Raw genomic sequence first — 52186 nt, 5'->3', positions numbered from 1 at the left:
CCTCCATCGAACCTGCCCCGCCCGCGGAGACGGACGTGGACGAATCTGTCCCGCTTACGGCATAATCACCGGCACCACAGAGCTACGCGCTCAACGGTTTACACCACTCCACGGGGCTCTATCACGGCCTCGGCCGTGGATCTCTGGACGTAACCGAGCCTGGGTCGCGTTCTTGCTGGCCCAGGGTTGTCGGTGTCGTGTTGTTGAATCGTCGTGCCGGCGGGGGCATCCCGAGGGGATGTGTCTCGGTGCCGGTCGGAGCAAGGGGGCTGTAGTAGATGGTGTTCGAGGTGAAGGCCACGCATCGGGTGGTGTCGACGGGGGAGGCGGCGTGCGAGGTCCATCCCGATGTGTTCGTCGCCGAAGGGGGCCGGGTTTTCGTCAACGCGGAGGTGGTGGCGGATGTGTGTAGTTCTGCCGCGGTGCGTCCGGTTGACGAGGCCGGTTGTGTCTTCGTCGTCGACGACGCGGCGACCGCGCAGGCCGTCCAGTGGATTCAGGTGTTGTCCGGGAGACAGTCGGCGTGGATGGACATGTTCGACAGTGTGCGACACGGGGAATCCACGGCCGTGTCGGATCCATTTCGTCTGCCGAACCCCGACGACCTCCGGGAAGCACGCAGGGGCGACGAGCGGACTGTGCAGATCGAGGTGCGCGCGACGCACCAGGGGAAGTCGAGCAAGAGGCCGGCGTGTGAGATCTATCCGGATGTGTTCGTTCCCTGCCGCCCCGGTTCGGCGTTCTCCCGGTTGGCGGGCATGGCGATGCAACAGCCGGGTGACATTGTCGAGGCGTTGCCGCCCGAAGAGCGAAGCTGGCTCGTCGTGGACGGCCTCGAGGGATCAGCTGACTGGATATCTGTCAGTGCTCGATTCAGGGGGCCCAGTGACCGAGAGCGGCGGGCGGCTCGCCGCGCTGCACGGGCCGAGAAACGCCCGTAGCGGTCGGTCGGCGTTGCGCGCGTCTCGCAGGGTGACCGCTCCGGTGGAGGTGCCGGCATCAGTACGGCACGATCAGGTATTTCGGTGAAAGACATGGATGTGGGAGGTTTCAGGTAGGTGGAGATCAGTGTGCTGCGGCAGGTTGTTGCCGGGCTGGGCCCGCGGCAGCCGTTGACCGATGCGTTCGAGTGTTATCCCGATACATCGGCGCAGCGGTTCTCCTCGCAGAAGGAGCATCTGCTGGGCTGGCTTGCCGGCTACGACGGGCCCGGCTCGTACAACCGGAAGAACCCGGGGAAGGATGCCCGCTTCTTCTACACGCATTTCCGGTGCGCGCCGGGGCTGCTCTGGCTGGCGGAAGCGCTGGGGGAGGATCCCGCCACCCTTACGGAGGCGATCGGACAGGTGAAGGCGGCGCGAGCGAATCCGTCGTCGCAGTGTGCGGCGTTTCGGAGGGTGGTTCCGTGGGAGCGGATCGTCGAACTGGTGGAGCAGAACAAGACTCGTACCGCGTCTACCGGCGGACCTGTAGAGCGGATCGCGCGGTGGGTGTCGCGACTGAGGAGTTGAGCGGACGCGACCGATGATCCACCGTTGATCTCTCGTGCCCTGAGCCCGCTCGCGGCGGTCCCCAGGGTTTGGCAGCCAAGGCATGTCCCGTGTCTGCCGGTGACGCCGTGTAATTCGGGCCGAGTCGATCGGTTGGTGGTCACAGCCTGCACCCCGGTGAAGGCCCGGCCGCTCGCGTTGCCCGACCGCCGCAGATACTGCAAGTGACCTGCCTCGGTTTCGGCTGCCTGTAGCACCGAATGCGCAAGTTCCACGGACCGAATCTACCTACGACCCTGGCTGTACTCGACTACGGTCGGTGGCATGGCAACGGAGTGGACACCCGAGATGCAGGCGTGGGTCGACGAGGCGCTCTCCCGTGCCACCCCGCTGACCATCTTTCAGGAGACCGTGATCAAGGCGGCGTTCCGAACGGTGAAGCTGGATGAGATTCCGGGGTGCCGCAGCGGCGAGAACACCTGATTGGTGCCGGCCAGGTCCGGCACCACACGTAACAGCGGAGTCCACCGCTCGGATGCTCACCGAGCATGCGCGACCTGTCGTTGTTGACAGCTCGCAGCCTCGGCCTGTTTGAGGGCACTCGTCGGACTCGCTGCCTTCGCGTGCGGTGGAGCCTCAGTCTTCCAAACTGATTACGCGGGTTCGATTCCCGTCATTCCCTCCACCCCTTGTTTCCCTCTCCTACCAGTACGTTCCCGCTGATTGTGGGTGCGGTCGGTCCGACCTTCCGGCGCCCCCTCGTCACGCCCCACCCGACAGCGAGTAGGTCACGTACTTGCCGCCCCATTCGAGGAACGCGCTTGTCGTCGCCTGTCCCCGGATCTGGTCGTTCTGCCACTGGTACACGTCGTGCCCGGGCGGTAGGGTGCCGACGCGTTCGAGGGTGTACATCCGGTTGTGGCCGGGGGACCGGCGCCCGGCTATGTCGTCGAGGCTCATCGGCGGGGAACCGCCGAGCAGATACGTCCGGCCCAGGGAGGAGATCCGGTCCGGCGGCGCGAAGACATTCAGGCTTCGGTACAGGACCGCGAGATACAGGTACCCGGCCGCCAGGACAACCACGAGCGCGAGCCCCCCGATCCGTACTGCCCGCCTCATATCCGCGCCCGCCATGAGTGCCCCGGATGCACCTTCTCGAGCGCGTCGCGGAGCCAGACGCGCTGCGCGCCGCTCAGACTGGGCAGAACCGTCGTCAGGTCGGCGACGTCCTTGTCCCGCGCATGTTTCGCCTTGAACAGCAACACCACCTCCGGAATCAGATACGGCACACCGTCAGCCGTGACACCGACGACGTCCGTCCACTGCATCGTGATCGTGGGGTCGCGGCGGCAGATCCAGGTGTCGCCGTCGTGCAGGTCGCGGAACACATCGAGGACGAACGCGCTGTCTTCGACCGACCACAACCATGTCTGATGCGTGCCGGCGCGCGCCGGCGACTCCACCGGAAACAACCGGCCGTCGACCGGCAGCAGCCACCGCCAGTCGTCACCGGTGAACGCGTCGAGCACGGCCGGCACGTCGGCGCCGAGCACCACGATCTCGAGGTCCTCGTGCTCCCGCGTCCGACGGCCGAGATGCAGATCGAGTGCCCACCCGCCGGCGATCGCCCACCGCACCGGACGCCCGCCCGGCGTGCACAGGCCGCGCAGGCGAGCTGTCACGTCCCGCGGCGTCCACGCCGTCCACGGGACGTCGTCGTCGAACGGGACACCATCAGCCGACGCGCCTGCCACATCCGTCACGCACCGATCATGTCAGCGTGGGGGCTTAGGCTGGCACGCATGACGGTCATTCTGTTGCGTCACGGCCGCTCGACGGCGAACACGTCGCACACGCTCGCGGGGCGCACTCCGGGGGTCGCGCTCGACGATGTCGGTGTGGAGCAGGCGAAAGCGGTGGTCGAACGGTTGGCGGGGGTGTCGGTCGAGGAGATCGTGCATTCGCCGCTGCTGCGGTGTGAGCAGACCGTCGCCCCGCTCGCCGCGGACCGCGGCCTCACCCCGCGGGTCGACGACCGGCTCGTCGAGGTCGACTACGGGCAGTGGACCGGACGGGCTCTGAAGGAACTGGTCGAGGAACCGTTGTGGAAGGTGGTGCAGCAGCACGCATCCGCGGCCGTGTTCCCCGATGGGGAGGGGCTCGCGCAGGTGCAGGCGCGGGCCGTCGCCGCGATCCGTGAGCACGACCGCCGGCTCGCCGAGGACCACGGCCGGGACGTGGTGTGGGTGGCGTGCACGCACGGGGACGTGATCAAGTCGGTCCTCGCCGATGCCGTCGGCTCCCACCTCGACGCGTTCCAGCGGATCGTCACCGAGCCGGCGTCGATCAGCGTCGTCCGCTACAGCGACGTCCGCCCGTACGTGCTGCGGGTGAACGACACCGGCGGCGACCTCGGTGGGTTGGCCGCCCCGCCGCGTGCCGGCGACACGGCGGTGCCCGGAGGTGAGGTGGGTCGTGAACGCTAGGCGGATAATGAACCGGTACGCATAGTTCGAGGAGGTGCAATGCCACGCGCAATCCACGTTTTCCGCACCCCCGACCGATTCGTCGCGGGGACGGTCGGTGAACCCGGCGAACGATCGTTCTATCTCCAGGCCGTGCACGATGCCCGGGTGGTGAGTGTGCTGCTCGAGAAGCAGCAGGTGCAGGTTCTCGCCGATCGGATGGGACTGCTGCTCGAGGAGGTGCACCGCCGGTTCGGGACCGCGGTGCCGCCCGAACCCGGCGAGGTCGGGGACCTGAGCCCCCTGCTCACCCCGCTCGACGTCGAGTTCCGGGTCGGCACGATGGGCCTCGGGTGGGACGCCGAAGCCGAGTCTGTCGTCGTGGAACTGCTCGCCGTCAGCGAGACCGAGTTCGACGAGTCCGTCGTCCTCGACGATGCCGAAGAGGGCCCGGACGCGGTGCGGGTGTTCCTCACCCCGATCCAGGCCCGCGAATTCGCGCTGCGCTCCGAACGGGTCGTCTCCGCCGGTCGCGCCCCCTGCCCACTGTGCGGGGAACCGCTCGGCGCGGGCGGTCACGTGTGCGTGCGCACCAACGGCTACCGCCGCGTCGCCGGATTCGACTCGACCGTCGAGTTCGGGGAAGAGCTCTGACGATGACACCCGGAGAGGTGCCCGCCACCGGGGAGTTGACGGTGGTCGGACGCATCGTGCAGGCCAGCAACGCCACCCTCGTGTGTGACGTCGAACAGGACGGGGCGCAGGTCCGGGTCGTCTACAAGCCGATCCGCGGGGAGCGTCCCCTGTGGGACTTCCCGGACGGCACCCTCGCCGGCCGCGAGGTGGCGTCGTACCTGATCTCCGAGGCGCTCGGCTGGGGCGTCGTCCCGCACACGATCCTGCGGGACGGGCCGTTCGGGCCGGGCATGGTGCAACGCTGGATCGACACCGTCGACCGGCGCCCCGAGGCGGGGGACCGCCCGGACCTGGTCGACATCTGCCCGCCCGACGCGGTGCCGTCCGGCTGGCTCGAGGTGCTGCGGGCGTTCGACGCCGACGACAACGAGGTGTCGCTCGTCCACGCCGACGATCCGCGGCTGCACCGGATGGCGGTCCTCGACGTCCTGCTCAACAACGCCGACCGCAAGGGCGGGCACGTCCTCGAAGGCGTCGACGGCGCGGTGTACGGCGTCGACCACGGCATCTGCCTGCACGAGGAGAACAAGCTCCGCACCGTCCTGTGGGGGTGGGCCGGGCGATCGATCGGCGACGACCTGCTCGCCGACCTCGACGCGTTCACCGGGGCACTCGACGGCGACGCGTTCTCCACCCGCCTCTCCGAGCACGTCACCCTCCGCGAGGTCGACGCCCTGCGCGAACGCGCCAAAACCCTGCTGGCTACACCGGTCCTGCCGATCCCCGACGGGCCGCGCACCATTCCGTGGCCGGCGTTCTAGGCGTCGCACGCACGCCCGGAATCTCCGGTCCACTAGGCTCGCCGGTATGCAGTCTTGGTCCGACACCGCTGTCCCGTCCGTGCCCGGTCAGGGCCCTGCTCTGCGGCTCTACGACACCGCGGACCGGCAGGTGCGTCCGGTCACGCCGGGGTCGATCGCGAAGATGTACGTGTGCGGCATCACCCCGTACGACGCCACCCATCTCGGCCATGCCGCCACCTATCTGACGTTCGATCTGGTGAACCGGATCTGGCGGGACGCCGGCCACGACGTGCACTACGTGCAGAACGTCACCGACGTCGACGATCCGCTGTTCGAGCGGGCCGACCGGGACGGCGAGGACTGGGTGGTCCTCGGCATGCGGGAGACCGCGCTGTTCCGGGAGGACATGGAGGCGCTGCGGGTGCTGCCGCCGCGCGACTACATCGGTGCCGTCGAATCGGTGAACGAGGTCGTCGAACTGGTCGAGAAGTTCGTCGCGTCCGGCGCCGCCTACATCGTCGACGACGCCGAGTACCCGGACGTGTACTTCCGGGCCGACGCCACCGCGCAGTTCGGCTACGAGTCCGGCTACGACCGCGCCACGATGGAGCATTTCTTCGCCGAACGCGGCGGCGACCCGGACCGCCCCGGCAAGCGCGATCCCCTCGACGCCCTGGTATGGAGGGCAGCCCGCCCCGGCGAGCCGTCGTGGCCGTCGCCGTTCGGTGCGGGACGTCCCGGCTGGCACATCGAGTGCGCGGCGATCGCCCTCAACCGCATCGGCTCCGGGTTCGACGTGCAGGGCGGCGGCTCCGACCTGATCTTCCCGCACCACGAGTTCTCCGCCGCGCACGCCGAATCCGCTTCCGGCACCGACCGTTTCGCCCGCCACTACGTGCACACTGGCATGATCGGACTGGACGGCGAGAAGATGTCGAAGTCCCGCGGCAACCTGGTGTTCGTCTCCAAACTGCGCGGTGCGGGCGTCGACCCGGCCGCGATCCGGCTCGGGCTGCTGTCCGGGCACTACCGCACCGACCGGGCGTGGACCGGCGAGGTCCTCGAGACCGCACAGCAGCGGCTCGCCCTGTGGCGCGCCGCTGCCGCGTGTGAAGCCGGTCCGTCCGCCGACGACACGATCGTCCGGCTGCGCCAGCACCTCGCCGACGACCTCGACACACCCAAGGCGCTCGACGCGCTCGACGGCTGGGTCCGCCGCACCGTCGACCATGGTGGCCCGGACACGTCCGCGCCGGCCGCGTTCGCGACCGCGGTGGACGCACTGCTGGGCGTCGACCTCTCGTAGGTCGTATGGGAAGGATCGGCCCCGGAACCCGGGGCCGATCCTTCCCGATCGATATCGCGCCGGCCGCCGTTTCACCCGGCCCCGGTCACCGTCAGCCACAGCAGTGCCACGTTGAGGGCGATGATCAGGCCCGCGCAGCCCCAGGCGGCGGCGGTGGTGGCGCGGGCGTTGGTTTCCGGGCCCATGACGGTGGTGTCCGAGGTGATCCGCACGAGGGGGATCAGCGCGAACGGGATGCACAGGCTCAGCACGACCTGACTGACGACGAGCGCCAGGGTGGGGTCGACGCCGATGCCGAGGACGATCAGCGCCGGGATCAGCGTCACCACGCGCCGCGCGAACACCGGGATCCGCACGTGCAGCAGTCCGTGCATGATCTCGGAGCCGGCCGCGCAGCCGACGGACGTCGACGCCAGCCCGGACGCGAGGAGGCCGACCCCGAACACGATCGCGATGCCCGGCCCCAATGCTGCCTGGATCGCGGCGTGCGCGCCCTCGATGGTGTCGGTGCCCGGCACGCCGCGCAGCGCGGACGCGGCGAGCAGCAGCATGCCGATGTTGACGCTACCGGCGACGACGAGGGCGCCGGCGACGTCCCAGCGGGTGATCCGCAGCAGCCGGCGCAGCCGTGGCCCGTGCCCGGCGGCGCCGTGCCGGTCCCGGGCGAGCGCCGAGTGCAGGTAGATGGCGTGCGGCATGACGGTGGCACCGAGCATGCTCGCGGCGAGCAGCACCGTCTCGGTGCCCTCGAAGCGCGGGACCAGGCCGCCGGCCGCGTCGCGGGCGGACACGTCGGCGAACGCGAGTCCGGCGAGGAAGCCGATCGTGATGATCGCCAGCAGGCCCAGGACGACGAACTCGAACGTGCGCTGGCCGCGCCGGGACTGGATCGTCAGGATCGCCATCGACACGACACCGGTGATGAGGCCGCCGAGCAGCAGCGGCAGCCCGAACAGCAGGTGCAGGGCGATCGCGCCGCCGATCACCTCGGCCAGATCGGTCGCGGCGGCCATCACCTCGGCCTGCACCCAGAACGCCCGGCGGCTGTTCGGCCGCAGTCGGCGGCCGAGCATCTCGGGGAGGGAGCGGCCGGTGACGAGCCCGAGTTTCGCGGACAGGTACTGGACGAGCACCGCCATCGCGTTGGCGGCGACCAGCACCCAGATCAGCAGGTAGCCGTACTTCGCGCCGGCGGTGAGGTTCGCGGCGACGTTGCCGGGGTCGACGTAGGCGATGGCGGCCACGAACGCCGGACCCAGCAGTGCCAGGGAACGCAGACCGCCCCGCCGGTGTGGCGGGGCGGGTGCGGTGATCTCGGTGCTCACGGAACTCCACGGTGCGTCGGGAACAACCGCCGACCGGCTATTCGATACTTCGCACTATAGAGTTCGGGTCACCGAACATTCAAACGGTCAGTGCAGGATGCCGAGGGCGCGCTGGAAGCTGTCGATGCGCTTGAGCAGGCCGTGGGTGCCGCCGTTGACGATGCGCGACACGTTCTCGATGCTGCCGCTGTCGGAGACGGCGTTGAGGTTGCGGGACTGCCAGTACCAGGCCGCGGTCTCGAACGCGTTCTCCGGGGTGGCCATCAGCTCGGGGTTGGCGACGAAGTCGATGCCGAGGTAGTCGCTCACGCTCTGGTAGTTGTGCCGGCCGGTGACCTGGATGGCACCGCGGCCCTTGTAGCGCTCGCCGTCGCCGGGGGCGACGTTGCCCAGATCCGAGCGGCCCTCGTAGGCGCGACCGGACGCGTACTCCTCGAACGTGCGGAACGAGTCCGACTCGACGACGAGCTGCGCGATGAACGCGGCCTTGCGCAGCGGGGTGTCGATCGCGGCCTTGGCGAGGGCGTCGTTGAGCGGCGCGACGTACTGCGAGAGCCGGTCCGGCGCGACCTGCGGCACGATCTGCACCAGCTCGTCGAGCGTGACCGACGACGGGCTCGGGGCCGGGGGGGCGACGGGGGCGGGGGCCGGGGTGGCGATGTCCTGCGCGAGCGGTGCCGCCTCCGGCGTCGTCGCGGGCAGGTTGAGGGCCGCGAGCAGGCCCGTCGAGTCGAGGAACTTCAGGGGTGCGGCCAGCGGCGCGGCGGCCTCGGCCGGCTGGGCCTGGGCGGCGGTCTCGGCGTGCGCAGGCAGGGCGCCGGCGACGGCCGAGCCGACCCACAGGCCGGCAGCGGCGAGGGTCGCGATGCCGGCGGCGCGGGTCCGGGTCATGAACCCGCAGCGGGTGGTCGACGTCTGGTCGAAGGTGTTCGTACGCGAATCGTTCAAGGTTCGTGCTCTCCATCTTCGGGCTGCAGACGGGGCAGCCTCCGAACGTGAACACCGGTACAGTCGAGAGAGGGTTGCTTCGATCCAACCGGATCGATAACTCGGTGATCACGACAAGGTCACAACCAGGTAACAGCTGAATCGCTCAAGATCGCAACCCTGCGAGGTTTATGTCACAGATCGGTGACATTGTGACGTGGATCACCTATGATGCGTGGCGTGTGGCGCCGACCACCAGTCGGACGACGTGGTAGCCGGCGCCGAACGTGGGCCGCTGCGGCCCGGGCGTCAGGCCGGGGAGTCGACGAACTCGAGACCGCCGTCGACGGTCGTCGGCAGACGCCGCCGCATCGGCGACCCGAGTGCCCGCGCCAGGTTGCTGCCGTCGTGCTCGGCGAGCAGGCCGCCACCCGACCACACCAGCAGTGCGGCGCTGACCGTCTGCTCGGCCGTCGAATGAGCCAGGTCGTAGTGCGCGCACCCCGGCACACCCGCGTAGGTGATCCACAGGTCGTAGCCGGTCATGAACAGGTCCAGATCGAACTGCACACTCAACCCGAGCAGCTCGCTGCGGCCGTTGTCGTCGACACCGGCGAACGCCTCGTCCAGGCCGAGCAGGCGCGGCGAATGCGGATCCGCCGACGACAGCATCACGTGCGCGGCCGCGAACAGCGGCAGGTGCAGCGACACCGACTGCTCACCACCGGAGAGGGCGCTGTGCCGGGCGACGGTGAGCCGGTCCTCGCTGCCGTCGCCGCCGACCAGCGTGAACGAGAACACCCGCCACCGCCGGTAGTCGAGGGCCGACGCGAGGATCTCCGGGTACGAGCGTTCCGGGTGCGCGGCCCGTGCCGCCCGCACCTGGGCCGCGAAATGTGCTCGGACGGACGACAGTTCGTCGCCGCTGAGCGCCGACGGGGCGCGGTCGAGCAGCTTGGAGACGGCGCGGGCGTTGTCGTCGAGGTTGTCGGCGAGCACCCAGTGCACACCGATCGTCGAACCCGACGACATGCGCCGCTCCCGCATCTCGGCGCCCATCTGCGCGATCAGCAGGCGGGCGTCGGCGGTGCGTTCGTGGATCTGCTGCGCCAGACCGGTCAGCAGCGCGTCCTCGAGGATGCGGCGCTCCGAATCGGTGAGCAGCACCTCCTGATCCCGGCGGGCCGCCTGGATGCGGGTCGCGAACTCGCCGATCGACGCATACCCCTGGTCGTCCTGCACCCGGACGACGGTGAGCCCGTCCGGGGCGTCCCACTGCAGCCGGTAGTCCTGGCCGGCCGCGGCGAGTTGGGCGTCGAAGTCCTGCAGGGCCGCGGTCAGGGCCGAGCGGGTGGCCTTCTTCGCGTGCTCGCTGGTCTTGACGTCCGCGGTCGCCGTCTCCAGTGCGCGGTGCAGGGCCGTGACGTCCGGCGGCAGGATCGGGGCGTCCACGTCCCCCTCGGTCACGATCCGGTACACCAGCTGTTCCGCCGTCAGCCACGCAGCCGAACTCTGCGGCCAGCCGTGGTGGGTGGGCACCCCGAGTAGGTCGAGCAGATCCCGCCGGGCGTACGGGGCGAGCCGGTCGGCATCCGACCGGGTCTCGGTCAGCGCCGCCCGCAGCGCCTCGACGGCGGCGGTGTGTGCGCCCTCGGCCTTGCCGATCTGTTCGACGGCCGTGTCGTACGCCTTGCGGGCGGCCCGCTGCTCCGTCTTGCACACCTCGATGCGGGCGCGGGCCGCCTCGAGGTCGGCGTCGATCTGCTCGGTGCTCGCCCCGAGCGCGTCCCGCAGCGTCTCGAGCCGGGACACCTGGTGGATGTAGTTCTCCTCGGCGACCGCGGCCTCCTCCACGAACTCCTCGGTGTTGCCGCGGGCCTCCTCGAGCCGGTCCTCCGTCTCCCGGTGGAGTTCGAGTTCCTTCTCGTGGTCCCGGCGGGCGCGCAGCGACTGCTCACCCTGACCCTCGAAGTGCCGGATCGCGGCCACGAGCGCGTCGACGTCCCGCGGATCGGGGGAGGTGCGGTGCGTCGCGGCGACCGCACGGACCTGCTTCTCCTTCGCGGTGTGGTCGGCGATCGCCTGGTCGAGTTCGTCGCCGGCACTCGCCGTCGACTCGGCGCGGGTGCGCAGTGCGCCCGCCGCCTCGGTGAGCTTGGTGATCGCGGCGAGAACCCCGGACGTGCGGGGCAGCGTCTTCCCGGCGGCCGTCAACCGGTCCAGGACCGCGGTCGTCTCGGCCTCGGCGTCGCGGGCGGCGGCGAGGGCCTCCTCGGCGGCGGCGATCTCCTCGTCGAGTTCGGTGAGCCGGGCCGCGCGGCGCCGCTCCCGGGCGGTGGTGCCGATGAATTCGGCGTGCTCCTGGACGTGCCGGCCGTGCGCGACGCCCTGCCGGAAGCGGCCGTCGACCGTGACGCCCACCTCGGGGTGGTCGGCAGGGTCGGCGTCGGGATCACGGGAATCCAGCGCGATCGATTCGAGGATCGCCTGCACCAGCGTCTCCGGCACCCCCGCATCGGACTCGGGGACCAGGACGTCGGCCAGGGTCCGGCCGGCCGGTCGCCGCTCGGCGGGCAGCGGACGCAGGAACTGCTCGGACTCGATCTCGGGCAGCGGCCCGTCGTCGCCGACCACCCACGCGTCGAGCAGGTTCGCGGCCGCCAACGCCGATTCGACACCGGCCGCGGCCGCCGCCGAGACGGTGTCGGCGAACCGCACCAGCCGCCACAGCGGGGCGCCGGGCAGGCCGCTGCGGTCCCCGGTGCGGAACGGCACCCCGGCGGGGGCGTCGTCGTGTTCGGCGGCGACCCGCGCCCGGTCGGCGCGCAGCCCGGCGATCCGCTCCCGCACCGCCGCCTGCCGGGCGACGGCGTCCCGGCGGCTGCCGCGCTGCTCGTCGAGCGCCGACTGCGTCTGCTCGTGCAGCACCGACGTCAGCGCGGGGGAGTCGTCGTCGCCGGCCCGGGCGAGTGCGGCGTCGAGCGCCGTGAACGTCTCGGCGGTCACTCCGATCGACGCGTACTCGCCCGAATGCTCGGTCCACCAGGCGCGCAGCGCGGCCGCGCAGTCGGCGCGAGCCAACTCCACCGACGCCTCCGCCTCCGCGACCGCGGCCCGGGCGGCGTCGAGCAGTTCCCGGCCCCGGCCGGCGGCCCGGTCGGCGCGGTCACGCTCGGTGCCGGACTTGTCGACCGTCGCCAGCGCTGCCCGCACCGCCCGGACGTCGCCGGTCCGTTCGGTGGCCAGCCCCCGGACGGTCGTGGTGATCCGGTCGGCCCGCGCATCCTGCGGCAGCGGTGTCCAGGTGATACCGGCCTGCTCGGCGGCTGCGGCGAGTTCGTCCTCGGCGTGGGCGAGCGCGGCGTTCGCGCGGCGCACCGATTCCGTCGCACGGGACGCCTCGTCGGTGCGCTGGGCGAGTGTCGCCTGCGCCTTGCGGGCCTTGTCGGCCTGCTGCGCCGTCGACACCTTCAACTGTTCGACGGCGGCCGCGAGATCGTCGAGCTGCTGTTTGCCCTCGTAGGCGCCCGACCGCTGCAGCGTGTCGAGGTCGGCGCGGGCCTGCTCGAGGGCCCGTTCGGCGGCGGTGAACCGGTCCTCTGCGAGCAGCCGCTCCTCCTGCCGTGCCGCCTGCCGGGTCAGGGCCTCGTCGCGCACCGTCGTCGTCCGGTCCACCGACTCGAGGCGTCGCGCCACCTGCTCGACGTCGGTACGAGCCTGCTGCGCCAGATACGTCGAGTACACGGTGACGAAACTCTGCGCGGCCCGGTCGGCGGCGGCCAGGCCCTCGAGCGCCCGGCCCACCTCCTCCATGTCGCTGAACGAGCGGGCCGCCTCGAGCACGAGCTGGTCGTCGAGGGGCCGCAGCCCGTCGGTGAGGGCCTGCGACAGCCCCTTCGGGTCCAGGTTCTTCGCCAGCTGCGGGCGGCGCAGCGTCAGGATCAGGTTGATCAGCTGCTCGTAGCGTTGCGCGCCGAGACCGAACAGGCGGGCGTCGATCGCGGCCCGATAGTCGACGGGGCGGTCGGTGATCGCGTCGCTGCCGAGTTCGTCGGCCAGCTGCTTCTTCGTCAGCGGCCGGTCGTCCCCGTCGAGGAGGGAGAAGTCGACGCCGACCCGGCCCTCGGCGACGAAGTACCAGCGGGTGACCTTGTCGTTCTGTTTCGTGGCGCGCATGCCGATACCGACGGTGACCGCCTCCGGGTCGTCCTGCGAGCCGCGGCAGAACTCCATCCACACGTACGAGTACGCCGAATCCTGTCCCCGGTACAGCAGATTCGACTTCATCGTCCGCTCCTCACCCGCGAACGGGTTGAGGCGACGCGGCTCGATCCGGCCGTCGAACACGAACGGGAACAGCACCTCGAGGGCCTTCGTCTTACCCGAACCGTTGGGCCCGCGCAGCACCAGACGCCCGTCGGCGAACGAGAACTCCTGATCCCGGTAGTCCCACAGGTTGACGATCCCGGCGCGGGTCGGCTTGAAACGCGCAGATGCCATGCGAAGAATGCCTCTACTTCTCTACGGAGTTCTCGGAGTCGGCGGGGTTCTCGGGGGTGGTCCCGGCGTCGGGGTCCCGGAACAGCTCGGGCTGGGCGCTGCGCTCGCGGACGGTGACGACGACGCCGCGGAACCGGGCGATCGCCGGTAGCACCAGGACACTGTCGTCGACGGCGCACACCAGATCCAGCCGGTCGAGCAGGGCGACGGCCTGCCGGCGCAGCCCGACCGGGTCGGCCTGCCACTGCGCGGCGAAGGTGCGCCCGAACTGGTGGACCAGTTCGTCGACGGCGCCGGTGATCCAGTCGCGGTCGAGCAGCGGGTAGCGGGCCGGGTCGGGACGATCCGCCGCCGGGCCGGCCGCGGGAGCCGGCGTCTCCTCGTCGGCGAGGTGCTCGAAGATCCCGGCGGCGGGGATCGCGGCGTCGAGCTGCTCGATCAGCAGGTCCTGTCCGGTGGCCGGCCGCGGCCGGGCCGGCAGTGCGGGCGCGTCCAGGTCGAGGACCCGGTCGGCCATCTCCCCGGCCAGCAGCAGCGCCACCTGGGAGACGGTGCCGGTGCCGGGGAACCGGGTGTCCGACAACCGGCCCGACGTGTCGATCATCGCGACCCCCTCGGCGCGGCGTTCCGCGGACAGCCCGGTGAACCGTTCGACGTCGGCGGCGGTGGCGGGCAGCGCGAGCTGCAGCCGTTCGTCGTCGGTGAGGTCGTCGGCGTAGACGACGGGCCGCTGCACCAGTGCACGGCGCATCCGCCGGGCCGTCTCCCGCGGATCGGCGGCCCGGTAGCCGAGCGGATCGTCCGGGTCCGGGGCCGGCGCGCCCGCGAGCAGCGCCCGCACCGACGTCAGGTGCTGCAGTGCCCGCGGCGGCCGGAACAGGGCCACCACCACGGACCGGTCGATGTCGTAGAGGGCTTCGCCCGCCTCGGGATTCGACGCCCACCCGCCGGCGTCACCGTCGGCCAGGACGATCGCGCCGCGGGCGGCGAGCCAGCCGACGGCGTCGACGAACGCGTCCCGGTCCGCGGCCCGGTCGGTGGACAGCGTCACCCCCGGCACCTGCGTGGCCTCGGCGGCGACGTGCTCGGCCAGCTCGGAGAGGGTGATCTGGCTCCCGGCCCGGCCGAGCGCGGCCAGTGCGAGCGCCAGGTACGCGTAGCGGTGCCGGTCGAACGTGCGCTCGGTGGCGGTGCGGGCCGGGGTGGCGGATCCGGTCCGGTCCGGGACCGTGAACAGCCGGGCCGTGGTCTCGGTGACCTCGAGCCGGTACCCGAACAGGTCGAGCAGGTCGTCGCGCAGTTCGGTGGCCCACCGGCGCAGCAGTGGCAGCGCCGTCCGGTCCGGATACGTCTGCGTCACCAGATGATTCGACAGGATCATGCGGGCGGCCCGCTGGTACGAGTCGAGTTCGAGGGGGGAGACGGTCACTGCACGCTCACCTGCAGTCCGTCCAGGTACAGCCGGCCGCGGGCGGTCTGCACCACCGTCGGCGCGGTGTGCGGGCTCAGCGTCAACCGCACCCCGCTGTCCGAGCCGGTCGAATCGGCGATCGCGCCGCTGACCGGGACCCGTGCCGTGAGCGCGGCATTGAGCAGGCTGAGCAGCACATCGGTCTCCTCGACGTCCAGGACCCGGTCGTAGGCGCCGTTGGTGGCGAGCGACGACGCCGCCACGGCACGGGCCCGCTGCGACGCGAGCTGGTTCTCCCGCAGCCGCCGGATGCCGCCCTCGTTGCGCTGCACCTTCGACGGCGCGCCCGGTGAGGCGGGCCGGCCCGTCTCGGCGAGCGTCCGGGAGATCTCGACGGGTGTGGCGTCCCACCACGAGCGGGATTCGGGAATGATGTCGGCGTCCGGGTGCACCATCGACAGGTGCCGCGGCCGGCCCAGGTCGAAGACCAGCTCGAACAGGGTGTGCGCCGACTCCTCGCTGGGGGTCGCCGCGAACCAGCCGGCCAGGTGCCGCAACTGGCTCTCCCGGCTCACCCCGCCGCGCCGGGTCTCGGTGACCCGCCGCAGCAGCGACAGCACCGCCGCGATCGCACTCATCGTGCCCTCGCGCAGCCGCTCCGATTCGCTCGGGCCGGTCACCCCGACGAACCACTGGGCGAGCCCGGACCAGCGTGCCCGCCAATCGGATTCGCGTTCCTCGCGGGACAGGAACACCCGCTCGTCGCTGGTGGCGGCGCGGGCGATCAGCTCGTCGACACCGCTGCCCTCGATCGCGGCGATCGCGGCCGCCAGTTTGGGGGCGTACCGGGCCAGATCGGAACTGAACTCCTGCATGTGCCGCAGCAGGGCGTCCTTGTGGGCGAGGAACGCCTCCGGGGTGATCTCGGTGGTGCGGACCAGGTCGCCGAGCATGAGGTAGAACTGCGCGGCCCGTGCGGCCATGTCGGTGAGCGTCGCGTCCAGGCGGGACAGCTTGCGGTAGATCAGGTCGGCGTCGCCGTGACGGTTGGCCGCGGCGAGTTCCTCGAGGTCGGCGAGCAGATCCGGCAGTGTCAGCCGGGACAGCGTCGCGTCCTCGAGCCGGGCACCGAGGACGTCCTCGACGGCCCGGAACACCAGATAGCCGGCCTGAGCGAACTGGTAGACGAAATGCCGGTTGCGGTACTCGGCGAGGGTGGCGGCACGGCTGCCGTCGTAGCTGCGTTCGAGGATCCCCCACGCGTGCAACTGCTCGAGCAGGGGAGTGATCTCCGCGCTCGTGAGCCGGCCGGAATCGTCGTCGGCGATCCGGTCGAGGAGATCGGCGACGTCGCCGGCGTGCAGCAGCACCACGTAGTTGGCGCGGGCGGTGTCGAACGCGCGCAGCACCCACAGATAGTCGGCCCGTTTCTCGGCCGTCGTGAAGGAGAACAGCCGCAGCCGGTCGTCACCTGAATCGTTCACCGGGACAGCCTAGGGGCAGACGCCGACAGGTTCGCACACCCGCCGGTCACCGCGCTCGCCGGACGGGACGTCGCCACCCGGTCTCGTCGGTGGTCATGGCCGTGAGCAGGTATTCGGCGGCGTCCGGGTGCCGGAACGGGCCGGCGACGAGGTCGGCGTACGCGTGCGACGGGGCGACGCAGCGCAGCCCGTCACGGTATTGCATGTGGTCGAACACGACCGCCGACCAGGGGGTCGCCACCACGATGTCGGCGGCGGAGGCGGTGGTCCCGGCCCCGCTGTCGACGGGCCGCAGGTCCAGGGCGGCGGCGAACGCGTCGACGTCGTCGGCGTACACCTCGAGGACGGTGGCGGTGGCGTAGTCGGTGGCGCCGACACCGGTGACCGCGTACCCGAGGTCCGGGGCGGCCTCGACGAGCCGGGTCCGCAGGTCGTCGAGACCGTTCGGGGCGGCGAAACTCCGGGTCGGGCACGGCTTGCGGTCGGCGGCCCACGCCCGCAGCATGTGCGGCCAGCGGACATCGGTGACGGGGCCGCGGGGCAGTCGGGTGATCAGTTCCCGCTCCTGGAGGACCTCGACGACGCGGTACGCGGCGCCGGTCGACGCCCCCGACATCTTGATCAGGTCGGGGACCGACATCTCCCCGGCGTGGTCGGCGAGGGCCCGCACGACGCGTTCGGACGGCTCCCCGGTGAGGACGCCCGACGGGCGGCCCGGCCCGCGCCACGGGTCGGCGTCGGCGCCCCGGTTGCGCACCCAGATCGCCGGCCGGTCCGCGACGAGCGCGACGTTGCCGGTCGCGTCCGCGTAGGAGATGCCGTGACCGTCGAGTTGCCGGCGCACCGGATCCGACAGGTAGTGGGCGCACACGAACGCCCGGTCGCTGTCGGCGAGTTCGGCGACGATGCGGGCGACGTCGCCGCTGAGGACACCCTTGGGGGTGCTGATCGCGTACGAGACGGTGTCGCCGTCGGGGGCGGTGACCAGCAGTCGGGCGGGGGCGGCGGGGGAGCGGGGCCGGTCCGCCGAGATCGACCAGCCGGGAGGCAGGTGCGTCTCGAGCCACGACACCGACCGTCGGTAGATGTCGATGGCCCGTTCGGGGCGCGGATTCGGAGAATCCTGATGACGCAAGTTCGGAGAATCCTGCTGTGGGGAGGAGGCGCTGGTCACGATTCCAGGGTAGCTGCTCGGTGGCGAACGGAACCGTAGAAAAAGCCGAAACGGCGGTTCGGCGCGTCGCCTCCCTGTGTCGAAGTCTGCGCGAGACGGAACTGAAAGGAAAACCGAACACCCCAACTCCGGAAACACGAGAACCCGGCGGTCAGGAAGAGCTGTCGACGGTGCGGGGCCGCGGCATGAGCAGTGGCGGGATCAGGGCCAGGAGCAGTGCCGGCACCAGGAACGACGCGTACGGATGGACCGCGTAGACGGGGGTGAGGGCGATCGGGGCGAGCGCCGAGCCGCCGAACCGCAGCGACTGGACGACCGACACCGCGCCGCCGCGGTTGCCGCCCGCATCGCCGAGGACCGCGGCGTTGACGCCGACGAGCACGAACTGGGAGGCCACCCCGGAGACGAACCAGGCCGCCGCGACGACCGCGACGGATCCGACGGTGCCGGCCACGGCGACGAGGACGGCGCCGGCGGTGGCGCCGACGAGCACGGTGCGGCGGGCGCCGATCCGGTCGATCAGGGTCCCGACCGGCCGGGCGGTGAGGATGCCGGCGACCCCGAATCCGGTGAGCAGCAGGCCGCGGGCCGCGGGATCGAGTGCGAAGACGTTCTCGGCACGGAATGCGACGAGGAAGCCGAGGCCGCCGAGCGCACCCCAGCCGAGCAGGGCGACGATCCCGACCCGCAGCACGGTGGGGTGCAGGGCGTCCCGCAGGCGGGCCGGTGGGCCGGTGGGGGCGGAGCGGGCCGCGTCGGGCAGGCCGACCGCGCCGAGCAGTGCGGCGACGACGGCGATCGCGAGGAACGCCCACCGCCAGTCCGCTTCGGCGGCGAGCCCGCCGATCAGCGGTGCGCTGGTCTGACCGGCGGCCTGCAGTGCACCGAACGCGCCGAGCGCCCGGCCGAGGGCGCGTTGCGGGGTCATCGCGGCGAGCGCCGCCAACAGCAACGGTGTGGTGAACGCGTTGGCACTGCCCTGCAGGACCCGCGCGGCGAGGAACAATTCGAGGGTGGGGGCGGCGAAACACGCCACCGACGCCGCCAGGTACACCCCGTACGCGACCCGCACCGTGCGCATCCGTCCCCACCGGGCACCGAGGGTGCCGGAGACGAGCATGACCAGTGCGAACGGCAGCAGATACGCGGTCAGGGACGTCGCGGCGGCGTTCGCGTCGACACCGAGCCCGTCACCGATCTCCGGCAGCATCGACGTGACGACGCCGCCGCCGAACGGGCCGAGGAATCCGCCCGCGTACAGCGCCGAGAGTTGGAGGCGGGTGCGCAGTCCGGGTGAGTCGGGCGCGCTCACGCCCCGAAGCGTCCCGGCCCGCGACGGCGCAGATACTTCTCGAATTCGGCGGCCAGCGCGTCACCGTCGATCTTCGCGATCGCATCGTCGATGTCGGATTCGGCGTCGCCGCGCTCCTCGAGGGTGCGGACGTACTCGGCGATCTCCTCGTCGTCGTGCGTCATCTCGTTCACCGACTCCTCCCAGTCCTCCGCCTGACCGGGCAGATCCCCGAGCGGCACCTCGACGTCGAGGACGTCCTCGACCCGCCGCAGCAGCGCGATCGTGGCCTTCGGGTTGGGGGGCTGGGAGACGTAGTGGGGGACCGCCGCCCAGAAGGAGACCGCCGGCACCCCGGCCTTGATGCACGCGTCCTGCAGGACACCGGCGATACCCGTCGGGCCCTCGTAGCGGGACCGTTCGAGATTGAAACGTTCGGCGGCCTCGGTGGAGTGCGCGGTGCCGGTGACCGGCACCGGCCGGGTGTGCGGGGTGTCCGCGAGTAGTGCACCGAGGATGACGACGGTGTGGACGCCGAGTTCCTCGACGAACTCGAGCAGTTCCGCGCAGAAACTGCGCCAGCGCATGTTCGGTTCGATACCGCGCAGCAGCACCACGTCCCGGTCGCCGCCGGGCGGGCTGCACAGTGACAGTTGGGTGGTGGGCCACACGATCTCGCGGGTCACGCCGTCGATCTGCCGGACCATCGGCCGATTGACCTGGTAGTCGTAGTAGTCCTCGGAATCGAGTTCGGCGAGCGGCTCGGCGTCCCAGGTGAGTTCGAGGTGTTCGACGGCCCCGCTCGCGGCGTCTCCCGCGTCGTTCCAGCCCTCGAACGCGGCGATCAGGACCGGGTCGCGCAGGACGGGCACCTCGGTGTCCGCGGCGATGTCACGGTCGTCGGAATCCGACGCCGGTGCGGGGTCGAAGAACTCGGGGGAACTCACGTACCCAGCCTACGGCCAGGGGCGTTCCGGTCGCCCACTAGTGTGGATGGCATGTCTGCACCTTTCCACTCGGCCCTGTTGGATGCGCTGGAGAAGCGCGTTGTCATCGGCGACGGCGCCATGGGCACGATGTTGCAGGCCGCGGATCTCACGCTCGACGACTTCCTCGGCCTCGAGGGCTGCAACGAGATCCTCAACGAGACCCGTCCCGACGTCCTCAAGGACATCCACCGCGCCTACTTCGAGGCCGGTGCCGACGCCGTCGAGACCAACACGTTCGGCTGCAACCTGCCCAACCTCGCCGACTACGACATCGCGGACCGTATCCGCGACCTGTCGGAGCGCGGCACCCGCCTCGCGCGTGAGGTCGCCGACGAGATGGGCCCGGGCCGGGACGGCCTGCCGCGTTTCGTGCTCGGCTCGATGGGACCCGGCACCAAGCTGCCCACCCTCGGGCACGCCCCGTTCGCGGTGCTGCGCGACGCGTACACCGAGTCGGCGCTCGGCATGATCGAGGGCGGTGCCGACGCGATCCTCGTCGAGACCTGCCAGGACCTGCTGCAGGTGAAGGCCGCGATCATCGGCAGCCAGCATGCGATGGAGAAGCTGGGACGCCGGCTGCCGATCATCACGCACGTGACCGTGGAGACCACCGGCACGATGCTGCTCGGCAGCGAGATCGGTGCCGCGTTGACGGCGCTCGAACCGCTCGGCATCGACATGATCGGCCTCAACTGTGCCACCGGCCCGGACGAGATGAGCGAGCATCTGCGGCACCTGTCGAAGCATTCGCGGCTGCCGGTGTCGGTGATGCCGAACGCGGGTCTTCCGGTGCTCGGTGCGAACGGCGCCGAATACCCGTTGGGTGCAGACGAACTCGCCGACGCGCTGGCCGGTTTCGTGCGCGAGTACGGCCTGTCGCTGGTCGGCGGCTGCTGCGGCACCACCCCCGAGCACATCCGTCGTGTCGCCGAGGCTGTCGCGAAGGTCGAACGCGCGCAGCGCAATCCGGCTCCGGAGGACGGCACGTCGTCGCTGTACTCGTCGGTGCCGTTCGAGCAGGACGCGAGCTTCCTGGTCATCGGTGAGCGGACGAACTCGAACGGTTCCAAGGCGTTCCGTGAGGCGATGATCGCCGGCGACTACCAGAAGTGCATCGACACCGCGAAGGACCAGACCCGCGACGGCGCGCACATGCTCGACCTGAACGTCGACTACGTCGGCCGTGACGGTGCGCTCGACATGGCCGCCCTGGCAAGCCGTTTCGCGACGGCGTCCACGCTGCCGATCATGATCGACTCGACGGAGCCGGAGGTGATCCGGGCCGGTCTCGAGCACCTCGGTGGCCGCTGCGCGGTGAACTCGGTGAACTACGAGGACGGCGACGGCGAGAACTCCCGGTTCCAGCGGATCATGCGGCTGGTGAAGGAGCACGGTGCCGCGGTGGTCGCGCTGACCATCGACGAGGAGGGGCAGGCCCGCACCGCCGAACACAAGGTGCGGATCGCCGAGCGGCTGATCGCCGACCTCACCGGCAACTGGGGCATGCGCGAGTCCGACATCATCATCGACGCGCTCACCTTCCCGATCTCCACCGGGCAGGAGGAGGTCCGCCGCGACGGCATCGAGACCATCGACGCGATCCGTGAACTCAAGAAGCGGCACCCCGCGCTGCACTTCACCCTCGGCATCTCGAACATCTCGTTCGGCCTCAATCCTGCGGCGCGCCAGGTCCTCAACTCGGTGTTCCTGCACGAGTGCGTGCAGGCGGGCCTGGACACCGCGATCGTGCACGCCTCGAAGATCCTGCCGATGGCGCGGATCCCCGACGAGCAGCGGGAGACCGCCCTCGACGTGGTCTACAACCGTCGCCACGAGGGCTACGACCCGCTGCAGAAGCTGATGGAACTGTTCGAGGGTGTGTCGGCGGCGTCGGCCCGCGAGAGCCGGGCCGCCGAGCTGGCGGCGCTGCCGCTGTTCGAGCGGCTCGCCCGCCGCATCGTCGACGGTGAACGTGCCGGCCTCGAAGCAGATCTGGACGAGGCGATGACGACCCGGCCGCCGCTGGAGATCATCAACGACACGCTGCTGTCCGGCATGAAGACCGTCGGTGAGCTGTTCGGGTCCGGGCAGATGCAGCTGCCGTTCGTGCTGCAGTCCGCGGAGGTCATGAAGGCCGCCGTCGCCTACCTCGAACCGCACATGGAGTCCACCGACGACGACGGCAAGGGCCGGATCGTGCTCGCCACCGTCAAGGGCGACGTCCACGACATCGGCAAGAACCTCGTCGACATCATCCTGTCCAACAACGGCTACGAGGTCGTCAACCTCGGCATCAAGCAGCCCATCGCGACGATCCTCGACGCGGCCATCGACAAGCGGGCCGACGTCATCGGCATGTCCGGTCTGCTGGTGAAGTCGACGGTCGTGATGAAGGAGAACCTCGAGGAACTCAACGCCAAGGGCGTCTCCGAGCAGTTCCCGGTCCTCCTCGGCGGTGCGGCCCTGACCCGCTCGTACGTCGAGAACGATCTCGCCGACGTGTACGAGGGGGAGGTGTCGTACGCCCGCGACGCGTTCGAGGGCCTGCACCTGATGGACACCATCATGGCGATCAAGCGCGGTGAGGGTCCGGACCCGGACAGCCCGGAGGCGATCGCGGCCCGCGAGAAGGTCGCCGAGCGCAAGGCCCGGCACGAGCGGTCCAAGCTGATCGCCGCGAAGCGTAAGGCGGCCGAGGTTCCGGTCGTGGTACCGGACCGCTCCGACGTGGCCGCCGACATCGACGTGCCCGTCCCGCCGTTCTGGGGCACCCGTGTCGTCAAGGGCATCGCCCTGGCCGACTACGCCGGGCTGCTCGACGAGCGTGCCCTGTTCCTGGGGCAGTGGGGGCTGCGCGGCCAGCGCGCCGGTGACGGCCCCACGTACGAGGAGCTCGTCGAGACCGAGGGGAAGCCGCGGCTGCGGTACTGGCTGGACCGGCTCGCTTCCGAGGGCATCCTGCAGCATTCGGCGGTCGTGTACGGCTACTTCCCGGTCGTCTCCGAGGGCGACGACGTGGTTCTGCTCGAGTCGCCTGATCCCGATGCGGCCGAACGGTTCCGGTTCACGTTCCCGCGTCAGCAGCGGGACCGGTTCCTGTGCGTCGCCGACTTCGTGCGCTCCCGCGAGGACGCCCGGAAGACCGGGCAGGTCGACGTGCTGCCGATGAACCTGGTGACGATGGGCCAGCCCATTGCGGACTTCGCGAACGAGTTGTTCGCGGCGAACAACTACCGCGACTACCTCGAGGTCCACGGCATCGGTGTGCAGCTCACCGAGGCACTCGCCGAGTACTGGCACCGCCGGGTCCGCGAGGAACTGATCACGACCGCCGGCACCGCCGTCGCCGCCGACGATCCGGCGGACGTCGAGGAGTACTTCAAGCTCGGTTACCGCGGCGCCCGCTACTCGTTCGGCTACGGCGCGTGCCCCGAACTCGAGGACCGGCGCAAGCTCGTCGCGCTGCTCGAGCCGGAGCGGATCGGCGTCGAGCTGTCCGAGGAGATGCAGCTGCATCCCGAGCAGTCCACGGACGCGTTCGTGCTGCACCACCCGGAGGCCAAGTACTTCAATGTGTGATCCCCGGCATTCCGGGACCGCGTTGGTAGGGTGCGGGCCATGACGGATCGTGTACCGGCACTCGTCGAGATCCGGCTGACCTCGTTCAAATCGTTCCGGAACGAGGTCCTGCCGGTTCGTCCGGTCACTCTGCTGACCGGTCTCAACAGTGCCGGTAAATCGAACGCCCTGGACGCGATCGGGGTTCTGGCCCGCATCGCCGGCGGTGACAACCTGGCCAACGCATTGGACACCACCCGGCAGGCGGAAGGGCCGGTCCGAGGGGGCTCGGCCGGATGTCCGCCGCACGGCACCGACCGCTTCGCGCTCGGCTGCACGGTGGCGGTCGGTGACGACCTCCTTCGGTGGGACATCGACGTCCAGACCGGGGATCATCTGCATGTCCACGGGGAGAGCCTGGTCCAGGTGTCCGGCCGCAAGACGCAGACGTTGTTCACGACCGACGACGGTGTCGGTCCGAGCATCACGGCCCGCGTCATGAGCGGCAAGCGGGGGATCGATCCGCCGACCGCGCTGTGGCGTGATCGGGCGGTTCTGACCCAGGTGCCGTCCGTCCTCAAGGACAATCAGGCGCACCGCGGTGTGCGTGCCGCGGTCGATGCGGTGCGGGCCGCGCTGGCCGGCGTCTACCACCTCGACCCGGTGCCGTCACGGATGCGGGAGTTCGTGCCCCGCAAGGATGTTCAGCTGCGACGGCATGCGGAGAACCTGTCCGCTAGTCTGGCGGAGTTGCAGACCGATCAGCCCGACGACTTCTCGGCGCTCGTCGATCTGGCGCGCAAGGTCGTGGACGAGCGGGTCCTCGGGATCGACTCGGTGACCAGTGAACTCGACGATGTGATGATCGCGCTGGTGGAACGGCAGGGGCGCCCGGACAGCGGAATCGTCGAGAAGACCCCGGCCCGCGTCATGAGCGACGGACTGCTGCGCGTGCTGGCGGTCGGAACAGCGCTTCTGTCGGACCGGGGCGGATTGGACATTGCCGGTGCGCCCTCACCGGACGAGACGGCCGGTGCGCCGCTGCTCATCGTCGAGGAAGTGGAGAACGGACTGCACCCGTCGCAGGCCGGGCGTGTTCTCGATCTGCTGCGGACCGCGGGGGAACAGCGCGGTAAGCGCGTTCTGGTGACCACTCACAGCCCCGCACTGCTCGACGCCGCCGAAGGCGACCTCAACGACGCGATCGTGGTCTGTTTCCGGGACCGGGACACCGGCAACAGTCGTCTCGTGCCGTTGCCGGAGCTGCCCGGGTATCTGCGGGCGATGGCGACCGGTTCGATCGGCGACAACGTCACACAAGGCCGGTTGACCCGACCCGAACACGACGTCGTCGACACCTCCGCGTTCGACGAGATCTTCGGACTGGGCTGATGGTGCGTACCACCGTGCGCGCGGTGTTCGTCGATACGTCGGTGTTCTGCAACCTCCTGGCGGTACCCGGACTCGACCAGGACCGTGCGATGGTGACGGCCGAGTACCGCGAATTCGTCGAGGCCTCGGTTCCGATGCTCCTGCCGGTCACCACTGTGGTCGAGACCGGGAACCACGTAGCCCACTGCACCGGTGACCGCAGGTCGGTGGCGACGAGGTTCGTCGAGACTCTGCGTAAGGTCGCGCAGGGGAGCGCACCGTGGATTCCGCACGAGATCGACTGGAATGCGGGGCTGATCAGCGAACTGGTGGACGGCGGGTCCGAACCGCTCCGCGACGGACTGGTGCGCGGTGTGGGGACCGGTGACTGTCTGATCTTGACGGAACGGGCGATCTACTGCCGGCGGATGGGGTGGCCGGTGGACGACGTGGGGATCTGGACGCGCGACAAGCATCTGAATGCATACAACTGACAACGATGGATCAGAAGGTGAAGTTCGAACGATGGTGACTGCAGTGGAACGGGCGCCGGCGAGCACGCTGCGTGCCGTGCTGTGGGACATGGACGGCACGCTGCTCGAGTCCGAGGATCTGTGGGACATCGGGGTGCGGGATCTGTCGCTGCACCTCGGTGGCCCGATGTCGGAGGAGACGCGGCTCGCGACGATCGGCGCGTCCAGTGCGGACGCGCTGGCGACGGTGTTCGCCGCGCTCGGGCTCGAGCAGACTCCGGCGGCCCTCGGCGACGCGAAACGCTGGCTGTACACCCGGATGGGGGAGTTCTTCACCGCCGGGCTGCCGTGGCGTCCGGGCGCGCTCGACGCGTTGCGGACGGTGCGCGCGGCCGGGTTCGGCACGGCGCTGGTGACCAACACCGACCGGGAGCTGGCCGAGTGCGCGCTCGACACCCTGGGCCGCGAGTACTTCGACCATTCGGTGTGCGGTGACGAGGTGCCGGCCGGCAAACCGGATCCGGCCCCGTACCTGCGGGCGGCGGAGTTGCTCGGGGTCGCCCCGGAACACTGTCTGGCCGTGGAGGATTCACCCACAGGAACGGCGGCGGCCGTGGCGGCGGGCTGCCCGGTGCTGGTGATCCCGTCCATCACGGACGTGCCGGCCGGGCCGGGACGCATCTTCCGGACCACACTCGAGGGGCTGACGGTCGACGACCTGCACGCCCTGCACGCCGGCACGGTGGTGTGACGATGGCGACCCCGAAGATCGTGCTGTTCTACCGGTTCACGCCGCTGCCGGATCCGGAGGCGATCCGGTTGTGGCAGCACACGCTGGCCGCGTCGAACAATCTGACCGGACGCATCCTGATCTCCGAGCACGGCATCAACGCGACCGTCGGCGGCGACATCGCCGACGTCAAACGGTACGTGCGCGGCACCCGCTCGTACGGGCCGTTCAAGGATGCCGACATCAAGTGGTCCGACGGCACCGGCGGTGGGGGCACAGACTTTCCTCGCCTCTCCGTCAAGGTGCGCCCGGAGATCGTCACGTTCGGTGCCCCCGACGAGGTGAAGGTCGACGAGAACGGGATCGTCGGCGGCGGAGCGCACCTGTCGCCGAACGAGGTGCACGACCTGGTCCGGCAGCGCGGCGACGACGTCGTGTTCTTCGACGGCCGCAACGCGTTCGAGGCGCAGATCGGCCGGTTCCGGAACGCGGTCGTCCCGGATGTCGCGACCACCCGCGATTTCGTCGCCGAACTCGACAGCGGCCGCTACGACCACCTCAAGGACAAGCCGATCGTCACGTACTGCACGGGTGGGGTGCGCTGCGAGGTGCTCTCGGCGCTCATGCGGAACCGTGGTTTCGACGAGGTCTACCAGATCGACGGCGGCATCGTCCGCTACGGCGAGACGTTCGGCGACGAGGGCCTGTGGGACGGGTCGTTGTACGTGTTCGACAAGCGGATGAACGTCGACTTCACCGGCAACGCCGTCACCTTGGGTCGGTGCACGCTGTGCGAGACGCCCACGTCGCGGTACCGGAACTATCCGGACGAGGGTGGCCGGGAACTCACGCTCGTGTGCGAGTCGTGCGTTCCCGACTGACATGACCCGTGCCCCGCTGCCGGTGCGCGACGGCCTCGGCCCGGACCGGATCCGGATGCCCGCCGACCGGGTCGCCGGCACCGTCGTCGAATTCCTCACCGCCGCACACCCGGACGAGAACTGGGCGTCCCGGCTCGCGGCCCGGGAGGTCGTCGACGAGCACGGCCGGATCGTGGACGAGACGACCGCCTACCAGCCGACCCGGTTCGTGTACTTCTACCGGGAGCCCGCACCCGAGGTGCCGGTGCCGTTCGACGTGGACGTCCTGTACCGCGGCGACGGCCTCGTCGTGGTCGACAAACCGCACTTCCTGGCCACCATTCCCCGCGGCACCCACATCCGGGAGACCGTCACCGTCCGGTTGCGTCGCGACCTGGACCTGCCCGATCTGGTGCCGGTGCACCGGCTGGACCGGATGACCGCCGGGGTGCTGCTGTGCACCACCGAGCCGGGGCTGCGCCGCCCCTACCAGGAGATGTTCGAGCGGCGGCAGGTCACGAAGGTGTACGAGGCGATCGCGCCTGCCGTGCCCGGAGAGTTCCCGCGCACCGTGCGCAGCCGTATCCGCAAGGTCCACGGCGAACTCGCCGCGACCGAGGAAGCGGGACAACCCAATTCGGAGACCCGCATCGAGGTCGTCGACCGGCACGGCGACCTGGCCCGCTACCGGCTGCACCCGCACACCGGACGCACCCACCAGCTGCGTCTGCACCTGTGCTCCCTCGGCGCCCCCATCGTCGGCGACAACTTCTACCCCGTGTTCCGGCGCCGCGACCCCCACGACTTCACCGACCCGCTACGGCTGCTCGCCCGCAGCCTCGCCTTCGACGACCCGATCACCGGGGCGCCCCGGCACTTCGAGAGCCGGCGGACACTGGAGTACTGAATGCGGCCCGCAGCACACGCCGTGTCAGAATGGTTTCCCGTGAAGACCTTCGAATCCCTGTTCGCCGAGCTGACCGAGCGCGCCGCCTCCCGCCCCGAGGGATCCGGCACCGTTGCCGCGCTGGACGCAGGTGTCCATGCGCAGGGCAAGAAGGTGCTCGAGGAGGCCGGCGAGGTGTGGATCGCCGCCGAGCACGAAAGCGACGAAGCGCTCGCCGAGGAAATCTCGCAGCTGCTGTACTGGGTCCAGGTCCTGATGGTGGGCAAGGGGCTGAAGCTCGAGGACGTCTACAAGCATCTGTGATCCGACAGGCCGCAGACCCTCGACCTCTCTTCCCGGAAGGACCACCCCACATGCTGCGCGTCGCAGTGCCCAACAAGGGCTCGCTCTCGGAGTCCGCGAGCCAGATCCTGGCCGAGGCCGGATACCGCCGTCGTACCGATTCCCGTGACCTGACGGTGCTCGACCCGTCGAACTCCGTCGAGTTCTTCTTCCTGCGCCCCAAGGACATCGCGATCTACGTCGGGTCCGGGGAACTGGATCTCGGTATCACCGGCCGCGACCTGGCGCTCGATTCGGGTGCCCCGGTCGTCGAGCGTCTCGCGCTCGGTTTCGGACGCTCCACGTTCCGGTACGCCGCCCCCGCCGGCCGCGAATGGACGGTCGCCGACCTCGCGGGCAAGCGGATCGCCACGTCGTACCCGAATCTGGTGCGCTCGGATCTCGCCGCCCACGGCTTCGAGGCCGAGGTCATCCGCCTCGACGGCGCCGTCGAGATCTCCATCCAGCTCGGTGTCGCCGACGCGATCGCCGACGTCGTCGGCTCCGGCCGCACCCTGCGTCAGCACAACCTCGTCGCATTCGGTGAGTCGCTGTGCGACTCGGAGGGTGTGCTGATCGAGCGGGAGGGCGCCGACGTCGACAACCGGGTCCGCACCCAGCTGATCAACCGCGTCCAGGGTGTCGTGTTCGCGCAGCAGTACCTGATGCTCGACTACGACTGCCCCAAGACGGTCCTCGACGAGGCCGTCAAGATCACCCCCGGTCTCGAGTCGCCGACCCTGTCTGCGCTCGTCGACGAGAACTGGGTGGCGGTCCGGTCGATGGTGTCCCGCAAGGAACTCAACACCGTGATGGATCAGCTCGCCGAACTCGGCGCGAAGGCGATCCTGGCGTCGGACATCCGGTCCTGTCGCGTCTGACCCGGATCCGACGCGAACGTCCGCGAGGGCGGTGGCGTCCGGAGTTTCCTCCGGTGCCGCCGCCCTCGCCGCGTTCCCGGGTTCAGCGGGCGCGGACCTGCACCGTCTGGCTGATCCGGCCCACCGCACCGGTCTCGTCGTAGATCACGCCGGCACACATGCCGACCCCGTCCGGGCCGTACGACGTCTCCGACGACAACCCGATCCACTCGCCGTCCGGCACCCGGAACAGGTGCACCGTCAGATCGGTGTTGAGGAACGTCCACTCGCTCGGATGGATCTTCGCGCCGACCCCGTTGGAGACGTCGACCACCGAGAACAGCCGCTGGATCGGGGTGAGCGACTCGCCCTCCACCAGAACCGGATTCGGCCGCACCCACACCTGCCCGGGGCCCTCGCAGCCGATGTCGGCGAGCCACCGCCAGTCCAGGGACGTCACGAACCCCGACCCCCAGAACGCGCCCTCCATCGGCAGCTCGTGACCGGCGGACACCGGTGCGATCATCGGGTCCGCAGTGTGCACGACGGCCGTCGTGTCCACCGTCTGCATCCGCCACCCGGTGCCGCGGGCCACCGCACGGGCGGTGCCGTCCGGGCCCGTCGCCCACAGTTCGGCGACCACCAGCTCGATGCGTTTTCCGGGCCGCTCCACCCACGACCGGACCTCGATGTCGGCGATCGGCACCGGACCGAGGATCTCCACCACGACCCGCGTCAACCGGGTGTCCGGGCGCTGCGCGCACCGCTCCAACGCCCGCACCAGCAGCGCCGACGGCGGCGCCCCGTGCTGCATCGTGTCCGCCCACGTGCTCGCCGTCAACGGCGTCGACGCGAACCGCTCGACCCCGTCGACACTGGACTCGAGTGGAAAGTAATAGGCCAGATCACTCACGTGACCATCTCCTCCCTACATCCGAGCCGGTGTGCTCGGGTTCACTCCGGACACTACGGTCGGACCCGACGCAGGGGGCGGTCGAGGGCACCTGGCAGGCTGTCCGGGTGGATCCGGCGCAGTGCCGGGCCGTGGAAGAAACGGAAGTGGGCTCGAATGGCGTCAGGCGGACTGGGACGAAGCGGACCTTTCCAGGTCGGTGACCGCGTCCAACTCACCGATGCCAAGGGACGCAAGTACACCGTCGTCCTCGAACCGGGCAAGGAATTCCACACGCACCGCGGCGGCATCCTGCACGACGCACTGATCGGCGCCGACGAGGGCAGCGTCGTCACCTCCACCAACGGCACCCCCTACCTGGCGCTGCGGCCGCTGCTCACCGACTACGTGCTGTCCATGCCGCGCGGTGCCCAGGTCATCTACCCCAAGGATGCCGCCCAGATCGTCCACGAGGGCGACGTGTTCCCCGGCGCCCGCGTCCTCGAGGCCGGCGCCGGCTCCGGTGCCCTCACCTGCTCGCTGCTGCGCGCCGTCGGCCCCACCGGCCGCGTCGCATCGTGGGAGATCCGCGAGGACCACGCCGAACACGCCGTCCGCAACGTCGAGACGTTCTTCGGGGAGAAGCCCGCCAACTGGGAACTGACCCTCGGCGACCTCGCCGACTACGACGCCGACGTCCACGGCGAGGTCGACCGCGTCGTGCTCGACATGCTCGCCCCCTGGGACGTGCTGCCCGCCGTGTCCAAGGCCCTCGTGCCCGGTGGCGTCCTCGTCGTCTACGTCGCCACCACCACCCAGCTGTCCAAGGTCGTCGAGGCCATGCGTGAACAGGAATGCTGGACCGAACCCCGCTCCTGGGAATCGATGGTCCGCGGCTGGCACGTCGTCGGCCTCGCCGTCCGCCCCGAACACCGCATGCAGGGCCACACCGCGTTCCTGGTGACCGCCCGCCGCCTCGCCGAAGGCACCGTCACCCCCAAACCGCAGCGCCGCCCCAGCAAGGGCTGACGCGGGGCACTGCTCCCGAAACAGCTGAAGGGTCCCTTCGTTCGCCTGGAGCGCACGAAGGGACCCTTCAGCTGTAGTGGGGGAGAACCCGTCAGGAGCAGCTCAGGCGGCCCATGCCGAAGATGTCGCAGGTGCTGGCGTCGGTGATGACCCAGGTGCCGTTCACGTCGGTGAAGGTGACGGGGACGGGGGCGGTGCCGTGGGAGGTCGCGATGTCGGTGACGGCGGTGACGGTGCCGCCGTCGGCGGTGACGGACGTGACGGTCGCGGTGAGCGGGTAGCCGGCGAGGACGCCGTTGAACTGCTTGAGGAGGGCGGCGCGGTCGGTGCCGCGTTCGACGACGGCTTCCTTCTGTTCGACGGTGGCGGCCGGGTCGAAGAAGACGGTCAGCTGCTGCTGCAGGACGTCCTTCGCCGGGGCGGTGGCGGTGTCGGTGGAGTCGTTCGAGCTGCACGCGGTCATGCCGATTGCGGCGGCGAGCACACCGGCGGCGACGAGGGACTTGCGGATGATCACGGGTGGGGCCTTTCGTTTCGTGGGCCGTTCGAACACGACCGAGCACTAGGAAGGTAAGGCTAACATGGGTGTTATGGGGTGGTTTTCGGCCCGAGTGTGAGCTGACGGACAGGTCGGTACCCGTGTCGCGACCCGCATCGACCGCGGTGCCGGTAGCGTTGATGAATCGACCTGGGAGGAGCTGCACATGAACCCGACAGAGAACCCGGATCCGATTGCGGCGGCACGTGAACTCGACGCGTTGAAGGCGGAGGCGGCGGCACTGCGCAGGCAGCTCGCCGGATCGCCGGACGCGGTGCGTGACCTCGAGTCCCGTGTGGAGTCGTTGACGGTCCGCAACGGCAAGCTCATGGACACCCTCAAGGAGGCGCGGCAGCAGCTCATCGCGTTGCGCGAGGAGGTCGATCGGCTCGGTCAGCCGCCGAGCGGGTACGGCGTGTTGCTGGCCGTCCACGACGATCAGACGGTCGACGTGTTCACGTCGGGCCGCAAGATGCGTCTGACGTGCTCCCCGAACGTCGAGACCGACGCGTTGTCGACGGGGCAGACGGTGCGCCTCAACGAGGCGTTGACGATCGTCGAGGCCACCGATTTCGAGCAGATCGGCGAGATCTGTGCGCTGCGTGAGGTTCTCGACGACGGCCGGCGGGCGCTGGTCGTCGGGCATGCCGACGAGGAACGCGTCGTGTGGTTGGCGGCGCCGCTCGCGGAGATCGCTGCCGAGGAGGTCGTGAAGGATCCGGATTCGCCGTCGCGCCGGCTGCGTCCCGGGGACTCCCTGCTGGTCGACACGAAGGCCGGGTACGCGTTCGAGCGGATCCCCAAGGCGGAGGTCGAGGACCTCGTGCTCGAGGAGGTTCCGGATGTCGGCTACGAGGACATCGGTGGTCTGGGCCGGCAGATCGAGCAGATCCGGGACGCGGTGGAACTGCCGTTCCTGCACAAGGATCTGTTCCACGAGTACGCGTTGCGCCCGCCGAAGGGTGTGCTGTTGTACGGCCCGCCGGGCTGCGGCAAGACGCTGATCGCGAAGGCGGTCGCGAACTCGCTGGCGAAGAAGATCGCGGAGGTGCGCGGTGAGGACAGCAAGGAGGCCAAGTCCTACTTCCTCAACATCAAGGGCCCGGAGCTGCTCAACAAGTTCGTCGGCGAGACCGAGCGGCACATCCGGATGATCTTCCAGCGGGCGCGGGAGAAGGCGTCCGAGGGCACCCCGGTGATCGTGTTCTTCGACGAGATGGACTCGATCTTCCGGACCCGCGGGTCGGGGGTGTCGTCGGATGTGGAGACGACGGTGGTGCCGCAGCTGCTCAGCGAGATCGACGGCGTCGAGGGCCTCGAGAACGTCATCGTGATCGGTGCGTCCAACCGTGAGGACATGATCGACCCGGCGATCCTGCGTCCCGGCCGGCTCGACGTGAAGATCAAGATCGAGCGGCCGGACGCCGAATCGGCGCAGGACATCTTCTCGAAGTACCTGACCGAGACGCTGCCGCTGCACGCCGACGATCTCGCCGAGTTCCACGGCGACCGGATCGCCTGCATCAAGGCGATGATCGTGCGGGTCGTGGACCGGATGTACGCGGAGAGCGACGACAACCGGTTCCTCGAGGTCACGTACGCCAACGGCGACAAGGAGGTCCTGTTCTTCAAGGACTTCAACTCGGGCGCGATGATCCAGAACATCGTGGACCGGGCCAAGAAGTACGCGATCAAGTCGGTGCTCGAGACCGGTTCGCCGGGTCTGCGGGTGCAGCACGTGTTCGATTCGATCGTCGACGAGTTCTCCGAGAACGAGGATCTGCCGAACACCACCAACCCGGACGACTGGGCGCGGATCTCCGGTAAGAAGGGCGAACGGATCGTCTACATCCGCACCCTGGTCACCGGGAAGAATGCGAGCGCGAGCCGCGCGATCGACACCGAGTCGAACACCGGGCAGTACCTGTAGGGCACACGTTCCACGAAAAGGGGGGATCCGGCCGGATCCCCCCTTTTCGTGCACCCCGGTCGTCAGTCGCCGGCGGCCTCGAGTCGGGCCCGCACGAGGGCGAGCCGCTGCGACAGTTCGGTCTCGTCGACGACGTTCCTGGCGATCAGCGAATGCGCGAGCGCCACGAGCTGGTTCTCGGGGAACGGTAGGTCGCGGTAGACGTCCTCGACGAGCGCGTCCTCCTCGCGACGCCGGGTGAGCGGCGGCAGCGTCGTCGCTTCCCGGTCGAGGGCGTCGCACGTCGCGTCGAGGCTGGACTTCCACGGCGGAACGGGGTTGGTGACCCCGTGCTTCTCCGCCATCCGCGGCCACACCTGACCGCGGGTGACGATCCGGTCCAGGACCGGCACTCTGATGCCGGTGACGTTCTGTTCGTCTGCCATCGTCAGTCCTCGCTGAGTTACTGATCGCCGATCGGGTGTACGGCGGGATGGACCGGGCGTGCGGCATTCGAGGTGACCCCGGGGGTGGGGAGGGCGACCCCGATCAGGCAGTCCCGGGTGACGATCTCCGCGAGCCGGTCCTCGCTCCAGCCGTCGGTGCCGGCCGGGCGGACGGGCAGCACCGCGAACCGGTGCTTGGAGTTGGAGTCCTCGACGCGGATCGCGACCTCCTCGGGCAGGAAGAGCCCGAACTCGCCCAGGACCTGGCGGGGCCAGCGCACGATGCGCCGACGGTAGTTCGGGGTGCGGTACCACTCCGGGGAGTTGCCGAGCAGCGGCCGCGGATAGCAGGAGCACAGCGTGCAGACGATCACGTGGTGCAGCGTCGGGGTGTCCTCGAGGATGTGCAGTGCCGTGAAGTCGCTGGGCGTGCCGAACCCGGTCGGCTGCAGCCAGTCGACGCCGATCTCGGTGCAGGCGGCGATGGGGTCCTCGAAAACCAGCTGCCGGTAGTCGGGGTCGGACCAGGCCTTGGCGACCAGGCGGGAACCCGGTGTCGGTCCGAGTTGCTCGAAGTACTCGGTGTAGCGCCGGTGGTCCTCGGCGGTGAACAGGCCCTTCTCGATCGCGAGTTCCCGGATCGCGATCTCGAGGACCTCGAAGTCGGTGACCTCCTCGACCATGGGGGCGCCGTGCCGGGGAGGTGAATCGTCGTCCGGCGCAGTGCGATCGGGTTCGTCCGATGGCGTGCTCATCCGAAGTCGTCTCGTCGACGGTGATGGATCGACGGCATCACAGCGGCGCGAGCCAGGGTTCGGAGATCTCCGCCTGGAGGGTGTCGTCGGGGCAGCCGCGGTACGGATCCCACAGGTCGCGCATCGCGAACCGCACGATGTAGAACCACTGCGGCCGCTGATCTTCGCGGTCGAACGCCTCGTCCTCGGGCGTGGGGCTCTCGTAGGAGACCCTCGCGACGGTGGCAGGCTTGTCGCGCAGGTACTCCTGGGTGCGGGTGTAGAAGATCGTCGGCAGATCCCGCACCAGCACCCGGTCACCCACCGCGAACCTAGGGGCCTCGGCCCGGCCGGCGAAACACTGGGGATCTCCCTTGCCGACCGCCTCGGTGTGATGGCGGTTCCGCACCACCGCGGCGCCGTCCCCGATGCTCCGGGGCGCGGCCTCGAGCGGCCCGGTGCCGTTCTGCTGACGGGACCGCACCGCGTCGGCTCGCTCGACGAGTTCCCCGAGCGTGATGTGATGCTTGTCGACCAGGCAGCGGGCCATGGCCAGCACCCAGCGCCCGTAGTAGGGCAGGGCGAGATAGTTGGTGCGGCCGACGTCGACGTTCCCGAGCCGTCGGCGTTCCTCGGAGGTCCAGATGCCGCGCCAGCCCAGGACCTCGCAGGTGACGAAGGTGTTGAGCTCCCAGAGTTCTTCCTGCTTCTCCTCGAACACGGCAGGAGCATCGGGTTCGCCGCCGACATCGTGCGGTGTCTTCGTCAGGGCGCGGAACAGTCCGTGACTGATCTGGTCCGGATAGGGCCAGTCCTGCAGCCGATGAAACGCGGTCCGCAGCTGGCTTCCGTAGTCGTCCATCACCGAGTTGGCCATGGTCGTCGCCTCCCGGGGCGAGACAGTGTGTGGTCAACGCTAACACCGTCGGCGGGCCCGGTGGCCGGGTCCGTCCACGGCAGAATCGACGGAATCAGACGAGTCCCGCCAACAGGATCCGGGTGTCCGGCACGAACGGCCACCGCGGGTCCTGCAGGTGTTCGTGCAGTTGCCGGTCCGTCCACCACCAGCCGTCGGCGATCTCACTGGCCTGGTGCCGGATCGGACCGTCGTAGCGGGCCTCGAACGCGAACAGGTGGCAGCGCAGTGGCGCATCCGCCCACACACCGTCCCACGCGATCCGCGACAGCGGCGTCAACGGTACCCCGGTGACCCCGAGTTCCTCGGCCAGTTCGCGGCGGGCCGCCTGCTCCGGCGTCTCACCCGGGTCGACGACGCCGCCGGCCAGGCAGTCGTGCAGGCCCGCGAACACCGCCTTGTCCGGGGAGCGGCGGTGCACGTACAGGCGACTGCCGTCGAGCGAGCGCAGCAGCACCCCCGCGCTCGCGTGCCACAGGCCCTCCGCGTACACCCGGGACCGCAGCGCGGTCCCCGTCGGTGTGCCGTGCTCGTCGTAGACCGCCACCACTTCGTCCATGCACCCATCGTGGCACCGGGCGCGATCAGCGCATCGCCGGGTTCTCCCGGATCGCCAGGATCGCCGCCGCGGTGGCCGCGACCGTCCGGTCGGCGTCACCGGTCATCCGTTCGAGCGCCGCCCGGGCCGTCTCGCCGGGAATCTCGGCGAGCGCCTGCGTGATCCGTCCGCGGACGGCCGCGTCGACGGCGGTGTCCACCCGGTCCAGCAGCAGGCCGACGGACGGGTCGCCGACCAGCAGTCCGAGTGCCTCGGCGGCCTCGACGTCACGTCGCCCGTCGACGATCATCTCGACCAACTCGGGTGCCGCGTCGACGACGCCGCGGGATGCGAGCGTGAGCGCCGCCCGCTCCCGGACCATCGTGTCGGTGTCGTCGAGGGCCCGGCGCAGCGCCGCCGACGCCTCCGCGGTGCGGACCGACGCGATCGCGGCGACGGCCCGCCGCCGGACGTCGACCGAGCCGGAGTGCAGGGCGGTGGACAACTCCGCGGGCACCGGCCCGCCCGTCCGCGCCAGCAGCCAGCGCAGTGCGCCCGCCACGTTGAGGTCGTCCTCCGTCAGCACGGCCTCGACCAGCGCCGCGGCGGACAGGGCGGTGTGCGCGTCCGGGGCCAGGGCCGCCTGCTGCCGGTGCGCCGCGGACTCCGAGTCGAGGGCCCGCAACTGTGCGACGACGTGCAGGACGTCGTCCCAGTCGGCGGGGGCGGAGGCGTCGACCCGCTGCAGTGTCGCGAGCAGTTCCTGTTCGGCGGCGATCCGGTCGCGGGTGTGCCGGACCAGGTCGCCCACTAGGTCCGCCGGTGCGAACCCGGGCTCGTCGAGTGCCCGTCCGACCTCCTGCAGCGACAGTCCGAGGGCGCGCAGGCTCTCGACGTGGAACAGGCGCCGGACGTCGTCGGCCGAGTATTCGCGGTAGCCGCCGGACGTCCGTCCGGTGGGGCACACCAGCCCCAGCGTGTCGTAGTGGCGCAGCATCCGGGAGCTGACACCCGACCGCCGTGACACCTCGCCGATCAACATCCGGTCCTCCTATCCGTCGGGCCCGGTGACCGCGACCCGCGTCGCCGCCTCCACCGACAGGGTGAACGCGCTGTCCGGGTCGCGGTGCAATCGCAGCGTCGCTTCGGCGTGTGCCCGTCGTCCCGGATCAGACCCGGCCGCGGCCTGCTCCAGTATCGGCACGATCACCTCACCGAGCGCGACGAGTGCCCGGCTCAGGCTGCGTTGCAGGTCGTGGTCGCCGCGGCCGAGCGCGGTCGCCAGATCGGCGGCGAGTTCGGCCGTGCCACCGTCCGGGACGAGTGCCACCGCCGCCCGCCACGCGCTGCGGGCGACCTCGTCGTCCGGGTCGTGCAGCAGCGCCGATACCGCCGGCCACGCCTGCGGGTCCCCGACCTTCGACAGCGTGTGCAGTGCCTGACTGCGGGCCTGCGGAATCTCGGACCCGAGCTCCGCGATCAGTGTCGGCACGGTGGTCTCGGCCGGGAGGCGGCACAGCGCCCACGTCAGCATGTCGCGGACGTAGAAGTCCGGTTCGACGGCGCAGCGGCCGATCAGCGTCCCGAGAAGTGCGGGATCGGGGTCGGTGCCGGCGGCGAGAGCGGCACGCAGCCGGGCCGACGGGTCGGGTGCAGCCAGTGTGTCCGGGGCCGTGTTCACGACGACCACCTCCTTCACCGACCATCCGAGTCCCTGACACAGTGTGAAGGTCAAGGCACGGGTCCGGCCGTCGTCGGGTTGCGGACGTGCCGAACGATCTAGGCTCGTGCCATGCAGCGGATCATCGGTATCGAGGTCGAGTACGGAATCTCTTCACCCAGCGACCCTTCGGCGAATCCGATCCTGACGTCCACGCAGGCGGTGCTCGCGTACGCGGCGGCGGCGGGGGTGCCGCGGGCCAAACGCACCCGGTGGGACTACGAGGTGGAGTCACCGCTGCGGGACGCCCGCGGTTTCGATCTGGGCCGCACCAGCGGGCCGGCCCCGGTGATCGACGCCGACGAGATCGGTGCCGCCAACATGATCCTCACCAACGGTGCCCGCCTGTACGTCGACCACGCGCACCCCGAGTATTCGGCGCCGGAGGTGACCGATCCGCTGGACGCCGTCATCTGGGACAAGGCGGGGGAGCGGGTGATGGAGTCCGCGGCCCGGCACGCGTCCAGTGTTCCCGGCGCGCCGCGGCTGCAGCTGTACAAGAACAACGTCGACGGCAAGGGCGCGTCGTACGGCACCCACGAGAACTACCTGTGTTCCCGCGACACCCCGTTCTCGTCGATCATCGCCGGGTTGACGCCGTTCTTCGCGTCCCGTCAGGTGATCTGCGGGTCCGGGAGGGTCGGGATCGGCCAGTCCGGTGACGAGGCCGGCTTCCAGTTGTCGCAGCGGGCCGACTACATCGAGGTCGAGGTGGGTCTCGAGACGACCCTCAAACGCGGCATCATCAACACCCGCGACGAGCCGCACGCGGACGCCGACAAGTACCGCCGCCTGCACGTGATCATCGGGGACGCGAACCTCGCAGAGACGGCGACGTACCTCAAGGTCGGGACGACGGCGCTCGTGCTCGATCTCGTCGAGGCCGGGGTGGATCTGACGGATCTGCAGTTGGCGCGCCCGGTGACCGCCGTCCACCGGATCAGCCACGATCCGACGCTGCGGGCGACGGTGGCACTGGCCGACGGCCGGGAACTGACCGGTCTTGCGCTGCAACGGATCTACCTGGACCGGGTTGCGCGGTTCGTGGACCGGGAGGGCAACGACGATCCGCGGGTCGCCGACCTCGTCGAGAAGTGGGCGATGGTGCTCGACCTGCTCGAACGCGATCCGATGGAGTGTGCGCACCTGCTGGACTGGCCCGCGAAGCTGCGCCTGATGGAGGGTTTCCGGAGCCGGGAGGGCCTGGCGTGGTCGGCGCCGAAGCTGCACATGCTCGACCTGCAGTATTCGGACGTCCGCCTCGACAAGGGCCTGTACAACCGGCTCGTGGCCCGCGGGTCGATGCAGCGGCTGGTGACCGAGCAGCAGATCCTCGACGCGGTGCACACCCCGCCGACGGACACCCGGGCGTTCTTCCGTGGTGAATGCCTGCGCCGGTTCGGGGCGGACATCGCGGCGGCCAGTTGGGACTCGGTGATCTTCGATCTGGGTGGGGAGTCGCTGGTCCGGATCCCCACCCTCGAACCGTTGCGCGGCAGCCGCGCTCACGTCGGTGAGCTTCTGGATTCGGTGGATTCGGCGGCTGAACTGGTAGATCAGCTCACGAACTGATCTCGCCACGAAATCTCCCCGCGCGCTTGCCGCCCGACGGGCACCGTCGGTCGGTAGTGTGAGGGTCCGAGCAGGACTCGCCGGTCGCGTGTCGGCGGGTCCGCGGTGAGAAGGAGGTCGGTGGCCATGGCGCAGGAGCAGACCAAGCGAGCCGGTGGTGGCGACGACGACGATGCCCCGATCGGCGACGGGCCGGCCGGGCAGGAACGTCGCGAGAAGTTGGCGGAGGACACCGACGATCTCCTCGACGAGATCGACGACGTGCTCGAGGAGAACGCCGAGGACTTCGTGCGCGCCTACGTCCAGAAGGGCGGCCAGTGAGGACGGATCGCGCAGGCCTGCCGTCGGGTACGCACGGATTCGGGTTCGGTGGCGGGTTCGGTCCCGGGTCGACGCTGTCCTCGTTCACCGAACATCTGCGCCTGCACGCACCGGACATGTTGCCGGGTAACCGGATCGACGGACTCCGCACCGAGGGAGGCGACACGGACATCGCACCGCACGGGACGACGATCGTGGCGATCACGTTCGCCGGTGGTGTGCTGATCGCCGGTGACCGGAGGGCCACGATGGGCAACCTCATCGCCAGCCGGGACGTCGAGAAGGTGTTCGTCACCGACGACTATTCGGCGGCGGGTATCGCCGGGACCGCCGGTGTCGCCATCGAACTGGTGCGGCTGTTCGCCGTCGAACTCGAGCATTACGAGAAGATCGAGGGCGTCCAGTTGACGTTCGACGGCAAGGCCAACCGGCTGTCGTCGATGGTGCGGGGCAACCTGGGTGCGGCGATGCAGGGTCTGGCGGTCGTGCCGTTGCTCGTCGGGTACGACCTCGATGCGGCGGACGCGCAGCGGGCCGGGCGCATCGTCTCCTACGACGTCGTCGGCGGCCGCTACGAGGAACGCGCCGGCTACTACGCGGTCGGCTCCGGGTCGCTGTTCGCGAAGGCGTCCCTGAAGAAGCTGTACCGGGAAGGCGGCGACGAGGATTCGGCGCTGCGGTCGGCCGTCGAGGCCCTGTACGACGCCGCCGACGACGATTCCGCGACCGGCGGCCCGGACCTGGTCCGGTCGATCTTCCCGACGGCCGTGACCATCACGTCGGCCGGTGCGGCGTACGTGCCGGCCGAGCGGACGGCCGAGTCGGCGCGCGCGGTGCTCGCCGACCGCACCGAGGAAGGACGCACCCCACGATGACGCTGCCGTACTATGCCTCCGCCGAGCAGATCATGCGGGATCGCTCGGAGTTGGCGCGCAAGGGAATCGCGCGCGGCCGCAGCGTCATCGTGCTCACGTTCGCCGACGGGGTGCTGTTCGTGGCGGAGAACCCGTCGACGGCGCTGCACAAGGTCAGCGAACTGTACGACCGGCTGGGGTTCGCGGCGGTCGGCAAGTACAACGAGTTCGAGAACTTGCGCCGGGCCGGCATCGTGCACGCCGACATGCGCGGCTACTCGTACGACCGCCGGGACGTCACCGGACGCTCCCTCGCCAACGGGTACGCGCAGACCCTGGGCACCATCTTCACCGAGCAGCCCAAGCCGTACGAGGTGGAGATCTGTGTCGCCGAGGTCGGCCGGCACGGCAGCGCACCGCACGCACAGCTGTACCGGATCACCTACGACGGGTCGATCGTCGACGAACAGCAGTTCGTGGTGATGGGCGGCACCACCGAGCCGATCGCGACGGTGCTGCGGGCGTCGTACCGTCCGGGCCTGGATCTGTCCGACGCGGTCGCGGTCGCGGTGCGGGCCCTGCAGGACGGCACCGGCACCGAGACCGAACGTCGCGTGCTCGGCGTGTCCAGCCTCGAGGTGGCGGTCCTCGACCAGTCCCGGCCCCGGCGGGCGTTCCGTCGGATCACCGGTCCCACGCTCGAGGCGCTGCTGCCCGCGGCACCGGCCGAACCGGCCCCGGACACCGCAGATGCTGCAGACGCTCCGGGGGAGCCCGGAACGGACACCGACACATAGGCCGACACGGAGGCAGGCACACGATTCCCCGGCCGGGCACGCAGCAGCGTGCCCGGTCGGTTCGTGTCGGGGCCGGGGTGCCGGCCCGGCGAAGGTCTCGCTTCGGCCACGTTCTCGGTCCGCGGCGACGCGACTGTTCCTGAACGGCAAGGCAATCGGCTTCGACGGTTGTACTGTCGAGGTGTGCAGAGACGAATCATGGGTATCGAGACCGAGTTCGGTGTCACCTGCACCTTTCACGGTCATCGGCGGCTGAGTCCGGACGAGGTTGCCCGCTACCTCTTCCGGCGGGTGGTCTCGTGGGGCCGCAGTTCCAACGTGTTCCTCCGTAACGGTGCGCGGCTGTATCTCGACGTCGGTTCGCATCCCGAGTACGCGACCGCCGAGTGCGACAGCCTGCTGCAACTCGTCAACCACGATCGGGCGGGGGAGCGGGTCCTCGAGGATCTGCTCGTCGATGCCGAGCAGCGGCTCGCCGAGGAGGGTATCGGCGGCGACATCTACCTGTTCAAGAACAACACCGATTCGGCGGGCAACTCGTACGGGTGTCACGAGAATTTCCTGGTGGTCCGGGCGGGGGAGTTCTCGCGGATCTCGGATGTGCTGCTGCCGTTCCTGGTGACCCGGCAGCTGATCTGCGGTGCCGGCAAGATCCTGCAGACCCCGAAGGCCGCACAGTTCTGTCTGTCGCAGCGGGCCGAGCACATCTGGGAGGGGGTGTCGTCGGCGACGACGCGGTCGCGGCCGATCATCAACACCCGCGACGAGCCGCACGCGGACGCCGAGAAGTACCGGCGGCTGCACGTGATCGTCGGTGACTCCAACATGTGCGAGACCACCACGATGCTCAAGGTGGGCACGGCGGCGCTGGTGCTCGAGATGATCGAGGCGGGGGTGCCGTTCCGGGACTTCGCGCTCGACAACCCGATCCGGGCGATCCGGGAGGTCAGCCACGACCTGACGGGTCGGCGTCCGGTCCGTCTGGCGGGCGGCCGGCAGGCCAGCGCACTCGACATCCAGCGGGAATACCATGCGCGGGCCGTCGAGCATCTGCGGAACCGCGAACCCGACGCGCAGGTCGAGCAGGTCGTCGAACTGTGGGGCCGGATCCTCGACGCGGTGGAGGGCCAGGACTTCGCGAAGGTCGACACCGAGGTCGACTGGGTGATCAAACGCAAACTGTTCCAGCGGTATCAGGACAAGTACGGCATGGAGTTGTCCGATCCGAAGATCGCGCAACTGGATCTGGCGTACCACGACATCAAACGGGGCCGTGGCGTGTTCGATCTGCTGCAGCGCAAGGGCCTGGCCAAGCGGGTCACCGAGGACGAGACGGTGGACCTGGCGGTGTCGACGCCGCCGCAGACGACGCGCGCGAAGCTGCGGGGGGACTTCATCGCCGCAGCTCAGGACGCCGGACGCGACTTCACCGTCGACTGGGTGCATCTCAAGCTCAACGATCAGGCGCAGCGCACCGTGCTGTGTAAGGACCCGTTCCGGTCGGTCGACGAGCGGGTGGATCGGCTCATCGCGTCCATGTGACGGTTGGTCGGGTTGGTTGCCACTAGGCTCTGCGGGTGGCAATTTCCAAAGTGGAGCGGTTGACGAACCTGGTCATCTGCCTGCTCTCGACCCGGCAGTTCCTCACCGCGGAGAAGATCCGGGCGAGTGTGGCCGGGTACGACGAGTCGGCCAGTCACGACACGTTCAGCCGGATGTTCGAGCGGGACAAGAACGAGTTGCGGGATCTGGGGATCCCGCTCGAGACGGGGTCGGCGAGCCGGTTCTCGGGGGTGGAGGGCTACCGGATCAACCGGGACGCCTACGAGCTTCCGGACATCGACCTCGACGCCGCGGAGTCGGCCGCGGTCGCGGTGGCGGCCCGGTTGTGGAGTTCCCCGGAGATGACGGCCGCGTCGCAGAGCGCGCTGATGAAGCTGCGGGCCGCCGGCGTGCAGGTCGACGGTGAACTCGACGCGGTCCCGATGTCGGCGATCCCGGCGCGTACCCGGGGCTCGGAGTCGGCGATGCGGCAGCTGCTCACGGCGATCGACGCCGGGCGGGCGGTGACGTTCCGGCATCGGGGCGCGCCCACCGAGGATTTCGTGACCCGCACGGTGCAGCCGTGGGGTGTGGTGACGTTGCGCGGCCGGTGGTATCTCGTCGGGCACGACGTCGACCGGGAGGCGACGCGCACGTTCCGGCTGTCCCGGATCGCGGATCCCGTCGAGGCGGTCGGCCCGGAGAATGCGGTGCGTAAACCGGAGGGTGTCGATCTGCGGGAGGTGGTCGCGGCCGTCACGGGGGGCGGTGAGGTGACCGGCAGCGCAGCGGTGTGGGTGGCCGACGGCCGCGCACTCGAGGTACGGCGGCTCGGTGTCGACCGGGGTCCGCGGCAGTTGGGTTCGCGGTCGGGCACCGTCGTCGACATCCCGGTCCGGTCGTGGGGCTGGACGGCCCGGATCGTCGCCGGGCACGGCGCCGACGCGGTCGTGCTCGAGCCTGCGCAGTTGCGGGAACGGGTGCAGGAACAGTTGCGGGCCGTCGCCGGGATCGCCGGCGACCGGACGGAGGAGACCCGATGAGCGTGCAGGTGTCGCGGTTGGCGCGGCTGCTGAACCTGGTGCCGTACTTCACGGCGAATCCGGGGATCAGCAAGGAGCAGGCGGCCCGGGAGTTGGGGGTCACCGTTCCGAAGCTGATGAAGGATCTGCACCAGCTGTGGGTGTGCGGGTTGCCCGGCTACGGCCCGGGTGACCTGATCGACCTGTCGTGCGACGAGGACACCGTCTCGGTGGTGTTCTCCGCGGGTATGGATCGTCCGCTGCGGTTGACGTCGACGGAGGCGACGGTGCTGCTGGTGGCGTTGCGGTCGCTCGCCGAGATGCCCGGCATGGTGGATCCGACGGCGGCCCGGGGGGCGATCGCGAAGATCGAGTCGGCGGCCGGCACCGCGGCGCGGGAACTGCACGGCGACGACGATCCCCGTCCGGGGGCGGCGTCCGATTCTCCGGTCGCGGCGACGGTCCGGTCCGCGCTGCGGCACGATCATGCGCTGCACCTGACGTACTACTCGGCGTCCCGCGACGCGGTGTCCGAGCGGGTCGTCGACCCGGTCCGGTCGCTGCTCGTCGACGACCGCACGTATCTGCAGGCGTGGTGCCGGCAGTCCGAGGGTGTGCGGCTGTTCCGGTTCGACCGGATCGACGCCGCCCGCGAACTCGACGAGCCGTCGGCTCCGCCGGCGCAGGCGGTCGACACCGACGAGCATCTGGTGCTGTTCAGTGACGACGCCCCGCTGCCGCGGGCGCGGCTGCGGATCGCGCCGTCGCACGGCTGGATCCTCGACACGTATCCGATGGATCCGGTGCGGACGGAACCGGACGGGTCGGTGGAGGTGACGATGCGGTACGGCTCGCTCGAGTGGATGGCGCGGCTGCTGCTCGGTTTCGGGGCGGCCGCGACGGTGCTGGGGCCGCCGGAGCTGGTCGACGAGGTGCGGGCCCGGGCCCGGTCCGCGCTCGACGCCTACGACGCCGTGAATGCCTGATTCGTCTGTTCGGATTGCCCGGTTCGGGTACGCGGAGACGGCGGGACGGGTAACTTCGGGTGACGGGTGCGTGAACCGGTTCGCCGGCACGTGCGCATACCGCTCCGGTGGGTTGTTACGTCACGGTGAACAGGACATTTGCGCCACGACCGTCGTACGCAGGTCCGGTAGCATCGAGTCAACTGATCTGTGGAGGAAGCAATGGGTTCGCTGAGTATCTGGCACTGGGCCATCGTGGCACTGGTCGTCGTCATCCTGTTCGGCTCGAAGAAGCTCCCCGAGGCCGCCCGCGGTCTCGGCCGGTCGCTGCGCATCTTCAAGAGCGAGGTCAAGGAAATGCAGAACGACGGCAACCCGCCGTCGACCGCCACCGAGGTGACCTCGTCGGCGCAACTGTCGTCGCCGATCGACGCGACCGTCGTCGACGCGCCGCAGCCGCGCACCGAGCCGAAGACGGCCTAGTTCACGATTCTCGAGCATCCGGGGTGGCTGCCGGTTCGATAGCCGCCCCGGATCACTGCTGACCAAGGCCAGGGCCCCATAGTGCGAATTCCGTTCGACCCGCGTCACAGCCGGCGCAGGACAAATCCAGACGGCACGATGTCACTCGTCGAGCATCTCTACGAGTTGCGTACCCGACTGCTCATCGCGGTCGCGGCGATCATCGTCACCACGATCGTCGGCTTCGTCTGGTACTCGACCCGCATCTTCGGGATCGAGAGTCTCGGCGAACTGCTGCGGGGACCGTACTGTTCCCTGCCGCAGTCCGCACGCGCGGATCTCAGCACGGACGGCGCATGCCGACTGCTCGCGACGGCCCCGTTCGAACAGTTCATGCTCCGCCTCAAGGTGGGCCTGACCGCCGGCATCGTGCTGGCCTGCCCGGTGTGGCTGTACCAGCTGTGGCGGTTCATCACCCCCGGCCTGTACGCCAAGGAACGCAAGTATGCGGTCGGGTTCGTCGTCGCGGCGTCGTTCCTGTTCGTCGGCGGTGCCGTCCTGGCCTACCTGGTCGTCGCGCAGGCCCTGCACTTCCTGCTCACGATCGGTGACAACGTCCAGGTCACCGCGCTCAGCGGTTCGCAGTACTTCGGGTTCGTCATCAACGTGCTGATCGTGTTCGGTGTGAGTTTCGAACTTCCGCTGCTGATCGTCGCGCTCAACGTGGTCGGTGTGCTGTCCTACGCCAAGCTCAAGGCGTGGCGGCGCGGGCTGATCATGGCGTTGTTCGTGTTCGCGGCGATCGCCACGCCGGGTCAGGATCCGTTCACGATGCTGGCTCTCGCCGGGGCGCTGACGGTGCTGCTCGAGTTCGCGATCCAGATCGCCCGCCTGCACGACAGGCGCAAGAACCGGCACGAGGCTGCGGCGCTGGCCGCCCTGTCGGACGAGGAGGCGTCGTCGATCGACGGCCCGGCACCGATCGATGCGGTCACCGCGGTGCCGCCGGCCACCGCCCCCACGAAGCAGGACTACTCGGACACACTGTGAGGACACCGACCCAACTCGACACGTTCGCCCGGCAGCTGAGTTTCCCGCTCGACCCGTTCCAGGTCGAGGCGTGCGCGGCCCTCGAGGCCGGGCACGGGGTGCTGGTGTGTGCGCCGACCGGTGCCGGGAAGACGGTGGTCGGCGAGTTCGCCGTCCACCTGGCGCTCGCGTCCGGCCGCAAGTGCTTCTACACCACACCGATCAAGGCGCTCAGCAACCAGAAGTTCGCCGAGCTCGCCGAACGTTACGGCCCGGAGTCGGTCGGACTGCTCACCGGCGACAGCAGCATCAACTCGGATGCTCCCGTCGTGGTGATGACGACCGAGGTGCTGCGCAACATGCTGTATGCGCAGTCGCCGGCGCTGCGGGGGCTCTCGCACGTGGTGATGGACGAGGTGCACTACCTCGCCGACCGGTTCCGGGGCGCGGTGTGGGAGGAAGTGATCCTGCACCTGCCCGCGGAGGTGCGGCTGGTCAGCCTGTCGGCGACCGTCAGCAACGCCGAGGAGTTCGGCTCCTGGATGGAGACCGTGCGGGGCGACACCACGGTGGTGGTCGACGAGACCCGGCCGATCCCGCTGTGGCAGCACCTCCTCGTCGGACGCCGCCTGTTCGATCTGTTCGACGCGAAGGCCACCCCGACCGGCGGCCGGAGCCTGGTGGTCGATCCGTCCCTGGTGCGGCACGTCAAACAGCGGCTCGCGCAGGATCGGGCCGACTCGTGGGAGTACCGGGGGCGCAGCGACTACCGTCCGCTGCCGCGCCCCGAGGTGATCGCCCGACTCGACGAGGAGGGCCTGCTCCCGGCGATCACGTTCATCTTCAGCCGTGCCGGCTGCGAGGCGGCCCTCGGCCAGTGCGTGCGCTCGAAGCTGCGGCTGACCACCCCCGAGCAGACCGAGCAGATCCGGGAGATCGTCGAGAAACACACCGAGGATCTGCCGCGCGCCGACCTCGAGGTGCTCGGCTACTGGGGGTGGCGTCAGGCCCTCGAACGCGGTTTCGCCGCCCACCACGCCGGGATGCTGCCGGCGTTCCGGGAAACCGTCGAGGAACTGTTCGTCCGCGGGCTCGTCCGGGCGGTGTTCGCTACCGAGACCCTCGCGTTGGGCATCAACATGCCGGCCCGGTCGGTGGTGCTCGAGCGGCTCGTCAAGTTCAACGGCGACACCCACGCCGAACTGACCCCCGGCGAGTACACGCAGCTCACCGGGCGGGCCGGCCGGCGCGGTATCGACGTCGAGGGCCACGCGGTGGTGCTGTGGCAGCCGGGGATCGAACCCACCGAGGTCGCGGGCCTGGCGTCGACGCGCACGTTCCCGCTGCGCAGTTCGTTCAAACCCGGCTACAACATGTCGATCAACCTGATCGACCGGATGGGTGCCCCCGAGGCCCGTGCTCTGCTGGAACGCTCGTTCGCGCAGTTCCAGGCGGACCGCTCGGTGGTGGGCCTGACCCGCGGTATCGAACGCAACGACGAGGTGCTCGCCGAACTCCTCGAGCGGCTCGGCGGCCCCGGCAGCGAGTACGTCGAGTACTTCCGGCTGCAGGAGAAACTGCGCGGCCGGGAACGCGCGCTGGAACGCCAGAAACGGTCGGACCGGCGGGAGGCGGCGGTCGCGGCACTGACCGCGCTGCGCCGCGGCGACGTCATCGCGATCCCGTCCGGGAAACGGTCCGGGCTCGCAGTCGTCCTCGAACCCGATCAGGGGCGCGACGACCCACGCCCCCTCGTCCTCACCGAGGAGAAATGGGCCGGACGCCTCAGCGCCGCCGACTTCCCGGTCCCGGCCCGGCCGCTGGGGAAGATGCGGCTGCCCCGGCACGTCGACCACCGCACCGCGCGGGTGCGGCGGGATCTGGCGTCCGCGCTGCGCAGCACCGGCATCCACGCGCCGCGGAAACCGAAACGGGAGAAGAGCGGCCGCGAGGACCGGGAGATCACCGAACTGCGCAAGGTGCTGCGCGCGCACCCGCGCCACACGAGTCCCGACCGGGAGCAGATGAGCCGGATCGGGGAACGCTACAACCGGGTGGAGCGGGAGACGTCGACGATGCGGCAGAAGGTGGCGGCGACGACGAACTCGCTGGCCCGCACCTTCGACCGGATCCTCGCGCTGCTCACCGAACGCGGCTACGTGGCCGCCGGTGACGAGCATCCGATCGCCACCGACGACGGCCGGCTCCTCGCCCGCCTCTACAGCGAGAGTGATCTGCTGGTCGCCGAGTGCCTGCGCCGCGGCGTGTGGGCGGGGCTGGGCCCGGCTGAACTCGCGGCCGTCGTCTCGGCCGTCGTCTACGAGTCCCGGCAGGACGCCGACGCCCCCGATCGTGGCCCGACCGAGCCGGCCCGGCAGGCGCTCGCCGAGACGATGCGGGTGTGGGGACAGTTGCGGGCCGACGAGATCCGGCACAAGCTGCCGCTGACCCGGGAACCCGACACCGGGTTCGTCACCGCCGTCTACCAGTGGGCGGGCGGCGGTTCACTCGTCGACTCGCTGGTCGCGGCCGGCTCCGGCGGCAAGGAACTGTCCGCCGGCGACTTCGTTCGCTGGTGTCGGCAGGTGATCGACCTGCTCGACCAGGTGCATTCGACGGCCACCGACCCGGCCGTTGCGAAGGCCGCGGCCCGCGCGGTCGGAAAGATCCGGCGCGGGGTGGTGGCGGTGTCGGCCACCTGAGCGGTTGACTGGTGGGTGGACGCTTCGACGTCGGCCTGTCGGGGCGCCGTGCGAGAGGAGTTCGATCATGAACACCACCCAGTGGACGGTGGAGATCACCGTCGACGAACACGACAGCCGCACCCGCTCGACCGCCCGCCTGCACACCGGCGACACCACCCTCGTCGGGGTCGGGTTGGCGCGCCGCAACCCGGTCGACCGCAACGTGCCCGGCATCGGGGACGAGTTGGCGACCGCGCGGGCACTGTCGGATCTCACTCAGCAGCTGATCGAGTCGACGGTCGGCGACATCGAAGCCGTCACCCACACCCCGGCGCACGTCACGCCGTGACGGCCGCGGGTCGCGCTGCCGTCGTCGCCGCCCGCTGCGTAGGGTGACCGGGAAGTCTGTTCCGGGTAGGTGCCCGGACCGAGATCGACGGAGGGCGACGTAGTGGGCGACGCGGGGAACGACGGGAAGAGCGAGCCGCAGGGGCAGGGGACACCGGGCGAACAGTGGGGGCAGCCGAACCCCGGTGCACCACAGCCGCAGTGGGGTGGCCAGCCGTGGGGTGGGCAGCAGCAGTATCCGCAGCAGCCGTGGGCGCCGCAGCCGGGTCAGCAGTACCCGGGTCAGCAGTTCCCGCCGCAGTATCCGCAGCAGCAGTTTCCGCCGCAGCCGTGGGGCGGGCAGCAGCCCGGCTATCCGCAGCAGCCGTTCCCTGGCGCACCCCAGGGGCAGCCCGGTCCGCAGCAGGCCCCGTGGCCGGCGCCGCAGCAGTCGCCGCAGGTTCCCGGGAACAAGAAGCCGCTCATGTGGGTCGGTATCGGCCTGGTCGCGGTGGCCGGGATCGCCGGGATCGCGTTGCTGGCGTCGGCGGTTCTCGGAGCGAAGACCCTCGACCGGGCGGCCGCGGAGCAGGGGGTCGAGCAGGTCGTCACCGAGTCGTACGGGGCGCGCAGTGTCAGCGAGGTGAGTTGCCCGGCGGATCGGAAGGTGCGGGAGGGCGATTCGTTCGACTGCACCCTGAAGATCGACGGCACCCCGAAGAAGGTGACGGTCACGTTCACCGACAACGACGGCACCTACGAGGTCGGCCGGCCCCGGTAGTTCTGGGTCAGGGGCGGTCGGCGGCCATGGCGGTGGTCAGCCGGGCCACCGACCGTTCGATACCCAGTGCGGCGGCGAGCGTCTCGAGGTGCTCGTTGTCGACGGGCGTCGTGGGCAGCAGATCGGACGTCGACAGCTGTACGTCGGTGTCGGTGACGACCTGCACGACGGGTAGTGCCGCGTCGAGATAGTCGGCGGCGGCGACGAGTTTGGCGCGCACCCCCTTCGCGAGATCGGAGGCGGGGTCGGTGACGGCGTCCCGCAGGGCGGTGAGGGAGCCGAACTTCAGGAGCAGCGCCGACGCGGTCTTCTCGCCGACGCCTTTGACGCCGGGTAGGCCGTCGGATGCGTCGCCGCGCAGCAACGCGAGTTCGGCGTAGGCGGCACCGGCCCGGTCGGTGGGCACCCCGTACCTGTCGGCGACCTCGGCGGGACCGAACAGTTCCGCCTTCGCGAGGCCGCGTCCCACGTACAGCACCCGCACCTGGACCGGTGTGTCGGAGACGACCTGCAGCAGGTCCCGGTCGCCACTGACCACGACGACATCGTCGACGGTCTCCTGTGCGGCGAGGGTGCCGAGCACGTCGTCGGCCTCGAAGCCGGCGGCGCCGGCGGTGGCGATGCCCGCGGCGGCGAGGACGTCATGAATCATGTCGACCTGCGGGGTGAGGGTGTCCGGTACCTCCTCGGGGGACGTTCCGGCGCCGCCTGTGTCATTGGAGGATTCGGCGACGCGGTGCGCCTTGTAAGAGGAGACGGCGTCGACCCGGAACTGTGGACGCCAGTCCAGGTCGAGGCACACGGCGACCCGGGACGGCTGGGTGCGGGTGATGAGGGCCGCGACCATGTCGGTGAACCCGCGGACCGCGTTGACGGGACGCCCGTCGGGCGCCGTCATCGACTCCGGTAGGGCGTAGAACGCCCGGAACCACAGACTCGCACCGTCCAACAGCAGCAGGGGTCCACTCATGCGCCCCATCCTGACAGATCGGCGAGCAGTTCCGAGACCGTCGCCCGGTCGACGTCGTCGAGGGTGCCGCCGCGCAGGTCGACGGACACCAGCGTCTGATCCGGGTAGCCGTTGTAGGGGTCACCGACGCCCATGCCGGGGTCGAGACCGAGGAGCACCGACACGGTGTCGCCCAGCCGGTACCGCAGCCCCTGCCCCCACCCGGCCGGGTTCTCCCACACCGGCTCGGGGTCCCGGTAGTAATCGCCGAGAATCCAACGAAGTTCAGGTCTTCTGCCTGATGAAGGATGTGATCGAGGAACCAGGTCCTACGCCCTGGGTGCGGTGCCGCTGACGATCCGGTGGATGGTGGAGCGGCCGACGCTGTACTCGTCGGCCAGATCGGCCAGGCTGGAGTCGTCGTCGGGGTCGTGGTAGCGGCGGTGGATCGTCTTCCGCGCGGCCAGGGGCAGTTTCGGCTGTTTGCCCTTGAGTCGCCCCTTGGCGCGGGCCTTCGCCATCCCCTCCCGGGTGCGGAGGTGGTTCAGGTTGGCCTCGAACTCGGCGACCATGGCCAGGGTTTGCAGGAACAGCTTGCCGAACGGGTCGTTCCAGTCGTAGATCGAGCTTCCCAGCCCGAACAGCACGTCGCGTTCGCGCAGTCCGGTCAGGATCTCGCCGGCCTCGGCCATGTTTCGGGCGAATCGATCGAACTTCGTCGTGGTCAGCACCACCTGCCGCCCGTCGACGGCCGCCGCGGCGGAGGTGACCGCGGCGAGGGCGTTGTCCAGTCCGGTCCGGTTCTTGCGGGTGGTGCCGGAGAACCCTTTGTCGATGAAGATCCGCTCGGACGGCACCCCGAGCGCGAGTAGCTGCTCGGTTTGGATCCCGACGTCCTGTTCGTCGGTGGAACAGCGCACGTATCCGACGAGGAAGGGCTCGACCACACCCCAATCGTTCCATATGACGGGGGATCACCGGAACAGTCCGCGGAACACTTCACCGGAACACCGGCGACCAGTGCGGGGATCCTCCCGCCGTGGTGTTCCGTTGGCCGATCGGCTTACGGAACACCCAATGGCCGGCGTCCACACCGTGTCCGGTCTGCGCCGCAACGATTCACCACCTGACCGAGGGAACGATCACCCCTGGACGCAGGGCCCCGGAATAGTCGCATTTCCTCAGGTCAGGACCAGTGCAGCAGCGTGATCCGGATGCCTGGCATGGTGGCGTAACCCTTCGGCGATGTTGGCCCAGCCGGCAAGTCGGAGCAGACCG

General features: G+C 69.9%; 50 protein-coding genes. 29 read left to right on the top strand and 21 right to left on the bottom strand.

Annotated elements, in window-relative coordinates:
• Positions 1 to 278 precede the first annotated feature (278 nt).
• From E0497_RS17505 to E0497_RS20465, 3 genes are all read left to right on the top strand, one after another.
• Positions 279 to 941: a hypothetical protein gene (locus tag E0497_RS17505; RefSeq protein WP_137726073.1), complete on the top strand. Its 663-nt coding sequence runs from the start codon at positions 279 to 281 to the stop codon at positions 939 to 941.
• 117 nt (positions 942 to 1058) lie between these two features.
• Complete coding sequence (locus E0497_RS17500; protein WP_137726072.1) at positions 1059 to 1511, top strand: hypothetical protein; 453 nt, start codon at positions 1059 to 1061, stop codon at positions 1509 to 1511.
• A 303-nt stretch (positions 1512 to 1814) separates the two neighbouring features.
• Positions 1815 to 1973, top strand: coding sequence for a hypothetical protein (locus E0497_RS20465; protein WP_161987438.1), 159 nt, complete (start codon positions 1815 to 1817; stop codon positions 1971 to 1973).
• 279 nt (positions 1974 to 2252) lie between these two features.
• Here E0497_RS20465 and E0497_RS17495 read toward each other — a convergent pair whose 3' ends face one another.
• The gene (locus tag E0497_RS17495) at positions 2253 to 2609 is read right to left on the bottom strand and encodes a hypothetical protein (RefSeq protein ID WP_137726071.1); all 357 of its coding nucleotides are present in this window, start codon (positions 2607 to 2609) and stop codon (positions 2253 to 2255) included.
• Positions 2606 to 3253, bottom strand: a complete 648-nt coding sequence (locus E0497_RS17490) for a nucleotidyltransferase domain-containing protein (RefSeq protein ID WP_137726070.1) — start codon at positions 3251 to 3253, stop codon at positions 2606 to 2608. Before E0497_RS17490 ends, E0497_RS17495 begins: the two co-directional genes overlap by 4 nt.
• Before the next feature lie 39 nt (positions 3254 to 3292).
• On the opposite strand from E0497_RS17490, the gene E0497_RS17485 reads away from it, so the two are divergent.
• Genes E0497_RS17485 through mshC form a run of 4 tightly spaced genes read left to right on the top strand, consistent with a single transcriptional unit; the run spans position 3293 to position 6700 of the window.
• Complete coding sequence (locus E0497_RS17485; RefSeq protein ID WP_137726069.1) at positions 3293 to 3976, top strand: histidine phosphatase family protein; 684 nt, start codon at positions 3293 to 3295, stop codon at positions 3974 to 3976.
• Between the two features lie 39 nt (positions 3977 to 4015).
• The gene (locus E0497_RS17480) at positions 4016 to 4609 is read left to right on the top strand and encodes a DUF3090 domain-containing protein (RefSeq protein ID WP_137726068.1); all 594 of its coding nucleotides are present in this window, start codon (positions 4016 to 4018) and stop codon (positions 4607 to 4609) included.
• 2 nt (positions 4610 to 4611) lie between these two features.
• Entirely contained in the window at positions 4612 to 5412 is an 801-nt protein-coding gene (locus E0497_RS17475; RefSeq protein WP_137726067.1) for an SCO1664 family protein, read from the top strand.
• Positions 5413 to 5458: 46 nt separating this feature from the next.
• Complete coding sequence (gene mshC / locus E0497_RS17470; protein ID WP_137726066.1) at positions 5459 to 6700, top strand: cysteine--1-D-myo-inosityl 2-amino-2-deoxy-alpha-D-glucopyranoside ligase; 1242 nt, start codon at positions 5459 to 5461, stop codon at positions 6698 to 6700.
• Between the two features lie 71 nt (positions 6701 to 6771).
• Here the strand turns inward: mshC and E0497_RS17465 are convergent, their stop codons facing one another.
• The 8 genes from E0497_RS17465 to E0497_RS17430 all read right to left on the bottom strand — a co-directional run bounded on the left by E0497_RS17465 (position 6772) and on the right by E0497_RS17430 (position 19759).
• The gene (locus tag E0497_RS17465; protein ID WP_206663651.1) at positions 6772 to 7977 is read right to left on the bottom strand and encodes an Nramp family divalent metal transporter; all 1206 of its coding nucleotides are present in this window, start codon (positions 7975 to 7977) and stop codon (positions 6772 to 6774) included.
• A 135-nt stretch (positions 7978 to 8112) separates the two neighbouring features.
• Positions 8113 to 8973 carry a glycoside hydrolase family 19 protein gene (locus E0497_RS17460; RefSeq protein ID WP_137726064.1) on the bottom strand — a complete coding sequence of 287 codons (861 nt, stop codon included), beginning with the start codon at positions 8971 to 8973 and terminating at the stop codon, positions 8113 to 8115.
• A gap of 288 nt (positions 8974 to 9261) precedes the next feature.
• On the bottom strand, positions 9262 to 13452 hold the full coding sequence (locus E0497_RS17455) for a TIGR02680 family protein (RefSeq protein WP_137726063.1): 4191 nt from the start codon (positions 13450 to 13452) through the stop codon (positions 9262 to 9264).
• Between the two features lie 13 nt (positions 13453 to 13465).
• Positions 13466 to 14833 carry a DUF2398 family protein gene (locus E0497_RS17450; protein ID WP_137726079.1) on the bottom strand — a complete coding sequence of 456 codons (1368 nt, stop codon included), beginning with the start codon at positions 14831 to 14833 and terminating at the stop codon, positions 13466 to 13468.
• A gap of 44 nt (positions 14834 to 14877) precedes the next feature.
• A complete protein-coding gene (locus E0497_RS17445) occupies positions 14878 to 16323 on the bottom strand; it encodes a TIGR02677 family protein (protein WP_137726078.1) in 1446 nt (481 codons plus the stop codon).
• A gap of 70 nt (positions 16324 to 16393) precedes the next feature.
• Entirely contained in the window at positions 16394 to 17482 is a 1089-nt protein-coding gene (locus E0497_RS17440) for a helix-turn-helix domain-containing protein (protein ID WP_137726077.1), read from the bottom strand.
• A gap of 190 nt (positions 17483 to 17672) precedes the next feature.
• Positions 17673 to 18833 (bottom strand): MFS transporter, encoded by a 1161-nt coding sequence (locus E0497_RS17435; protein ID WP_137726062.1) that lies wholly within the window; start codon positions 18831 to 18833, stop codon positions 17673 to 17675.
• Complete coding sequence (locus E0497_RS17430; RefSeq protein ID WP_137726061.1) at positions 18830 to 19759, bottom strand: PAC2 family protein; 930 nt, start codon at positions 19757 to 19759, stop codon at positions 18830 to 18832. The genes E0497_RS17435 and E0497_RS17430 overlap by 4 nt, the downstream gene beginning before the upstream one ends.
• Before the next feature lie 51 nt (positions 19760 to 19810).
• Between E0497_RS17430 and metH the strand changes: the two genes are divergently transcribed.
• Genes metH through hisG form a run of 8 tightly spaced genes read left to right on the top strand, consistent with a single transcriptional unit; the run spans position 19811 to position 28902 of the window.
• Positions 19811 to 23380 carry a methionine synthase gene (metH, locus tag E0497_RS17425; protein WP_137726060.1) on the top strand — a complete coding sequence of 1190 codons (3570 nt, stop codon included), beginning with the start codon at positions 19811 to 19813 and terminating at the stop codon, positions 23378 to 23380.
• 39 nt (positions 23381 to 23419) lie between these two features.
• The gene (locus tag E0497_RS17420; RefSeq protein WP_137726059.1) at positions 23420 to 24751 is read left to right on the top strand and encodes an AAA family ATPase; all 1332 of its coding nucleotides are present in this window, start codon (positions 23420 to 23422) and stop codon (positions 24749 to 24751) included.
• A complete protein-coding gene (locus E0497_RS17415; RefSeq protein WP_137726058.1) occupies positions 24751 to 25224 on the top strand; it encodes a hypothetical protein in 474 nt (157 codons plus the stop codon). Before E0497_RS17420 ends, E0497_RS17415 begins: the two co-directional genes overlap by 1 nt.
• 31 nt (positions 25225 to 25255) lie before the next feature.
• On the top strand, positions 25256 to 25954 hold the full coding sequence (locus E0497_RS17410; protein WP_137726057.1) for an HAD family hydrolase: 699 nt from the start codon (positions 25256 to 25258) through the stop codon (positions 25952 to 25954).
• Positions 25955 to 25956: 2 nt separating this feature from the next.
• Positions 25957 to 26814 carry an oxygen-dependent tRNA uridine(34) hydroxylase TrhO gene (gene trhO / locus E0497_RS17405; RefSeq protein ID WP_137726056.1) on the top strand — a complete coding sequence of 286 codons (858 nt, stop codon included), beginning with the start codon at positions 25957 to 25959 and terminating at the stop codon, positions 26812 to 26814.
• A gap of 1 nt (position 26815) precedes the next feature.
• Positions 26816 to 27700: a pseudouridine synthase gene (locus tag E0497_RS17400; RefSeq protein ID WP_137726055.1), complete on the top strand. Its 885-nt coding sequence runs from the start codon at positions 26816 to 26818 to the stop codon at positions 27698 to 27700.
• A 21-nt stretch (positions 27701 to 27721) separates the two neighbouring features.
• On the top strand, positions 27722 to 28003 hold the full coding sequence (locus E0497_RS17395; RefSeq protein WP_479681068.1) for a phosphoribosyl-ATP diphosphatase: 282 nt from the start codon (positions 27722 to 27724) through the stop codon (positions 28001 to 28003).
• 50 nt (positions 28004 to 28053) lie between these two features.
• Positions 28054 to 28902 carry an ATP phosphoribosyltransferase gene (gene hisG, locus E0497_RS17390; protein WP_137726053.1) on the top strand — a complete coding sequence of 283 codons (849 nt, stop codon included), beginning with the start codon at positions 28054 to 28056 and terminating at the stop codon, positions 28900 to 28902.
• Positions 28903 to 28984: 82 nt separating this feature from the next.
• Here hisG and E0497_RS17385 read toward each other — a convergent pair whose 3' ends face one another.
• Positions 28985 to 29794 (bottom strand): thioesterase family protein, encoded by an 810-nt coding sequence (locus tag E0497_RS17385; RefSeq protein ID WP_137726052.1) that lies wholly within the window; start codon positions 29792 to 29794, stop codon positions 28985 to 28987.
• Between the two features lie 156 nt (positions 29795 to 29950).
• On the opposite strand from E0497_RS17385, the gene E0497_RS17380 reads away from it, so the two are divergent.
• Positions 29951 to 30802: a tRNA (adenine-N1)-methyltransferase gene (locus tag E0497_RS17380; RefSeq protein WP_137726051.1), complete on the top strand. Its 852-nt coding sequence runs from the start codon at positions 29951 to 29953 to the stop codon at positions 30800 to 30802.
• Positions 30803 to 30893: 91 nt separating this feature from the next.
• Here the strand turns inward: E0497_RS17380 and E0497_RS17375 are convergent, their stop codons facing one another.
• Complete coding sequence (locus tag E0497_RS17375; RefSeq protein ID WP_137726050.1) at positions 30894 to 31319, bottom strand: MTB12 C-terminal domain-containing protein; 426 nt, start codon at positions 31317 to 31319, stop codon at positions 30894 to 30896.
• Between the two features lie 187 nt (positions 31320 to 31506).
• Between E0497_RS17375 and arc the strand changes: the two genes are divergently transcribed.
• Positions 31507 to 33270: a proteasome ATPase gene (arc, locus tag E0497_RS17370; RefSeq protein WP_137726049.1), complete on the top strand. Its 1764-nt coding sequence runs from the start codon at positions 31507 to 31509 to the stop codon at positions 33268 to 33270.
• 62 nt (positions 33271 to 33332) lie between these two features.
• Here the strand turns inward: arc and E0497_RS17365 are convergent, their stop codons facing one another.
• The 6 genes from E0497_RS17365 to E0497_RS17340 all read right to left on the bottom strand — a co-directional run bounded on the left by E0497_RS17365 (position 33333) and on the right by E0497_RS17340 (position 37573).
• Complete coding sequence (locus E0497_RS17365) at positions 33333 to 33695, bottom strand: thiocyanate hydrolase (RefSeq protein WP_137726048.1); 363 nt, start codon at positions 33693 to 33695, stop codon at positions 33333 to 33335.
• 17 nt (positions 33696 to 33712) lie between these two features.
• Positions 33713 to 34450 carry a thiocyanate hydrolase subunit gamma gene (gene scnC, locus E0497_RS17360; RefSeq protein WP_137726047.1) on the bottom strand — a complete coding sequence of 246 codons (738 nt, stop codon included), beginning with the start codon at positions 34448 to 34450 and terminating at the stop codon, positions 33713 to 33715.
• Positions 34451 to 34487: 37 nt separating this feature from the next.
• The gene (locus E0497_RS17355; RefSeq protein ID WP_137726046.1) at positions 34488 to 35306 is read right to left on the bottom strand and encodes an SH3-like domain-containing protein; all 819 of its coding nucleotides are present in this window, start codon (positions 35304 to 35306) and stop codon (positions 34488 to 34490) included.
• 94 nt (positions 35307 to 35400) lie between these two features.
• A complete protein-coding gene (locus tag E0497_RS17350; protein WP_137726045.1) occupies positions 35401 to 35904 on the bottom strand; it encodes an NUDIX hydrolase in 504 nt (167 codons plus the stop codon).
• Between the two features lie 25 nt (positions 35905 to 35929).
• Positions 35930 to 36925 carry a MerR family transcriptional regulator gene (locus E0497_RS17345; RefSeq protein ID WP_137726044.1) on the bottom strand — a complete coding sequence of 332 codons (996 nt, stop codon included), beginning with the start codon at positions 36923 to 36925 and terminating at the stop codon, positions 35930 to 35932.
• Between the two features lie 9 nt (positions 36926 to 36934).
• Positions 36935 to 37573 (bottom strand): HEAT repeat domain-containing protein, encoded by a 639-nt coding sequence (locus E0497_RS17340; RefSeq protein ID WP_421958359.1) that lies wholly within the window; start codon positions 37571 to 37573, stop codon positions 36935 to 36937.
• A gap of 102 nt (positions 37574 to 37675) precedes the next feature.
• Between E0497_RS17340 and dop the strand changes: the two genes are divergently transcribed.
• From dop to E0497_RS17280, 12 genes are all read left to right on the top strand, one after another.
• A complete protein-coding gene (gene dop, locus E0497_RS17335) occupies positions 37676 to 39175 on the top strand; it encodes a depupylase/deamidase Dop (RefSeq protein ID WP_137726043.1) in 1500 nt (499 codons plus the stop codon).
• Positions 39176 to 39301: 126 nt separating this feature from the next.
• Positions 39302 to 39496, top strand: coding sequence for a ubiquitin-like protein Pup (locus tag E0497_RS17330; RefSeq protein ID WP_137726042.1), 195 nt, complete (start codon positions 39302 to 39304; stop codon positions 39494 to 39496).
• A gap of 116 nt (positions 39497 to 39612) precedes the next feature.
• A complete protein-coding gene (gene prcB / locus E0497_RS17325; protein ID WP_137726075.1) occupies positions 39613 to 40371 on the top strand; it encodes a proteasome subunit beta in 759 nt (252 codons plus the stop codon).
• Positions 40368 to 41147: a proteasome subunit alpha gene (gene prcA / locus E0497_RS17320; protein ID WP_137726041.1), complete on the top strand. Its 780-nt coding sequence runs from the start codon at positions 40368 to 40370 to the stop codon at positions 41145 to 41147. Before prcB ends, prcA begins: the two co-directional genes overlap by 4 nt.
• Positions 41148 to 41330: 183 nt before the next feature.
• On the top strand, positions 41331 to 42689 hold the full coding sequence (pafA, locus tag E0497_RS17315; protein ID WP_194150330.1) for a Pup--protein ligase: 1359 nt from the start codon (positions 41331 to 41333) through the stop codon (positions 42687 to 42689).
• A gap of 35 nt (positions 42690 to 42724) precedes the next feature.
• Complete coding sequence (locus tag E0497_RS17310) at positions 42725 to 43732, top strand: helix-turn-helix transcriptional regulator (protein ID WP_137726040.1); 1008 nt, start codon at positions 42725 to 42727, stop codon at positions 43730 to 43732.
• Complete coding sequence (locus E0497_RS17305; RefSeq protein ID WP_137726039.1) at positions 43729 to 44697, top strand: helix-turn-helix transcriptional regulator; 969 nt, start codon at positions 43729 to 43731, stop codon at positions 44695 to 44697. Before E0497_RS17310 ends, E0497_RS17305 begins: the two co-directional genes overlap by 4 nt.
• Before the next feature lie 201 nt (positions 44698 to 44898).
• Positions 44899 to 45159 carry a Sec-independent protein translocase subunit TatA gene (gene tatA, locus E0497_RS17300; RefSeq protein WP_137726038.1) on the top strand — a complete coding sequence of 87 codons (261 nt, stop codon included), beginning with the start codon at positions 44899 to 44901 and terminating at the stop codon, positions 45157 to 45159.
• 81 nt (positions 45160 to 45240) lie between these two features.
• Positions 45241 to 46188: a twin-arginine translocase subunit TatC gene (gene tatC, locus E0497_RS17295; RefSeq protein ID WP_137726037.1), complete on the top strand. Its 948-nt coding sequence runs from the start codon at positions 45241 to 45243 to the stop codon at positions 46186 to 46188.
• Positions 46185 to 48869: a DEAD/DEAH box helicase gene (locus E0497_RS17290; RefSeq protein WP_137726036.1), complete on the top strand. Its 2685-nt coding sequence runs from the start codon at positions 46185 to 46187 to the stop codon at positions 48867 to 48869. The genes tatC and E0497_RS17290 overlap by 4 nt, the downstream gene beginning before the upstream one ends.
• Before the next feature lie 67 nt (positions 48870 to 48936).
• Positions 48937 to 49200: a DUF1876 domain-containing protein gene (locus E0497_RS17285; RefSeq protein WP_137726035.1), complete on the top strand. Its 264-nt coding sequence runs from the start codon at positions 48937 to 48939 to the stop codon at positions 49198 to 49200.
• 102 nt (positions 49201 to 49302) lie between these two features.
• Positions 49303 to 49959: a DUF4333 domain-containing protein gene (locus tag E0497_RS17280; protein ID WP_137726034.1), complete on the top strand. Its 657-nt coding sequence runs from the start codon at positions 49303 to 49305 to the stop codon at positions 49957 to 49959.
• Positions 49960 to 49966: 7 nt separating this feature from the next.
• On the opposite strand, the gene E0497_RS17275 is transcribed toward E0497_RS17280, so the two are convergent.
• The 3 genes from E0497_RS17275 to E0497_RS17265 form a co-directional block, all read right to left on the bottom strand.
• Positions 49967 to 50929, bottom strand: coding sequence for a 5'-3' exonuclease (locus E0497_RS17275; RefSeq protein WP_137726033.1), 963 nt, complete (start codon positions 50927 to 50929; stop codon positions 49967 to 49969).
• The gene (locus tag E0497_RS17270; protein ID WP_137726032.1) at positions 50926 to 51150 is read right to left on the bottom strand and encodes a hypothetical protein; all 225 of its coding nucleotides are present in this window, start codon (positions 51148 to 51150) and stop codon (positions 50926 to 50928) included. Before E0497_RS17270 ends, E0497_RS17275 begins: the two co-directional genes overlap by 4 nt.
• Before the next feature lie 87 nt (positions 51151 to 51237).
• Positions 51238 to 51855: a recombinase family protein gene (locus E0497_RS17265; protein WP_137726031.1), complete on the bottom strand. Its 618-nt coding sequence runs from the start codon at positions 51853 to 51855 to the stop codon at positions 51238 to 51240.
• Between the last annotated feature and the right edge of the window lie 331 nt (positions 51856 to 52186).

It is taken from the genome of Prescottella subtropica (assembly GCF_005434945.1).
In the GTDB taxonomy this organism is placed as follows: Bacteria; Actinomycetota; Actinomycetes; order Mycobacteriales; family Mycobacteriaceae; genus Prescottella; species Prescottella subtropica.
Note: the sequence above shows the minus strand (reverse complement) of the source record. Positions and strands in the feature narration are given on the sequence as shown.

Coding starts and splice junctions, on each gene's coding strand:
- E0497_RS17350 (WP_137726045.1), bottom strand. CDS start 35,904: ATGGACGAAGTGGTGGCGGTCTACGACGAGCACGGCACACCGACGGGG.
- metH (WP_137726060.1), top strand. CDS start 19,811: ATGTCTGCACCTTTCCACTCGGCCCTGTTGGATGCGCTGGAGAAGCGC.
- trhO (WP_137726056.1), top strand. CDS start 25,957: ATGGCGACCCCGAAGATCGTGCTGTTCTACCGGTTCACGCCGCTGCCG.
- tatA (WP_137726038.1), top strand. CDS start 44,899: ATGGGTTCGCTGAGTATCTGGCACTGGGCCATCGTGGCACTGGTCGTC.
- E0497_RS17355 (WP_137726046.1), bottom strand. CDS start 35,306: ATGGCCAACTCGGTGATGGACGACTACGGAAGCCAGCTGCGGACCGCG.
- hisG (WP_137726053.1), top strand. CDS start 28,054: ATGCTGCGCGTCGCAGTGCCCAACAAGGGCTCGCTCTCGGAGTCCGCG.
- E0497_RS17480 (WP_137726068.1), top strand. CDS start 4,016: ATGCCACGCGCAATCCACGTTTTCCGCACCCCCGACCGATTCGTCGCG.
- E0497_RS17275 (WP_137726033.1), bottom strand. CDS start 50,929: ATGAGTGGACCCCTGCTGCTGTTGGACGGTGCGAGTCTGTGGTTCCGG.
- E0497_RS17305 (WP_137726039.1), top strand. CDS start 43,729: ATGAGCGTGCAGGTGTCGCGGTTGGCGCGGCTGCTGAACCTGGTGCCG.
- E0497_RS17285 (WP_137726035.1), top strand. CDS start 48,937: ATGAACACCACCCAGTGGACGGTGGAGATCACCGTCGACGAACACGAC.
- E0497_RS17505 (WP_137726073.1), top strand. CDS start 279: ATGGTGTTCGAGGTGAAGGCCACGCATCGGGTGGTGTCGACGGGGGAG.
- E0497_RS17365 (WP_137726048.1), bottom strand. CDS start 33,695: ATGGCAGACGAACAGAACGTCACCGGCATCAGAGTGCCGGTCCTGGAC.
- E0497_RS17450 (WP_137726079.1), bottom strand. CDS start 14,833: ATGATCCTGTCGAATCATCTGGTGACGCAGACGTATCCGGACCGGACG.
- E0497_RS17380 (WP_137726051.1), top strand. CDS start 29,951: ATGGCGTCAGGCGGACTGGGACGAAGCGGACCTTTCCAGGTCGGTGAC.
- E0497_RS17330 (WP_137726042.1), top strand. CDS start 39,302: ATGGCGCAGGAGCAGACCAAGCGAGCCGGTGGTGGCGACGACGACGAT.
- dop (WP_137726043.1), top strand. CDS start 37,676: ATGCAGCGGATCATCGGTATCGAGGTCGAGTACGGAATCTCTTCACCC.
- E0497_RS17420 (WP_137726059.1), top strand. CDS start 23,420: ATGACGGATCGTGTACCGGCACTCGTCGAGATCCGGCTGACCTCGTTC.
- E0497_RS17455 (WP_137726063.1), bottom strand. CDS start 13,452: ATGGCATCTGCGCGTTTCAAGCCGACCCGCGCCGGGATCGTCAACCTG.
- E0497_RS17400 (WP_137726055.1), top strand. CDS start 26,816: ATGACCCGTGCCCCGCTGCCGGTGCGCGACGGCCTCGGCCCGGACCGG.
- E0497_RS17410 (WP_137726057.1), top strand. CDS start 25,256: ATGGTGACTGCAGTGGAACGGGCGCCGGCGAGCACGCTGCGTGCCGTG.
- E0497_RS17485 (WP_137726069.1), top strand. CDS start 3,293: ATGACGGTCATTCTGTTGCGTCACGGCCGCTCGACGGCGAACACGTCG.
- prcB (WP_137726075.1), top strand. CDS start 39,613: ATGTTGCCGGGTAACCGGATCGACGGACTCCGCACCGAGGGAGGCGAC.
- E0497_RS17345 (WP_137726044.1), bottom strand. CDS start 36,925: ATGTTGATCGGCGAGGTGTCACGGCGGTCGGGTGTCAGCTCCCGGATG.
- arc (WP_137726049.1), top strand. CDS start 31,507: ATGAACCCGACAGAGAACCCGGATCCGATTGCGGCGGCACGTGAACTC.
- prcA (WP_137726041.1), top strand. CDS start 40,368: ATGACGCTGCCGTACTATGCCTCCGCCGAGCAGATCATGCGGGATCGC.
- scnC (WP_137726047.1), bottom strand. CDS start 34,450: ATGAGCACGCCATCGGACGAACCCGATCGCACTGCGCCGGACGACGAT.
- E0497_RS17415 (WP_137726058.1), top strand. CDS start 24,751: ATGGTGCGTACCACCGTGCGCGCGGTGTTCGTCGATACGTCGGTGTTC.
- E0497_RS17495 (WP_137726071.1), bottom strand. CDS start 2,609: ATGAGGCGGGCAGTACGGATCGGGGGGCTCGCGCTCGTGGTTGTCCTG.
- mshC (WP_137726066.1), top strand. CDS start 5,459: ATGCAGTCTTGGTCCGACACCGCTGTCCCGTCCGTGCCCGGTCAGGGC.
- E0497_RS17475 (WP_137726067.1), top strand. CDS start 4,612: ATGACACCCGGAGAGGTGCCCGCCACCGGGGAGTTGACGGTGGTCGGA.
- E0497_RS20465 (WP_161987438.1), top strand. CDS start 1,815: ATGGCAACGGAGTGGACACCCGAGATGCAGGCGTGGGTCGACGAGGCG.